Origin of the sequence: Labrenzia sp. C1B70, assembly GCF_000475395.1 — a bacterium.
Taxonomy (GTDB): Bacteria; Pseudomonadota; Alphaproteobacteria; order Rhizobiales; family Stappiaceae; genus Roseibium; species Roseibium algicola.
In genome coordinates, this window is record NZ_AXCE01000045.1 from 171,097 (window position 1) to 228,234 (window position 57,138).

The window sequence follows — 57,138 nt, forward strand, 5'->3', positions numbered from 1 at the left end:
GAGAAACTGTCGAAGTGCCTTGGTCAACGCAGGTCCGTCAATCGGGTGAAAGGCGCACGTCATGTGCGGCGGCAATCATAGCTTCCCCGGCAGGCCAGCTCAATGTCTGCACTGAAGGCTGCAAACATGTCGAAAACCTGTGTCAGGCAGGGGCTGACAACAGGTTCTGCGCAAGTGCCGGAAGGTCCTTGAAGCTCGAAAAGGACACAGCATGCGGAATCTCGGAAATGGGACGTTTACGGTAGCCTTCGGTGAACAGGGCAAAGGGCATGCCCGCATTGACAGCCGTTTCGGCATCGACCTCGCTGTCGCCGACATAAACGACCGGACCGCCGCCGAGGGACGATTGCAGGTAATGCAGCCCGGCCGGGTCCGGTTTGCGCTCCGTCAGGCTGTCTCCGCCAACCAGGCCCTGGAAATAACGCGACAAACCCAGGTCCTCGATAATCTTCTCGGCGGGCCGCTGCGGTTTGTTGGTGCAGATCGCCAAAGTGTGTCCGGACTGCAGCAAGTGGTTGAGCGTGGCTTCGACGTCAGGGTAGGGGGCCGTCAGATCGGTCGCATGTGCCTGGTAATCCTCCAGGAAGCTCGAAATGAGACGTGTGCGATCTCGCGTCTGCAGGCCGGTGGCATCGATGATACGGTCAACCAGCGTCGGAATACCGTTGCCGATGAAGGAGCGGATGGTTTCAAGCGGCAGCGCCGGCAGGCCTTCGCCTTCCAGAAGGCGGCATGCCGCTGCATGAAGATCCTGGGCGCTGTCGATCAGCGTGCCATCTAGGTCGAAAATCAGAATCGGATTCATGCAGCCTTCCATTTGATGGAGCATCCCATGGACGGGATCTGATCTTCCGGTCCCTTGCCCGTTTCTGCAACCTGTCGCATCGCTTCGAACAGATCACGCCGAAGGTCTGCTGGTCCCGTCTCCCTGCGGGAGGCATCAAGTCGCCCACGGTACTGAAGTTCCAGCGCTGAATTGAAGCCGAAGAAATCCGGTGTGCAGGCTGCATCATAGGCGCGGGCGACAGACTGGTCTTCGTCAAAGAGGTATGGGAAAGGGAAGTTTTCCCGCCGTGCAAGTTCTGTCATTTTCTCAAAACTGTCTTCGGGATAGCTCTCGACGTCATTGGCACTGATTGCAGCAACACCGATGCCAATCGCCTGCAGGTCACGGGCATCGCGCAGGATCCTGTCACGGACGGCAACCACATAGGGACAATGGTTGCAGATGAACATGATCAGCGTGCCCTTGGGGCCGGCAATGTCTGAAAGCTTGTAGGACTTGCCGTCGGTCGCGGGCAATTCGAAATCGGGTGCTTTCCAGCCAAAATCGCAAACAGGCGGAATGGCGGCCATCGTGTCGTCTCCCCTTGGAATGATGCGCTTTGTCAAAAGGATAGAGTAGGTCACCCCATGGAAGAAATGAAGTGACCGGACGGAGGAAATTCGCCAACGGCAAAGGCTGGAGGCCAGCATCCGGCAAGATGGCAAGCGGTGAAAGAGATAATCAACGACCGGTAAAGCGCACTGGCTCGACCCCAGGCGAACGAAGACGCATTCCACGGACCGACCGGACTTGTGGCATCGGCCCGGCAATCCGGACCGGTGCCGGGCTGTTGTTTCAGAGCCAGACCTGTTTCGGATCAGGCAGCGGAATTGCGTCGAGCAGCGTGCGTGTGTAGTCCGCTTTCGGATTGGCGAAGAGTTCCGCCGTTTCGGAGTTTTCGACAATCTCGCCCTTGTAGAGCACCAGGATGCGGGTACACAGCCGCCGGATCACCGAGAGATCATGACTGATGAAGGCCAGGGTGAGACCGAGGTCCTTGACGAGGCTCTCCAGCAGGTTGAGCACCTGGGCCTGGGAGGACACATCGAGCCCGGATACGATCTCGTCGGCCAGGATGAAGTCGGGTTTCAGGGCGATTGCCCTTGCGATCCCGACGCGCTGGCGTTGACCGCCGGACAACTCGTGTGGATAGCGGGTCGCGAAATGCCGGGGCAGGCCAACCATGTCGAGTGCTTCGTCGACCCGGCCCTTGATGTTGTCGAGCCCCTGAAGGCGCAGTGGCCCGGCAATGATACCGCCGACACGCCGGCGAGGATTGAGTGAAGACATCGGGTCCTGAAAGATCATCTGGAAGCGCCGGCGCAGGGGCCGCAGGCTGTCCTCATGAAGATGGGTGATGTCGGTGCCTTCAAACCGGATCGCGCCACTGTCCGGTTCGATCAGGCGGATCAGTGCCCTGCCGAGCGTGGATTTGCCTGACCCGGACCCTCCGACAATGCCGAGGACTTCGCCCTTGGGAATATCGAAGGATAGGCCTTTCAGAACGTCGATCCGCGGTGCCGCTCCCAGAAGCGGTTTGCGGGACATGTCCGGAAAGGAGACGTGCAGGTCTTTCAGCTCGTAGATGATATCGCTCATGGCCGGGCTCCTGCCTTCAATTGTGCGTCGAAGGCAGCCACTTCAGCTTCCACCGCTTTCGTCACGCCTTCCGGCACAGGTGTCAGTGAGCCTTGCGGGTCTGTATATTTCGGCGTTGCCGCGAGCAGGGCCTTCGAATAGGCGTGCGAAGGCGCGGCAAAGAAGTTCTCGACGGAGGTTTCTTCAATCACCTTGCCCGCATAGAGCACTGTCAGTGACTGGGCTATCTTCGAGACGACACCCAGATCGTGGGTGACGAACAGCAGAGCGGTGCCGTGGCGCTGCTGCATTTCGCGGATCAGCTTGAGGATCTGCTTTTGAACGGTCACGTCGAGCGCTGTCGTCGGCTCGTCGGCGATGATCAGCTTCGGTTCGGCGGCAAAGGCGGACGCAATCAGGATACGCTGGCGCATGCCGCCGGACAGTTCGTGCGGATAGGCCTTCATCACCCGTTCCGGTGACTGGATGTGGACCTCTTCCAACAGCTCCAACGCCCGTTTCTCGGCATCCGGTCGTTTCCAGCCGAGAATATCCACCAGCCTGTCCGTAATCTGCGGCCCGACACGGCGGGATGGATTGAGCGCGGTGAGCGGGTCCTGTGGTATCAGGGCCGCGCGGGCGCCAATCCGCTGGCGTCTTGCCTTTTGGGAGAGCGTCTGCAGGTCTTCCCCGTCGAGCAGGATCTTGCCCCCGGTCAACCTTGCGGCCTTCGGCAGTATGCCGAGAACAGCCTTGCCGATCATGCTTTTGCCCGCGCCACTTTCCCCGACAAGTGCACGCACCTCACCAGGCTCCACATCAAGCGAGACATGCCGGAGCAGCGGCATGCCGTTCTTCAACTGGACCGTCAGGTCCTGAATGGACAAAAAGCTCATCGCAGCACCGGATCGAAATGGTCCTTCAGGCCTTCGCCGAGCTGGGAAAAGCTCAGCACCGTCAGGAAAAGCGCGAACAAGGGAAACACGAGAACCCACCAGGCCTGATAGATGGAGGTACGGCCTTCGGCAATCATGCCGCCCCATGTCGGTTGGTCCGTGGAAATGGACAGGTTCACGAAGGAAAGGATCGCCTCGACGATCACCGCGATACCCATTTCCAGCGTCAAGAGGGCGACGATGGTCGGCAGGACGTTCGGCAGGATCTCGGTCAGGGCGGTGCCGAAACGGGTGCGTCCGGCAACCTGCGCCGAAGCCACATAGTCCATCGCCCCCTGGCTCATCGCTTCGGCCCGGACGACGCGCGCAAAGCGGGTCCAGTCAATGACGACAATGGCAATGATGACGGACATCAGTCCGGTTCCCAGAACCGCAATCAGCAGGATTGCAAAGAGAACCGGAGGGAAGGCCATCCAGATGTCGATGAAGCGCGAGATCACCAGATCCGCCCAGCCCCGGTAGTACCCTGCGATCAGGCCAAGTGTTGCCCCGATAAGACAGGTAAGCGTGCCGGCAACCAGCGCCACGATCAGCGCAAGTCTTGCGCCATAGAGCATGCGGCTCAGCACGTCGCGGCCGAGGCTGTCGGTTCCCAGCAAATAGGCCGGGTCGGCACCTTGTTCGAAGAAGGGCGGTAGGCGTCCGGCGAAAAGATCCTGTGCCAGCGGGTCGTGCGGGCTGATCAGGGGGGCGAAGACGGCTGCCAGCACCAGGAAGGTAAGCCAGCCGCCACTGAGCCAGAGCCGAAGGCCGGGCAGGCGACGGATATGTCCTCGGGCGTCACGCATGGCGCAGCCTCGGGTTCAGGGCGGCATAGGCCATGTCCACCACCAGATTGACCATCGTGAAGAGCAGGGCAAAAATCAGGACGATGCCCTGGATCAATGGCAGGTCTCGGTTGATCACCGCGTCGATCGCCATGTTGCCGAGACCTTCATAGGAAAACAGGCGTTCGATGATGACCGTGCCGCCTATGAGAAATGTGAACTGGACGCCGATAAGCGTCAGCGTGGGAAGGATCGCGTTCGGCAAGGCATCACGCAGGATGATCGAGCTTTCCGAATAGCCCTTTGTGCGGGCCAGGGTGATGTAGTCGTCGTGCATGCATTCCTTCAGGGATTGCTTGAGGAGCTGCAGGATAATGGCTGCCAACGGGATCGCCAGCGCAAGCGCCGGCATGAGCATGTGGCCCATGAGATCCAGCACCACATCGAACCGGAACCGGGCGAGCGCTTCGAAGAGATAGAAATTGGAACTGAACTCGAACCCGAGCGAAGGCGATATCCGGCCGGAAATGTGAAACAGCGGCCACAGCACGCCGAACAGCAGGATTAGCGCCAGCCCCCAAAGGAAATCCGGCAGGGACAGCGCGATGCCGCCGGCAACGTCGATCCCGCCTTCCACCTTGGAACCGCGGTAGAGCGTTGCCGTGAGAGCGGCAGCACCTCCGATGATGACGGCGATCAGCAAGGCCATGACCGAGAGTTCCAGCGTGGCCGGCAAACGGCCTATCACCAGGTCGTAGACCGGCTGGCGCAGGGTGATGGACGTGCCGAAATCACCCTGGATCACGTTGGAGATCCAGATCACGAATTGTTCGAAGATGCTCTTGTCGAGCCCGTAAAGCGCTTTCAGCCGGTCGATGTCGGCATCTGTCGCCCCGGGTGGCAGCATCATGGCGATGGGGTTGCCAGGGACGACCCGGATGACCACGAACACGATGATCGCGGCCCCAAGCAGGGTGATAAGCGTTGTGATGAGGCGCGTCAGCAGCGCGCGCACGATTTGCATGACGGTATTTGGCCCAAAAATCGGAAAAAGTCGCCGCAACACCCCGGGAGCAAGCTTTAGAGGGTGTTGCGGCGAAGGCGGGTTCGAAAATTCCGGATTTTTAGGAACGCGTCATCAACGCAGGCAGCAGCGCGCCGGAAGCGTGCGGCGTGACCTTGACCTTGTCGCTGTGCAGGATCGGCTGGACATACTGCAGGAGCGGAATGACCAGAGCATTTTCTGCAATGTGGCGATCGACTTCCTTCCAGCCTTCGATGCGCTTGTCCTCGTCAGCCTCGCCCCAAAGCGGCAGGATCTTCTGCATCAGCTCTTCGCCATCCCAGACGGAGTGAGGTGAGGGGCCGAACATGGCAAAGCCGGTCGATGTGGTCGGGTCGCCAATGGCATTGCCCCAGTTGTAGAAGGCTGCCGGGGCCAGCGTATCGGCCGCGCGCAATTCGTAATGCTTGGCGATTTCGTAGACTTCGATTTCCGCCTCGATGCCGATCTTGCGCCACAAGCCGACGATGGCCTGAATAATCTCGTAGTCCTTGGGCTTGAAGCCGCGGGTGGTCTGGATCTTGAACTTGACCGGATTGTCCGGACCGAAGCCGGATGCCGCCAGCAGTTCCTTTGCCTTGTCCGGGTCATAGGGAACGGTGATAGAGGCATCATAAGCGGAATAGTCAGGTGTCTGCAGCGTGTCGATGGGCACGCCGTATCCCGACAGGAGACGTTCGATGATGGTCTTCTTGTCGATGGAATAGGCCATCGCCTTGCGCACGTTTTCGTCCAGCATCGGATCGACATCGTTGATGAAGATCATGCCGATGTCGGAGATCGGGGCTGCGGTGCCGACGATGCCGTCGTTTTCCTTCAGCCGGTCGAATTCCTCGTAAGGCATTTCCAGCGTGACATGCGCATTGCCCGACATAACCTCGAAGGTTCGGCTGGACGCATCGGTCACGAACTTGATCGTGACTGTCTTGAATTCCGGTGCGCCGCCCCAGTAGTTCTCGTTGGCTTTCAGCCGGACGAAGGCATTGCGCTCGAACTTGTCGACCATGTAAGGCCCGGTGCCGATCGGCTTGGCCTCGAAACCGTCTGCGCCGACTTCCTCATAGTATTTCTTCGGCATCACATAGCCGGTCAGGAAGCTCATCCACTTGAAGATGGTGGGCTCGTATTCCTTGACGTCGGCGGTGATCTTGTTGCCGTCGATCTGGAAGTTGCCGACCTTGCCCCAGATGAATTGGATCGGATTGCCCGTGTCCGGATTGCCGGCGCGTTCCAGCGACCAGACGATGTCTTCCGGTGTCAGCGGATCACCGTTGTGCCAGGTGACGCCTTCGCGCACATCCATCCAGATCTTCGACTTGTCGTCGTTCCAGCCCCAGCCGGTGATGATGCCCGGTGCAAAGCTGAGGTCCGTGTTCTGATGAATGAACATGTCGAACACGGACTGGTAGATGCCCTGGATGGTTGGGTTGACCGCGGACGGGCCGACAGTCGGATCCCAGCTCGGCAGGTTGACGTTATAGGCGATCACCAGTTCTTCGATGTCGCTGGCGAATGCTACCGGTGTTCCGACGGCTGTCAGCAATCCGCTGGCGGCCGCACTTTTAAGCAGTGTGCGTCTTGAAACTCTCATGGTTACTGTTCCCCATTTTACCTCTGGTGCCGGTGCGTTTGTTTTTGTCGCTATCCGGCAAGTTTTTGTGCAAGCAGATATCCGGGCCCTGCGCCGGTTCCCGCACCGGGCCAGACGGCCGCGCCGGTGTGGTAAAGGTTTCCAACCGGCGTCGTTCCGTCGGCAAAGCCGCGTACGGGCCTGAACATGAAATGCTGGGTCAGATGATGGCTTCCGCAGACCTGGTCTCCTCCGACCAGGTTGGGATTGTCCGCCTCCAGCAGGGCGGGCGATACGATATGGCGGCCGAGGATCTTGGCCCTCGTGCCGGGGGCATAACGTTCCAGAATATCGAGTGCGCGTTCGGCAAACGGCTCCGCCGCTTCGGTCCAGTCGGTGGCCGTGATCTTGCCGGCGGCATCACCCTTGATGGTGCCGGGTGCCATGCGGACCTGAAGCCAGAGAACATGCTTGCCCTCCGGTGCCCGGCTCGGGTCGACGACGGTTGGCTGACCGCAGACAATCACCGGTTCTTCCGGCAGAAGGCCGGCCTGGGCCTGTGCATAGGTTCGGGCCATCTGATCGAGATCCGGAGCCATATGCACATAGGCGAATTTTTTCAGCTCTTCGCCTGCGGTCCAGTCTGGCAGGGCGTCCATGGCAAGATGAATCATCATCGTGCCCGGCGCATGTGCTGATTTCTTAAGGCCAAGGTCATACCGCGCGTTGCCGGTTTCACCCGCAAGTTTCAGCAAGGCGGATGGGGCGACGTTGGCGATCACCGCCCTGCGGGCCATGATCTGCCGACCGTCCTTGAGCTCGATGCCGCGTGCCTGTCCATTCTCGACAATCACGCGCGTGACTTCTGCATTGCAGGTCACCGATCCGCCCGAAGCCTCGATCTGCGAAACCATGGCCTTGACGATCGTATCCGCGCCGCCCTGACCCAGGACCATGCCGAAGGCCTGATTGACCATGCCTTCCAGGTAGGGGAACAGCGCGCCGCCTGAAATGTCGGGTGCAAAATCCAGATGCATCCCCCAGGCAGCAAGAAGGGCACGCACCTTCGGTGATGTGAAGGTTGTGTTCAGCCAGTCGCGCGGCGAGGATAGCAGAAAGCGGCCAAGGTCCAGCACGCCGTCCGAACCGCTTTTTCGCCACTCCTTGAACAATATATATGCAAATGCACGTTTTTTTGCCGGACTACCCAGAAGCGCGAACAAGGTCTCTGCGCGTCCCGGGAATTCCGATGTCAGCGCCCGCCAGACACGTGCGTCTTCCGGGCAGATCTTTTCGATTCTCGAAGCCGTCGTTTCCAGGTCATTGCTGACGCCAAGCCAGGTGCCGTCCGGAAAAACGGAAGAGAAACAATTGGATGCTGGCGCGAAAGCCAGCCCGTGGCTGCCTAGTTCCTCGGAGTATTGCTTGAAGAAGGCGGAACCTGCAAACAGGGAAAGGTTCATGGCCGCCCAATCGTGGCGGTAGCCGGGTAGCGTGTACTCGCCCGATTTGACCGCCCCGCCAGGTTCCCCCGCGCGCTCGAAGACACCGACTTTCCAGCCTTGAGCTGCAAGATGAACAGCGCAGGCAAGGCTGTTATGCCCGCTGCCGATAATGACGCCGTCCAACACCTCGGTCACGATCAATCCCCTCCGTCGTTCGCAGAAGATAATTGCAAATACAAATAAATCTGTCTAGCATTGAATTGTGATAACGAGCCGACAGGCCACAGAGGTACAGAGGGAACGATTATGTCTGCAGAGAGCGCGCTCAGCGGGCTTGGAGCTAAACTCCTGTCCGGAGAAGTGGAAGTGGTGGATTGCACGGGCGTTCTGGGTCCGAATACGCCGATCCTGCAACTTCCGCCTGATTTTGCAAAGAATACGCCGAAGGTCGAGATCCACAAGATCAGTGAATATGACGCTGACGGTCCCTTCTTCGCCTGGAACTGGATGGTTCTGGGTGAACACTCCGGCACGCATTTCGATGCGCCACATCACTGGATTACCGGGAAGGACTACAGCGACGGCTTTACGGACACGTTGGATGTGCAGCGTCTGATTGCGCCGGTCAATGTGATCGACTGTTCCAAGGAAAGCGCTGCTGATCCTGATTTTCTGCTGACTGCGGATTTGATCAAGGCCTGGGAAGCCGAGCACGGCGAGATCGGTGCCGGTGAGTGGGTTGTGATGCGCACCGACTGGGACAAGCGCGCCGGCGATGAAGCCGCGTTCCTCAATGCCGACGAAGCGGGCCCGCACAGCCCCGGACCGACACCGGATGCCATTGAATATCTGCTGTCGAAGAAGATCGTAGGCTGGGGCAGCCAGTGCATCGGCACTGATGCCGGTCAGGCCGGTGGCATGGAGCCGCCGTTCCCGGCGCATAACCTGTTGCACAGGGACAATTGCTTCGGTCTGGCATCGCTTGCCAATCTCGACAAGCTGCCGGCGAAGGGGGCGATCCTGATTGCCGCTCCGCTGAAAATCGAACGCGGCACTGGTAGCCCTATCCGGGCACTGGCTCTGGTTCCGAAAGCCTGAGGCGTCTCGAAATGGCCGCTCCGCACGTAATCGTCGGCTCCGGTATAAATGCCCTCGTCGCGGCAGCAATGCTGTCGCGCAGAGGGGAGCCGGTTCTGCTTCTGGAACGCTCAGACGTCCTTGGCGGCTGTATGCGGACAGAGGAAATCACGCTGCCCGGATTCCGGCACGATGTGATGGCGGCCACCTTCGTTCTTTTCATAACCTCACCTGCCTATGCGGAGTTGGCGGAAGATCTTGGCCGGCATGGTCTTGAATTCTGCCACACGCCGCATCCGACCGCCGTTTTACGGCCGGGAGGGGAGGCGCTGAAGCTGACGATGGACCGCGCGGCCAACATTGCCGCCTTCGAAGCCCTCGCGGCAGGCGACGGCAAGCAGCATGCGGCCGACGTCGGCGGTATCGAAGCCGACGCGGAGTTTCTGTTTGCCTTGCTGGGGAGCCCGCTCTGGTCCGGCAAGATGGCGCGCCTGATGCTCGCCCAAGCCTGGAAACGTGGCCTTGGCGGATTGAAGGCGTGGCTCGGTGCCTGCCTGCAGCCGGCTCGCGGCTGGCTGGAAGGGAGCTATCGGAGCGAAACCCTGCAGGCACTTTGGGCGCCCTGGGTCCTGCACACAGGCTTGACGCCGGAAAGTACCTATTCGGGTCAGATGGGCCGGGTGATTGCTTTTGCGCTGGAAGCTGCCGGCGCACCAGTGGCCAAGGGCGGCTCCGGCTCCGTGCCGGAGGCGTTCCGAAAATTGATTGAGGCCAAGGGTGGCAAGATCCGCACCGGTGTCGATGTCGAACGTGTCCTGGTGAAGGACGGCAAGGCAGTCGGCGTCGAAGCGGCAGGCGGTGAAACCATCAAGGCGCGGTCGGTGATTGCCTCCGTCACGCCAACGCAGCTCTATCAGCGGCTTTTGAAGCAGGAAGCACTCCCGGAAGCCACGCAGAAATACCGCTACGGCCGCGGCAATTTCCAGCTTCACTATGCTCTGGACGGTGATCCGGACTGGATCGTCGAAGGGCTTGAGGATGTTGCGCTGATCCACCTTGCGGACGGCATCGACAGTGTTTCCAAGTCCGCCAACGAGGCCGAGCGGGGTCTTCTGCCTGAAGTTCCCACGATATGTGTTGGCCAGCCGCATCGTCTGGACCCCTCAAGGGTGCCGGAAGGCAAGGGGGTCCTGTGGCTTCAGATCCCTGACGCTCCGCGCAGGATCAAGGGCGACGCCGCGGGCAAGATAGAGACCGGTCCGGAATGGACCGAAGCAACCCGGGAGGCCTTTGCCGACCGGCTTGAAGAAATCCTGAAGCGGCATATCCGCAACTTCGATCAGATCAAGCTTGCACGGCGGGCTTATTCGCCAGCGGATCTGAACGACATCAATATCAATCTGGTCGGTGGTGATCCCTATGGCGGGGCCTGCAGCATCGATCAGTTTTTCATCTGGCGCCCCTTTGCTCATTCCGTTAATAGCGCCACCCAAATCCGGAACCTGCACATGATCGGCGCTTCGACCCATCCGGGGCCGGGGCTCGGTGGCGGGTCCGGCTACAATCTGGCGAAATGGATGGGTGCATGAGCAACGAGGATCGGACGGACGTCATCACGGAAGAAGCACGTGTGCAGCGGCTTGGCGAAATTGGGCTGGAGAATTTCCCGCCCTATCTGATGAACCGTATCATGGGCCGCTACAACGCGGCGCTGCGTGACGAAATGGCCAATCTGGGCCTGACGACGCCAAAGATGCGTACGCTTGCCGTCTTGTCCGTGATCGACGGCCTGCTGATCCGGGAACTTGCCATTTATGCGGTCGTCGAAGTGTCGACGCTCAGCCGGGCGTTGGACGCTCTGGAACGGGACGGGCTTGTCCGGCGCGTTGCCGACAAGGACGACAGCCGTGCCGTCCGCATTCATCTGACGCCCAAGGGGCGCGACACGCATGAGCAGCTCTGGCCGCATCTGGCTGGTGCGTACCGGCAGATGTTCAAGGGCATCAGCGACGCGGACCAGCGGGCCTTCGTCGCCACGCTGCAGGCAATTTTGAAGAACGTGCGCAAGCACCCGATATGAGTTGATCGCGTAAGGAGGGGCCGATGGCCGAAAGGTCGTTCAAGGCTGAGGTAGAGCATCTTCGCAAGGGAACAGGAGACACCTTCACGGGTGAGGGTATTCTGGCCATCACCAAGGCACTCCTGGAAAACGGTGTCGGCTATGTCGGCGGCTATCAGGGGGCGCCGATCTCCCATCTGATGGATGTGCTGGCCGATGCGGAGGATCTTCTGGGTGAACTCGGCATCCGTTTCGAGGCCAATGCCTCGGAAGCCGCTGCCGCCGCCATGCTGGCTGCCTCCGTGCATTATCCCATTCGTGGTGCCGTCACCTTCAAGGGCTCTGTCGGCGTCAATGTCGCATCCGATGCACTCGCCAATCTGGCCTCGTCCGGCGTCAACGGCGGTGCGCTTGTCATCGTCGGCGAAGATTACGGCGAAGGCAGCTCCATCATGCAGGAGCGTTCCTACGCCTTTGCCATGAAATCCCAGTTCTGGCTGCTCGACCCGCGCCCGAACCTGGCATCCATCGTCAAATCCGTTGGCGACGGCTTTGCCCTGTCGGAAGCCAGCAATTCGCCGGTCATGCTGATGGTGCGCATCCGCTCCTGCCATGTCACTGGCCGGTTCGAAACCCGGGACAACGTTCCGCCGCCGCTGTCCGTGCGCGACGCGCTCTCCAGTCCGATGCGCGATTTCAAGCGCGTTGTCCTGCCGCCGATGTCCTATGCGCATGAGCATGACAAGATCGACAACCGCTGGCCTGCCGCTGAAAAGTTCATTCGGGAAAATCGTTTGAACGAGCATTTCGGCCCGGAAGAGGGCAAGGTCGGGATCGTCTGTCTCGGCGGTATCTACAACAGCGTTATCCGCGCGCTGCAACGCTTAGGACTTGCCGATATCAGCGGGAACACATCCATCCCGCTTCATGTGCTCAACGTCACCTATCCTCTGGTGAAATCCGAGCTGCTTGAATTCTGCGCCGGCAAGGAAGCCGTGCTGATGGTCGAGGAAGGCCAGCCGGAGTTTATCGAGCAGCAGCTCGGGGCGATGCTCTACAAGGAAGGCCGGACGACGAAGCTGGAAGGCAAGGGTATTTTCCCGCGTGCGGGTGAATACACCGGCCAGATCATGCTCGACGGTCTGGATACCTTCGTTCGCCAGTACGCGCCCGAGCTTCTGCCGGGCAAGGTGCTGGCACCAAACGCACCCAAGCCGGAACTGCCGGATCTTTCCAAGACCGTGCCGATCCGTCCGCCGGGCTTTTGCACCGGGTGTCCGGAACGTCCGATCTTTGCCTCGTTGAAGATGGTGGAGCAGGAAGTCGGCCAGCATCAGATCACCGGTGATATTGGCTGCCATTTGTTTGCCTGCCTGCCGCCCTTCGAAATTGGCGGCTCCACCATGGGCTACGGCCTCGGGCCGGCCTCGAACGCGGCCTTTGACGGCGGCGGCGAGAGGCGTGCAATTTCGATCATCGGCGATGGCGGCTTCTGGCATAATGGCCTCAGCACTTCCATCGGCAACATGGTGTTCAACAAGTCCGACAGCGTTGCGATCATCGTCGACAACTATTATTCGGCGGCAACCGGGGGACAGGACATTCCCTCCAGCCGGGCGAAGAACAAGACCAAGTCGACCAACAACCCGATCACCAAGGCGTTGCAAGGGGCGGGGGTCAAGTGGATCCGGCAGATCGACCGGACCTATGATGTCACCCGGATGCGCGAAACCATACGCGAGGCACTGACCACCGAGTATGATGGTCCGAAGGTGATCGTCGCGTCCTCCGAATGCATGCTCAACCGCCAGCGCCGGGAAAAGCCCCAGCGCAACAAGGCGATTGCAGGTGGCGAGCGGGTCGAGGTGCCGCGGTTCGGCGTCGATCAGGACGTCTGCACTGGCGATCACGCCTGCATCCGTCTGTCCGGATGTCCGTCACTTTCGCTGAAGAAACTGGATGACCCGCTGCGGGATGATCCGGTGGCACATATCGACCAGTCCTGCGTGGGCTGTGGCAACTGCGGTGAAGTCGCCGACGCGGCCATCCTGTGTCCGTCCTTCTATGAAGCGAAAGTGGTTCACAACCCGACAGGCTTTGAAGCCTGGTATGCGGGGCTTCGCACAAGGATCATTTCCTGGCTGCAGACACGGCGGGCCGGCTCCCGTCTGACCTTTACCGGGGAGGGCGTGTGATGTCGCTGTCATTGCCACTGGAAGCCAGACCGGCAGATCCGGCACTCGAAGGGATCATCAAACTCGCCATCCTGGCCGTTGGCGGTCAGGGCGGCGGCGTTCTGACCAACTGGATCGAGGGCCTGACCAGGTCACAAGGCTATCATTGCCAGGCAACGAGCGTGGCCGGTGTCGCCCAGAGAACCGGTGCGACCATCTACTACATGGAGATGGCGCCGGGCGATGTCGCGGCCCCCGTCTTTTCGCTCGCACCATCTGCTGGCGATGTCGACATTATCATTGCCGCGGAAATGATGGAGGCCGGGCGTGCGATCATTCGCGGTTTCGTGACCCCCGATCGCACCACGCTGATCGCTTCGACCCACCGCATGCTTGCGGTCTCCGAGAAAACCGTGCCGGGCGACGGCATGGCGTCCTCGGAGGAGGTAAAAGCGGCAGCTGAACTGGCAGCACAGAAGCTTGTTCTGGCTGATATGGATACGGCTGCCCTGAAAGTCGGATCCGTGATTTCCGCTTCGCTTTTTGGCGCACTGGCTGGCTCCGGTGCTTTGCCCTTCGAACGGGCGGCTTTTGAAGAGGCCATTCGCGCTGGCGGCAAGGGCGTTGAGGCAAGCCTCAGGGCTTTCGCCGCAGGTTACGATCTGGCGAAAAATGGCGAAGAGCCGAAGGTTGAAGCCGCAAAACCGGCCAGGCAGGAAATTGTCAGACCGGCCGGGCCGGATATGGCGCAGAAGGCCTGGGCATCTCTGGAAGCAAAGGTCGCGGCTCTGCCGGAGCCTGTTCGCGAGATGGCGCGGGCGGGGCTGCAGAAAGTCGTCGATTTCCAGGATACCGACTATGGGGCGGAGTATCTCGGCAGGCTGGAAAGTCTCGTCAGCCGCGATAGCGCGGAGAAGGATTACGAGCTCTCCCGCGAGGCTGCCAAGTACATCGCCAATGCGATGGCCTATGACGATGTCATTCGGGTTGCTGACCTGAAGACGCGGTCGCAGCGTTTCTACCGGATTGAAACGGAAATGCAGGTGAAGGACGGCAAGCTGATGCATCTGACCGACTATCTTCACCCGCGTGCGGAAGAAATCGTCGGTTTGCTGCCGGAAAAGATGGGCCGGAAGATGGAGAACGATCCGGTCTGGATGAACCGCATCGACCGCTGGTTCAATCGTGGCCGCCGCATCCGCACCGATAGCCTGCGCGGCTTTGCAATGCTCTATTTCCTTGGTGGTTTGCGCGGCTGGCGCCGCAAGACCTTGCGCCACCGGATGGAGCAGGATCATCTGGAAAGCTGGCTGAAGATGGTCTCCGGTTACCTGCCGGACCGCTATGCCATGGCCGTGGAAACCCTGCGCTGCCGCAGGCTTATCAAGGGCTATTCCGACACCCATGCACGAGGCCTGTCGAAATTCGACAAGGTGCTGGCCGGCGCAAGGATGGTGGAAAACCGGAACGATGGTCCTGAATGGGTTGCCCGCCTGCGCGAAGCTGCCCTCAAGGATGAAAAAGGCACGGATCTCGATGGGGCGCTGAAGACAGTCGAGAGCTTCGCTTGAGTGTAGGGTGTCCCGGAACTCAATAACGGGACATTCCCTTCGATTATCCCCCTGGCGAGCATAGCGGGACCCGGGGGGGCATTTCCAGAGTATCCGGGCTTCAAGGCAAGTCTTCACCTCGTTCCTGGCGAAGAGAGCAGGCGAGTGGGGCCCGGATTTGCGTCGGCGCTTGCCGAGTTTGCAGCCCATCTGTCGAGACAACGTTCCGCGCTTCCTCAGGATGAGGTTGGAGCAAGTTTGCGCTTCAGAGAGGCAACTTTCCGGGCTGCTACACCCACACCCTCATCCTGAGGAGGCCGTCAGGCCGTCTCGAAGGATGGGCCGCTTGTGCTGGCTCCGGCGAAACGGCCTCCCGGCTCATCCTGCCAGTGCCTTCCCCAGTTCCGCCACGACTTCGCGTGTGGCCTCTTCGCTCGTCTGGATGCCGGGGGAGAGCCGGAGGGTTGCTCCCCGGGTGTCGGCGGAAAATCCGGCACCACGCAGATGGGTCAGCACCTGCACGGCTTGTTCTGGCGAAGCAAGTCCGAACATGAGACTGCCGCCACGATCTTCTTCTGACCTTGGTGTGAGCAGTTTCAGGCCAAGGTCATCCGCGCCATCGATCAGGATGCCGCAAAGGTGCCGGTTGCTGCGCAGGATGGACTCCCTGTCGGCGCTGGCGTGCCACTTGAGGGCGGGCACGGAGGCGGCCGCAGGCATGATCGACGGCGTGCCGTTGTCGAAGCGGCGGATGTCAGGGGCATATTCGAAGGCGTCGATATCCCAGTTGAACGGGTTGTCCTGGCTGAACCAGCCGCACAGCTCCGGCCTGCAATCCCGGATCAGGTCCGGGTGTACATACAAGATGCCGGCTCCTGGCGTACCACACATCCATTTGAGACTGGTCGAAACCACAAAATCCACGTTCGGTGCCTCAACCGAATAGGGCAGGAGACCTGCGGCCTGGGTGATGTCCACGCCAATGATGCTGCCCATCGAGCGGCCATGGTCAACGAGGGTTTCCAGATCCGAGCGTCTTGAGGTTGTGGAACTGACCCAGGTGATCAGGCAGAGCGCGACATCGCGGTCCCACTCGGCGATCATGTCTTCGTCAGCAACGAAATTTGCGCCCTGACGGGCCCGCACGGTTACCAGCTCGAAGCCGAGCCGTTCCTGCAGGCGGGTGAGAAGAAAGTGGTTGGAAGGGAAACAGTCTGCGGCCACCAGCACCTTGCGGCCACGCAGCAGGCCGTCCGGCAGCGCCCGCATGACCATGTCGACGCCCTGGGTAACGTTCTCGCAGGTCGTGGCGGACCCGGCGGGTGCATCGATGATCGCGCGCCAGTAATCGATGAACTCTCCGCGCTTGCCGAGCAGATAGGGCCACTGCTGATCGTTCGGAGCACTCCAGACGGCAGCCAGCTCCGCCATCGCGGCGCTCAATCCGGCTTCCTTGCCGGGATACTGGCCGATGGAATGATAGAGGAAGTAGCCGTCTTCCCTGGTCGTCATGCGGTCCCCCGAAATGTCATTTCCTTCGGTCAATCGGGGTGCTGAAACAGAACCGTTTCCGTCTCAAACACGCTATTGACCGTCACCGGAATATTCGTATACAGTTTTTGAGATAGTTCAAGCTTAAAGGACTTTTCAAATGCCTGAAAATGGGTTGAATAGGCTGAGTGTCTGTTTAGGCTTGAATTGTTCTGTATACGGATTTGCCGTGGTAACGAGGTTCGTGACAAGGGAGGCTTGCCGGTGACAGCAGGAAAATCAACCGCCTCCACTTCGGGTGCACAAAGCACCAGCGGACAGATCCACGACCTGCTCATGGGGCGCATCCAGCGTGGGGAACTTGGTCAGGATATCCGCCTTGTCGACACCGCCGTGGCGGCCGAATTCGGCGTTTCCCGCATGCCGGCCCGTGATGCCCTGATGCGTCTTGCCCATGAAGGCTATCTGGAACCGACAACGCGGGGCTTTGTGCTGCCGCGTCTCGACCACCGGGAAATTCTGGAAATTTTCGATCTGCGACGTCTTCTTGAGCCGCGGGCAGCAGCCATGGCAGCGCTCAGCCTGTCGCAAGACGAGTTGAAGGGACTGGACGACATCCTCAAGGATGCGGGTTCGGCTATGGCGGCGGGGGATACCGAGCATTTGCATCGGGCCTGCGAGATTTTCCGCAACAGCTGGATTGCCGCCGTGCCGAATGTTTCGTTGCGCAAGGCGCTGCAGCGCTACATGACCCAGGTGCAGGCCGTTCGCCTGATGACCTTTGCCCATCAGGCGAACCATCCGTTGATCGTTGCCGGTAATACCCAGCTTTACCAGGCTTTCTGCCGCCGGGACGCGGTTGCCGCAAGCGACCGGATCCTGCGGTTCGTTTTTGAAGGGGAGGCGGCCTACCTCGCAGCACATGAGGATGCCGGCAATCAGAACACAACATCCTCTGCACAGGCAGGCTGAAGCGGGGGTAAAGGGAGCGATGGACAGGACATGACGGAAACCCGCGCGGAAGTCAGACTACCGACCCAGGACCTTGCCAAGGACCTGCCGTTCTTCACCAAGAAGCTGAACATGCGGCTGGACATGATCTATCCGGCCGACAGCCCGGAAATTGCGGTGTTCTCCGGTCACGGCTTGCGCGTGCGGGTGGAAAAGGGTGCAAGCGAAGCACCCGGCACGTTGCGAATTCTGACGGAAAATCCGGATGAATTTGCAGATGGCGAGCGCCTGCTGGTCTCCCCGAGCGGGACACGTGTCGAGATCGACGAACTCAATCCACCGCTGGTGATGCCTGAAACCGAGCACGCCTTCGTGGTGCGCCGTCTGGCAGACCAGGCCCCATGGGTGATCGGCCGGGCGGGCATGTCCTATCGGGATCTTGTGCCGACACGGCTCGGCGGCGCCATGATCGCCTCGCATATCCGGGTTCCGGACGGACCGGTTCCGGACATGGTTCACTTCCACAAGGTCGGGTTTCAGCTGATCTTTTGTGTCCACGGCTGGGTCGATGTTCTTTATGAAGATCAGGGCGGCATGCGCCGTCTGAGGGCTGGTGACTGTTTCATCCAGCCGCCGGAAATCCGTCACCGCGTGATGCACGCAGCCGAAGGGATCGAGGTGATCGAGATCGGCGTCCCAGCCGAGCACATTACCGAGATCGACCACGAGATGACCCTGCCGACGCCCCATGAGCGGCCGGATCGGGAGTGGCAAGGACAGAAATTCGTGCACAGCCTGGCACAGGACGGCGTTTTTGAACCGTTCCGCATTCCGGGTTTTGAGGCACGCGACACCACCATCTGTGACAACACCCGAGGCGTGGCATCTGTTATGGTGGCTCGTCCGGTCGGGGAGGCCTCTCCCTGGACGCGTCATGACTGCGATATTCTATTCAACTTTGTGCTGGCAGGCGAAATGACCCTGGAGGGCGAAGGCAAAGATCCTTACCGCCTGTCTGCCGGAGACGCCTTCGTGATCCCGCCGAACATGGCGACGCGATACGCGGAAGCAACTGCCGACCTGGAACTGCTGGAAGTCAGCCTGCCGGGCCGGTTCGAAACGGAGGTCCTGCGCGACTGAAAAGACAAAGCCTGTCGAGGAGGAAAGAACAGGCTGTGCAGGAGTTCAAGGTCAAGCCATGAGGGGATGACAGCATGAGAAAATTGACGACAATTGTGGCCGCAGCAGCGTTGCTGGGCACGGGCACCGCCGCACTGGCGGACGACACCAAGATCGGTATCCTGATGGACATCACGGGGCCGATCGCCAATTTCATTCCGCCGCTTCAAAATGCAGCCGATCTCGCGGTCAAGCAGGTGAACGAGCAGGGCGGTCTGCTGGGTGGCACGGCAGTTGCCGTCTACGGTGACACCACCGGCACCGCCCAAGGCGCGGTCGACGCTGCCCAGAAGCTGGTGAACGTGGAAAACGTGCCGATCATCATGGGTTCGCTCATGTCTGGCACCACCATTGCCGCTGCAGAAGCTGCAATCATTCCGGCGGGCGTGCCGCAAATCTCGCCGACCGCGACCTCTCCGGCGATGACCTTCCTGGAAGACAATGGACTGGTGTTCCGCATTGTGCCTTCAGACAACTATCAGGGTGAGATCCTCGCCAAGATGGTGATGGACGAAGGTATCAAGAAAGTCGCGCTCACCTTCGTCAACAATGACTATGGCGTCGGTATCGGCGAAACATTCATCGATGCCTACACTGAAGCCGGTGGTGAAATCGTCGCCGAGGCGAAGCACGAAGAAAAGAAGGATTCCTACCGTTCGGAACTTGCAAGCCTGGCAAAGGGGGATGCCGAGGCGCTGGTTGTGATCGCCTATGCCGGCGACAGCGGCGGCAAGATCGTCCGTCAGGCCATTGAAGGTGGCCTCTTCACCAAATTCATCGGCACGGATGGTCTTCGTGACGAACTGCTGATCCAGAACGTTGGCGCAGATGCCCTGAAGACCTCGTTCTTCTCCTCACCGACGTCTCCGGCTGAAAACCCGGCCCAGCAGTCTCTGCATGATGCCTTCAACGCCGAATTTGGCGAAGGTGCCGACAAGGCTTTTGTCGACCAGACCTATGACGCAACTTTCCTGGCTCTGCTGGCTGTTGAAAAGGCCGGTTCGACTGACCGCGCAAAGATTGCCGAAGCCCTGAAGGAAGTTGCGATGGCTCCGGGCGAGAAAGTCGGCCCGGGTGAATGGGCAAAGGCGATTGCGTTGATCAAGGAAGGCAAGGACATCGATTACGACGGTGCCAGCGGCTCCGCGGAGTTCGATGAAAACGGCGATGTCGGTGGCTACATCGGCAAGTTCGTCGTGGACGGCGACGGCTACAAGCAAGTCGAAATCGTCGAATAAGCCGATAAGGCGACAGCGTGATTGAGCTGGACAAAATCTGCGTCGATTTTGGTGGTTTGCGGGCTATTGACCATGCAAGCTTCAAGATCGGCGCAGGCCGCATCACCGGCCTGATCGGGCCGAACGGTGCGGGAAAAACAACCGCCTTCAACGTCATTGCAGGTGCAATCCGGCCCAGTGCCGGCCGGGTGCTTCTGGACGGGAAGGACATAACTGCGCTCAAACCCCATCAACGGGCCAAGGCAGGCCTCGCACGCACCTTCCAGATACCTCACGAATTCGGGCATCTCTCGGTTCTCGAAAACCTGATGGCGTCTGCCTCGGCGCCGGAAGGCGAGAATGTCTTCAACGTGATCTTCCGCCGCGGCCATTACCAGGCCGAGGAGCAGGAAATCTATGAGACCGCGCGGGACACCGTCCGCCTGCTTGAACTGGACCATGTCATCGACGAGAAGGCCGGCAATCTTTCCGGTGGTCAGAAGAAGCTGGTCGAACTCGGTCGCGCCCTGATGCGCAACCCGAAGATCATCCTGCTGGACGAGATCGGTGCCGGCATCAACCGCACGCTTCTGTCCAAGCTGGCGGACAAGATCCTGATGCTGAACCGGGAGCGGGGGCTGACCTTCTGCCTCATCGAGCACGATCTCGACTACGTTTCCAAGCTGTGCGACCACGTGCTGGTCATGGCGCAGGGCACGCTGCTGACAGAAGGTTCGGTCGAAGACGTGCGTAACGACGAACGTGTGATCGAAGCCTATTTCGGCGGCGGAAAATACGAGGCGCAGCTATGACCGAGCGACTTTCCGTCACAAACGTCAGCGCCGGCTATGGCGGTCCGCCCATCATCGAAGAGGTCTCACTGACCGTTGAGCCTGGCGAGATCGCGGTCATTCTCGGGCCGAACGGCGCCGGCAAGTCGACCTTGCTCAAAACCATCTTCGCACTGACCACCGTCTCCGCCGGGTCGATCAAACTTGGCGCGAAGGAACTGGCAGGCTGCAAGACGTCCGCTCTTGTTCCGCTCGGTGTATCGGCAGTGCCTCAGACGAAAAACGTCTTTGCGACCATGTCCGTAGACGAGAACCTTGATGTCGGAACCTATGCAGCTCCACCAAAGGATAAAGCGGCGACGCGTGAACGTGTGCTCTCGCTGTTTCCCGACCTGCGGGACAAGTTGAAACAGCCTGCTGGCGAGCTTTCGGGTGGACAGCGGCAGATGGTAGCCATGGGCCGCGCCTTGATGAGCGACCCGAAGCTGGTGCTGCTGGACGAGCCGACAGCCGGTCTGTCGCCTGCCTATCTGGAGCGGATCTTCGATCTGCTTCTCGACATCCGCAAAACCGGGATCACGATATTGATGGTGGAACAGAATGCCCGCCAGGCTCTGCAGATTGCCGATCACGGCCATATTCTGGTGAACGGACGAAACTATGCCAGCGGAACCGGCAAGGAGCTGCTGGCGGATGAAGACGTGCGGCGCCTCTTCCTCGGGGGAGCGGCGGCATGATCGAGTTCGTGAATTTCTATCTGTTCCCGGCGCTGGCCATCGGCAGCATCTACGCGCTTGGCGCTGTCGGGATTTCCATGATCTTCGGCATCCTGCGCTTTGCCCATTTTGCACACGGCGATCTGATGACCCTGGGCACTTACGGTGTGCTGGCCATGGCTGCCATCGTCCCGGTCAATCCGCTTCTGCTGATCCCCTTCGGCATGGCACTCACGATTGTCTCGGCGCTGCTGGTCGACCGCTATTTCTACAAGCCACTGCGCGAGCTGCCGACCATTTACACGGTGATCTCGTCCTTCGGCATTGCGCTGGTCTTCCGTTCGATCGTTCAGTTGGTCTGGGGTTCTCAAAACCAGGTGTTTTCGACAGGCGTTAAACCGCCGCTGGTCCTGTTCGATACCTTTCGGGTGTCGGTGCTACATCTGCAGGCGGTGATCTCGACAGCGATCATTGCCGTGCTTCTGCACTACTTCCTGACAGTCACAAGAACCGGCCGGTCCATGCGGGCAGTTGCGGACGATCCGGAACTGGCCGAAGTTTCCGGTCTGGATACCGCCAAGGTCATTCGCTGGACGTGGATCATCGGCGCGGCTCTGGCGGCGATCGCCGGAACCTTTGCCGCTTTGAACACCAGTGCTCACCCCAATCTGGGCTGGAACCTGCTGATGCCTATGTTTGCCGCCGCCATTCTGGGTGGGATCGGCAAGCCGATGGGGGCCATGGCAGGTGGTTTCATCATCGGCCTGGCCGAGGAACTGTCCTCCTACCACTGGATCGGTGACGATGCGCTCATCTCCCCGTCCTACAAAACGGCGGTCGCTTTCGTCCTGATGATCGGCCTGCTCATCTTCCGGCCCCAGGGCCTCTTCAAGGGGAGGTTGCTCTGATGGAACTCACCGGTCTCTTTTTCTATGCGGTCAGTCTTCTGATCCTGGGCGGTATCTACGCTATCCTGTGCCTTGCCCTGAATGTGCAATGGGGCATGGGCGGCCTCTTCAACGCCGGTATCGCCGGTTTCTACGGTGTTGGGGCCTATACCTCGGCGATCCTGACAACCGCGGCCTCGTCCAAGCATCTCGGGGGCTTTGGCCTGCCTGTGCCGATTGGCTTGATCGGGGCTGCGATACTCGCCGGGCTTGCCGGCTGGGCGGTGGCCAAGATCTGCGTACGTCTCAAGAGCGACTATCTGGCGATGGCCTCCATCGGGATCGCCGAGATCCTGCGGCTCGTCATCGTCAACGAAAGCTGGCTCACAAACGGCAGTCTGGGCCTGTCCCGCATTCCAAGGCCTTTGGCGGACCTCACCACCGGGCGCATGGGGGACATCGTGTTTCTCGGCTTTGTCTGGTTCGTGGTGCTGCTGGTCTATCTGGCAGCCTCGCGCCTGCACGACAGCCCGTGGGGGCGCAGCCTGCGTGCGATCCGCGACAACGAGGCTTCTGCGGCGGCCGTCGGCAAGAACGTCGAGAAATTCAGGATCCAGACCTTCGTCATCGGTTGCGCCATCATGGGGATCGCCGGTGGCCTGTCAGCGCATTACTTCCGCTTCCTGTCGCCCACGGCCACCGATCCGCTGCTGGTGACCTTCCTTGTCTGGGTGATGCTGATGGCCGGTGGTTCCGGCAACAACAGGGGGGCCATCCTTGGTGCCTTGACCATCTGGACGCTTTGGTCCGTGACGGAAATCTTCACCAACCGCCTGCCGCCGGAATGGGCGACCCGCAGTTCGTTCATCCGCATGCTGCTGGTGGGGCTGCTTCTGCAGGTGGTGCTACAGCGATTCCGGTCCGGACTGTTGCCGGAGAAATCGCCGCCAGTGAAATTCCGGCAGGAATAGCAACATTGCCGTCAGGTCAGGCGAGCGGTGGAAACACCGCCGTCTTCTTCACGGTGCCATAAACGAAACTGGTATCGATCGACGCAATGCCGCCGATCGGATGAATGCGGTTGCGGATGAAGGTCTCATAGGCTTCAAGATCCGACACCACCACGCGCAGCTGATAATCCATCGCACCGGTCAGCACGTGGCATTCCAGAACCTCCTCGATGGTCTGCATCCGACTTTCGAACCGGCGCACATCCTCCTCGTTGTGTCGCTCCAGCCGGATGCGGACGAAGACGGTGATCGGCAGGCCGTAGGCGGCACCATCCACATCCACCGAAAACCCCTTGATTGCCCCGGAGGCTTCCAGGTTCCGGAGCCGGCGCAAGCAGGGCGACGGCGACAGGTTGACCGCTTCCGCCAGGTCCTGGTTGGTCATGCGGCCATCCCGCTGCAGCGCACGGATGATCTGTCTGTCTTTCTTGTCCATTTGAAGCCCGTTTGGCAGATTATGCTAATCTGAAGGCTATCACTGACAGATTTTGAAATCTATCACCCTCATGATTGGATCATATTGCTCAGGCTGAAATCAGGGAGACAGCCATGAGTGCCTACAAGGGTTTTGCCAGCCGTGCGATCCACCTCGCTTACAATCCGCTTGAAAACGAGGGATCTCTGACGCCACCGCTGCATCTGACCTCCACTTTCGTGTTCGAGACGGCGGAAGCCGGCGGCGAGATGTTCGCGGGCGAGCGGGCAGGGCATATCTACAGCCGCATTTCCAATCCGACGCTGGACCTTCTGGAACGCCGCATTGCGGATCTGGAAGGGGCGGAAGCCGGTCTCGCGCTTTCTTCCGGCATGGGCGCGATCACCGCGACCCTTTGGACGCTCGTGGCACCGGGGGACGAGATCATCGTCGACGAAACCCTTTACGGCTGCACCTTTGCCTTTATGCGCCATGGCCTGACCAAGTTCGGCATCAAGATCACCCATGTGGACCTGACCGATCCCGAAAACCTGCGTACCGTCATTTCCGACAAGACCCGGGTTGTCTATTTCGAGACCCCGGCCAACCCGAACATGCGCCTTGTCGACATCAGCCACGTTTCGGAAATCGCCCATGAGGCCGGTGCGACGGTAATCGTCGACAACACCTATGCCACGCCTTATCTCACCCGCCCGATCGAACTTGGCGCCGACCTCGTTCTGCATTCGGCCACCAAGTATCTGGGTGGCCATGGTGACGTCGTGGCCGGTCTGGTTGCCGGACGGGCCGACCAGATCCAGGAGATCCGCCTCGTCGGCATGAAGGACATGACCGGTGCGGTGATGGCCCCGTTCAGCGCCATGCTGATCCTACGCGGTTTGAAGACGCTTGCTCTGCGCATGGACAGGCACTGTGTGTCCGCGCAGAAAGTCGCCGAATGGCTGCAAGACCATCCGGCGGTCTCAAAGGTCTACTTCCCGGGACTTGAAAGCTTCGAACAGCACGAACTGGCGAACAGGCAGATGAGCCAGCCGGGCGGCATGATTGCCTTTGAACTGAAGGGTGGACTGGAAGCTGGTATTTCCATGATGAATGGCCTGAAGATGATCCAGCGGGCCGTATCCCTCGGCGATGCCGAGACGCTGATCCAGCACCCTGCGTCCATGACCCATTCCACCTACACCCCGGAAGAGCGCGCTGCCCACGGCATCAGCGACGGCCTCGTGCGCCTGTCCGTGGGCCTGGAAGACCTAGATGACATCCTGGAAGACTTGGCGCAGGCCATGCCGCAAGTGCCTGTTGCGGCGGCAGCCTGAGCTCAGTCAACGCCCAGGTTTTTCCAAAGACCACCAGATCCTCTCCTCCTCTCAACCTCATCCTGAGGAAGCGGTGGAAGTGAGAGTCGGGGAACGTGGCGGACAGCCCAGATCACGGCGTCCGTGCGACACCGGATTTCACGCGCCGCAGCGGAATGGAGCTTTCGATGTTGGCGACACCGGGCACCTTGGTCAGCTTTCCGGTCAGGAAGGTTTCGAAGGCGGCGAGCCCGGTGGTTGCCACGCGCAGGAGATAGTCCCGGTTGCCGGTCATCAGCCAGCAATCAACGACTTCCGGAAACGCCTGAATGGCGGCTTCGAACTGGTCCAGGGTGACGTCGATCTGCTTGTCGAGCTGAACGGACACGAATACCGAAACCTCGTAGCCGAGCTTCACCTCGTCGATCAGCGCGCAATATCCTGTCACGATGCCGCGGTCTTCCAGGTGCCTCAGGCGGCGGGCTGCCGGTGTCGCACTCAGGCCGATACGTTCGGAAAGATCCTGAATTGAAATTCTGCCGTTCTGGCGCAGCTCCCGCAGGATCTGGATATCAAATGTGTCGAGCGTGTCGGAAATCGCCAAGGAAGGCCTCATTCTTGGTGAAACTCTCCAAGACTTAGCCGAAAAGATTAGGAAATAGCAAGAAACCGGTTCTAGCCCGAAGCTAGAGTAACGGCAAGTACGCACTTAACGGGAACGCCTCCATGAGCACCGAACACCTGAAGACCATCGAACAGCGCCTGTTGTGGCTGTCGCACTGGATGATCCATCACGCCAACCACGTGCGTCCGAAGGTGGATGGCATCAAGATCGGCGGGCATCAGGCAAGTTCAGCTTCCATGGTTTCGATCATGACAGCGCTCTACTTCTCTGTTCTCCGGCCGGAAGACCGGGTGGCGGTCAAGCCGCATGCCTCGCCGATCTTCCATGCGATCCAGTACCTGATGGGCAATCAGGCGCGCGAAAAGATGGAAAACTTCCGCGGCTACGGCGGCGTTCAGTCCTATCCTTCGCGTACCAAGGACATCGATGATGTCGATTTCTCCACCGGTTCGGTTGGGCTCGGTGTTGCGATTACCTCCTTCGCGTCGCTGGTACAGGACTATATTGCGGCCAAAAGCTGGTCGGGCGACAAGCCGCTCGGCCGCATGATCGCTCTGGTCGGCGATGCTGAACTCGACGAAGGCAATGTGTATGAAGCCCTTCAGGAGGGCTGGAAGAACGATCTCAGGAACTGCTGGTGGATTATCGATTATAACCGCCAGTCGCTCGACGGGATCGTTCGTGAGGGGCTCTTTGACCGGGTCGAGAAAATCTTCGATGCCTTCGGCTGGCAGGTGGTCCGGGTCAAATACGGGGTCTTGCAGCGCGCGGCCTTTGGCGAACCCGGCGGCGACAAGCTGCGCCAGTGGATCGACGATTGCTCCAACCAGGATTATTCCGCGCTGACCTTCATGGGGGGAGCTGTCTGGCGCAAACGCCTGATGGACGACCTGGGTGATCAGGGCGATGTCACCGCGCTGATCGACCGCCGCTCGGATGATGAATTGGCGGATCTCATGGAAAATCTCGGCGGCAATTGCACCGAGACCATGGCGGAAGCCTTCGCCGCCATCGATCACGACAAGCCGACCTGCTTCCTTGCCTATACCATCAAGGGGTGGGGCACGCCGATTGCCGGCCACAAGGACAATCACGGCGGCCTGATGAACAAGACCCAGATGGCCGAGTGGCAGAAACACATGGGCGTTGCGGAAGGCGAGGAATGGGAGCCCTTCGCGACAGTGCCGGACGTTGGAGCGCTGAAGGCGTTTCTGGATCAGGTGCCATTCTTTGCAAAAGGCACCCGCCGTTTCTCTGACGACAAGATCGCCGTACCTGCCATCGAGCTTGCCTCCGACCGGGATATTTCCACCCAGATGGCCTTCGGCAAGGTTCTGGATGATCTCTCCAAGGGCGACAGCAAACTGGCCGAGCGTATCGTTACGACCTCACCGGATGTCACCGGCACCACCAACCTTGGTCCCTGGGTCAACCGGCGCAAGCTCTTCGCCCGCAAGGCCATGGCGGATGCCTTCATCGAGCACAGGATTCCCTCGACTGCAAAGTGGGAGTTCACGCCGGAAGGCCAGCATATCGAACTCGGCATCGCCGAGATGAACCTGTTCCTGCTGTTGGGCGCTGCCGGTCTTTCTCATTCGCTTTTTGGCGAAAGGTTGATCCCTATCGGCACAGTCTATGATCCCTTTGTCTGCCGGGGGCTCGATGCGCTCAACTATGCCTGCTATCAGGATGCCCGCTTCATGATTGTCGGTACGCCATCCGGTGTGACCCTGTCCCCGGAAGGCGGTGCGCACCAGTCCATCGGCACACCGTTGATCGGCATGAGCCAGGACGGACTGGCCGCTTTCGAACCCGCCTTTGCCGACGAACTGGCCGTGATCATGGAATGGGCCTTCGATTACCTGCAGCGCGACGGCGAGGGTGATCCGGACGAACGCACCTGGCTGCGCGACGAGACCGGGGGCTCCGTCTATCTGCGCCTGTCGACCAACCCGATCGAACAGCCCGTCAAACGGGCCGACGACGCCTTCCGCCAGGGCGCCATTGACGGTGCCTATTGGCTTCGCAAACCCGGCCCCAACTGCGAAGTTGTGATCGCCTATCAGGGCGTCGTTGCGCCTGAAGCCATCAAGGCGGCGGGAGAACTCGCCGGTAATCGGCGGGATGTCGGTGTTCTTGCCGTGACGTCCGCCGACCGCCTCAACGCGGGCTGGACGGCGGCGCAAAGAGCAAGGTCTCGTGGCAACGCGGCCGCCAGGTCCCATATCGAGCAACTGCTGGGCGGTCTGCCCGGTCATTGCAAACTGATCACCGTGATTGACGGCCACCCGGCAACGCTCGCCTGGCTTGGCGGTGTTGCCGGCCACCAGACCATCCCGCTCGGTGTCGAACATTTCGGCCAGACCGGTACGATTGGCGATCTCTACCGCCATTTCGGTATCGACGCCGCGTCGATCATCGAGAAGGTGAATGGATTGACGCCGGGGAGGCGAGTCTAAGTGCGCCTGAAGCTAAAGGCAGAGGCTGGATGGCACGTGATGTCTGCAGGTCATGGCTCGATTATGCCTTTGGTCAGAATGATGTTGCCGTAGAGGCGGTTCTCGCCTGTCTGGACCACGGCAAAGGCATGGCTGGCCGCTTCATAAAAGGCGTGGCGTTCCAGCGTTGAAATCCTGGCCGGCTTGTCGGCGGTGTCATCGATGATGGTCTGGAACTCGGCGACAATCTCCGGCACCGCGTCCGGATCACCGACCACCTGCATCGTTCGGGCGGGGGCGGCGACGAACGTGTCGAGCGGCATAACCGACAGGATCGCCTTCAGCGTGTCTGTTGCCGATATGCCATCGAGACGAACACAATCGGGACCGGAGCTTTCCGCCGGGAAATTGGCGTCGACAATGGCGATCTCGTCGCCGTGCCCCATGGCTCTGAGGGCATAAAGCAGCGAGGGGCTCAGGATGGGGGGAAGGTTACGCAACATGGGAAGTCTCGCTCGGCAAGGGGGCATCGGGGTGGATCAGGCCAGTAGACCTGAGGTCTGACCAGAGTGCGGCAGGGATATCGGTCTTCAAGAGAGCAATATTGGCTTCAACCTCGGCCGCGTTCACTGCGCCGGGGATGACGGTCTTCACACTTGGGTGTCCAAGCACGAACTGCAGCGCGGCCGCGATCAGCGGCACTGAATGGCTGCGGCAGACATCTTCGATCTTGCGCACGCGCTCAAGGATCTCCGGCGGTGCATCGGCGTAGTTGTATTTCGCACCGGGAACGGCTCCGGTTGCCAGAATGCCGGAATTATAGGGCCCGCCCAGAATGATGCCGACGTCCCGTTGCTCGCAAAGCGGCAGGAAGCTCTCAAGGGCGTCCTGTTCCAGAAGCGTGTAGCGGCCGGCAAGCAGGAAACAGTCGAAATCGGCAAGGCCGAGCAGCTTTTGGCAAACCTGCCACTCGTTTACCCCTGCGCCGATGGCCGCAACGTCCCCGGCCTCTTTCAACTCGGTAAGCGCCTTGTAGCCGCCAAGATCGAAAAGCTCGCGGACGCGGGCATCGCTGGCTTCCTGAGAGCCTTGCGAAAAGGCGCAGACGTCATGCACGAAAAGTATGTCCGCGTTGGCGACCTCCAGTCGCTGACGGCTTGCCTCGTAGCTGCGCATGACGCCGTCATAGCTGTAGTCGAAGACGATCCGCTTTTGCGGCACATCGACAAAGGCTTCCGGGGTCACCTCGTGCGGCTCGCAATCCAGCAGCAGGCGGCCGATCTTGGTCGAAAGCTGAATGTTCTCGCGGCCAAAACGCTTGATGGCAGTGGCAAAGCGCATTTCCGATCGGCCCAGGCCGTATTGCGGCGCCGTGTCAAAGTAGCGGATGCCGTTGTCATAGGCCGCCTGAAGGGCAGCCTGGGCATCTTCTTCCGAAACCTTGCGGTAGAGATTGCCGAGCGGCGCGCCGCCGAAACCCATCTCCGTCAGGTCGATGGGTCTTGCGGTTCTGTCGTTCAGCCGCTGTGTTTTCAAGGCGGTCATGTGTTTCCTCTGGATGTTTCCTCAGGATCAGTTTGAACGCCGCATGATCTGCGGTCTGGTGTCGGGCCACGGGCCAGGTTTTCAGTCGAACAGGTCCGGCCTGGTCTCGGCGAGCGGTTCCAGGCGCGTGACAAGTTCGCTCAGGTGCTTTTGCATTGCCTGGCGTGCCCGTTCCGGATCGCGGTCGCGGATTGCTTCCACGATGACCCGGTGCTCGTCATAGGCCTCAAAGGCTCTGCCGCGCATGGGCAACAGCAATTGCCGTGCCCGGTTGACCTGCATCCACCCGGTGGCAGACAGGCTGTGGAGCTTCGGGTAGCCGGTGAAGGAGAAGATAAGCTCGTGCATGCGCTCGTCTTCCCGGTAGAAGCCGGTTTCGTCGTGATCTTCCAGACAAAGAGCCTGCAGACGCAAATTGCGGTTCAACTCCGTCAACTGCTCTTCGGTGCGCTCCGCCGCCACCTTGGAAACCGCCGCCAGTTCGATGGCTTCCCGCAGGAAGGCGCCCTCGCGGATTTCCGACATGGAGAATTTGGTCACGCGGGAGCCGGACTGGGGAATGACTTCGACGAGGCCTTCGCCTGCTAGCCGGGTGATCGCTTCCGTCACCGGCGAGCGGGAGACACCAAGCTGTTCGCAGATGACTTGTTTCCTGAGAAGGGTGCCCGGCGGCAGGTCCATCGCCAGGATCGACGAGCGCAACGCCTCATAGACACGCTGTGCCAGCGAGCCGGACAGTTTGCCAATGTCGGGCAGGGTGATCTCGGGAAAATCTTGTTCGTTGGTCAGGGACATTGTCAACTCGATTGAATGCTAACATGTTAGTTGACACAGTTACTCTGTCAAGCTAATCGTGAAGAAAGACCGGCCGTGCCGACGCTCCATGGAGAGAGCTCGGAGAAGAGTGAAAAGCTGATTGATGTCAGCGGGTTGAGAAGGGTCTTGTCATCTTGAAATGACAAGGCGGACCAACCGTAGCGGCCGTAGCGGGGAGAGAGACGTGTTGCAGCCTCATGCCAATTCGATCCTTCTGAATGCCGATGACAATGTGGTCATCGCCCTTCAGGATATTGCGGCCGGCGCAAGCGTTGCCCATGTTGACTGTCCGCTACCCGGGCAGGTCATGCGTGGCCACAAGATTGCCCGCAAGCCGATCTCCGCTGGCGAAAACGTCATTCGGTACGGTCAAATCATCGGGCAGGCGAAGGCAGACATCAAGCCGGGGGAGCATGTCCATGTTCATAACCTCGGCATGGGTGATCACAGCCAGGACTATCAGCACGCAGAAGCCTCCGTTCCCCTGGAACCGGTAACTGAAGAGCGCACCTTTCTCGGCTACCGCCGTCAGACGGGGCGCGCCGGTACACGCAACTATATCGGCATCCTGACCTCGGTCAACTGCTCCGGGTCCGTTGCGAAGTTCATTGCAGAGGCTGCAGAAAAGTCCGGTTTGCTGGAAGAGTTTCCGAATGTGGATGGGATCGTCCCCATCGTTCACGGCACCGGTTGCGGCATGTCCGGCAAGGACGAAGGCTACGCGACCCTGTTCCGGACCCTTTCCGGTTATGCCCAGCACCCGAATTTCGCAGCCATCCTGCTGATCGGTCTTGGCTGCGAGGTCATGCAGATTGCCGATCTCGTCGGTGACCGCAAGATCCGCCCTGACGGCGATTTGCGCTACATGACCATTCAGCAGACCGGCGGTACGCGCAAGACCATTGAAGCCGGGCTGAAAGAGTTGCGGGCGCTTGCCGAACTTGCCAACAAGGCCGAGCGCACGCCGGTGCCGATTTCCGAAATCACCGTCGGAATGCAGTGCGGCGGCTCGGACGGATATTCCGGCATCACGGCCAATCCGGCACTCGGGATTGCCTCCGATCTTCTGGTCCGTCATGGCGGTACCACGATCCTGTCCGAAACGTCGGAGATCTACGGCGCCGAGCACCTTCTGACCCGCCGGGCGGTTTCCGTCGATGTCGGCAAGAAGCTGATCGAGCGTGTGCGCTGGTGGGAAGACTACACAGCCCGCAATGGCGGCGAGATGGACAACAATCCGTCGCCCGGCAACAAGCGCGGCGGATTGACCACAATCCTGGAAAAGTCTCTTGGTGCAGCGGCCAAGGGAGGCTCTGCCCCCCTTGTGGACGTCTACAAGTTTGGCGAACCCGTCGACAAGAAGGGGTTCGTCTTCATGGACAGCCCAGGCTTTGACCCATGTTCGGTGACCGGTCAGATCGCCTCAGGTGCCAATATCATCGTCTTCACGACTGGACGCGGCTCCGTGTCCGGTTACATGCCGACCCCTTGCATCAAGCTCGCCACCAACAGCGAGATGTATGGCCGGATGTCGGAAGACATGGACATCAATTGCGGTGACGTGATCTCCGATAATGTCAGCCTGGAAGCCAAGGGCGAGGAGATCTTCGAAATGATCATCGCCGTTGCCTCCGGAAAACAATCGAAGAGCGAGGAACTCGGCTTCGGCGGAGTGGAGTTCGTGCCGTGGCAGATCGGTGCGGTGATGTAGCCGCATCCGGCAGAACGTTGTGACGATGCGCGGACTTTCGGGAGGATTTCAGTGCGCTTGAAAGATAAAACAATATTGGTGACGGCAGCCGGGCAGGGTATCGGCCGTGCAAGCGCGATTGCCTGTGCCAGGGAAGGCGCAAAGGTCTACGCCGCGGACATCAACGAGGAAACGCTGTCGACGCTCCCGGGCGAATGCCCCGGTATCGAGATCCACAAACTGGATGTCTGTGATCGCTCAGCCGTTGACGATCTGGCAAAAAAACTGCCGGCGCTCGATGGGCTCTTCAACTGTGCGGGCTTCGTTCACAACGGCTCTGTCCTCGATATCACCGAAGACGACTGGGCGTTCAGCTTCGAGTTGAACGTCACCTCCATGTACCGGATGACGCAAGCTTTCCTTCCGGGCATGCGCGAACGCGCCAAGGCGACCGGCACGGCATCGATCCTGAACATGTCGTCGATGGCATCGTCCATCAAAGGCTTTCCGATGCGCACCGCCTACGGCGCCACCAAGGCAGCCGTAATTGGCCTCACAAAGGGCGTCGCAGCGGATTTCGTCAAGGAAGGCATCCGCTGCAACGCGCTATGCCCGGGCACTGTCGATACTCCGTCCTTGCGCGGCCGCATTGCTTCTGCACCGGACCCGGTGGAAGCGGAAAAGAATTTCATCGCCCGGCAGCCCATGGGCCGTCTGGCAACCGTCGACGATATGACGCCGATGATCGTCTATCTGTTGTCCGACGAAAGCCGGTTCGTTTCCGGGCAGGCACTTCTGGTCGATGGAGGTGTCACCATCTGACGGTGGCTCCTTTGTCGCGGTTTGGGAGGATCGCGCATGACAAATCTGGTGAGGATGACGGGGATCGAAAAACGCTTCCCCGGTGTGCACGCCCTCAAGAATGTCAGCTTCGACCTGAACAGCGGCGAAGTGCATGCCCTGATGGGCGAAAACGGCGCCGGCAAGTCGACGCTGATGAAGATCCTGTCCGGAATTTACCCCAGGGATGGGGGCGAGCTGCTGGTCAACGGTCAGGCCGTGGAGATCGACGGTCCACGGGCCGCCCAGGCGCTGGGCATCGGTATCATTCATCAGGAACTCAGCCTGATGAATGATCTGACGGTCGCGCAGAACATCTTTATCGGCCGCGAACCGCGCAAGCGTTTCGGCCGTCTGGATGAGACGGCGCTCAACGCACGGGCGCTCGAGATCTTCAAGTCCATGAACCTGAAGATGAACCCGAAGACGATCGTCGGTGAACTCACCATCGCCCGTCAGCAGATGGTCGAGATCGCCAAGGCGTTGTCCTACCGGTCACGCGTCCTCATCATGGACGAGCCGACCGCCGCCCTGAATGATGCGGAAATCGCCGAACTCTTCACCATCATCCGCCGGCTGAAGGCCGATGGTGTGGGCATCATCTACATCAGCCACAAGATGGACGAACTCAAGCAGATCGCCGACCGGGTGACGGTCATGCGTGACGGCTCCTATGTCGGCACCGTTGATGCAGCGCAGACGCCTGTTTCCAAGATCATCTCCATGATGGTGGGCCGGGAACTGACCAGCGAGGCCATCGTGATCCCCGATCTGTCCGACGCCGAGACGGTGCTGGACATACGCGGGTTGAACAGGGGGCGCGAGATCCGCGACGTCAGCTTTTCCGTCAAGAAAGGCGAGATCCTTGGCTTTGCCGGCTTGATGGGAGCCGGGCGGACGGAAGTGGCACGGGCGATTTTCGGAGCTGATCCGCGCGACAGCGGCGAGATTCGGGTTCATGGCAAGCCCTGTTCGATATCGAAACCTTCCGATGCCGTGAAGGCGGGGATCGGATACCTTTCGGAAGATCGCAAGCATTTCGGTCTGGCCACCGGCATGGATGTTCGGACCAACGTGGCGCTGGCCAGCCTCGATCGCTTTTCCAGCCGGTTTGGCGTCCTGAATGACGATGCCATGCGTAAGACGGCGCAGGACTATATCGCCAAACTGGAAATCCGCACACCGTCCGACCGGCAGGAAGTCCGCCTGCTTTCCGGTGGCAACCAGCAGAAGGTCGTCATCGCCAAGTGGCTGTACCGGGATTGTGACATCCTGATCTTCGACGAGCCGACCCGCGGCATCGATGTCGGTGCCAAGTCGGAAATCTACAAACTGCTGAAGGCACTGGCCAACGAGGGCAGGGCGATCATCGTCATCTCCTCGGAATTGCCGGAGATCATGCGTCTCAGCCATCGCATCGCCGTCATGTGTGAAGGCCGTCTCACCGGCATCCTGCCGGGCGGTGAAGCCACCACGCAGGAAGACATCATGCATCTGGCGACGCTTCGGGCGCCATCTATGCAGCCAGAAGGATACCAGCAATGACCGCCGTCAACCCGTCCTCCTCGCCGTCGCTCGTTGCACGTCTGATCGAGACAGGGGCGCACCAGAAGCTGTTGGCCTTCGCCAGCCTGGTTCTTCTGCTGATCGGTTTCTCGATCGCTTCACCCAACTTCATGCAAACCTCCAACATGATCGCGATCCTGCAGGCGACCTCGGTCAATGGCGTCTTGGCTGTTGCCGCAACCCTGGTGATCATCACCGGCGGGATCGACCTTTCCGTCGGAACCTTGATGACGTTCTGCGCGGTCATCGCAGGCGTCGTTCTGACCAATCTCGGCATGCCGCTGCCGCTCGGTGTGATTGCCGCCATCGCGACCGGTGCGCTGTGCGGCCTGTGTTCGGGCACCTTCATCGCCAAGATGAAAATCCCGCCATTCATCGCGACCCTCGGCATGATGCTGATCCTGAAAGGCCTGTCGCTGGTGATTTCCGGAACCCGGCCGATCTATTTCAACGACACGCCCGGCTTCGACCTGATTTCCCGTGGCTCGCTGATAGGCGATATTTTCCCGGCTCTGCCGATCCCGAACGGGGTTCTGATCCTGTTCCTTGTGGCCGGGGCTGCGTCCTACATTCTCGGACGCACGGTGCTTGGCCGCTATACGTTCGCGCTGGGCTCCAACGAAGAGGCGGTTCGCCTTTCCGGCGTCAACACCGATTTCTGGAAGATGTCGGTCTACGCCCTGGCTGGCTCCATCTGCGGCATTGCCGGGATCCTGATCGCATCGCGCCTCAACTCTGCCCAGCCGGCGCTCGGCCTGGGGTATGAGCTGGAAGCCATCGCGGCCGTCGTCATTGGTGGCACGTCGCTTTCCGGTGGGCGCGGAACGGTTCTCGGGACCCTGATCGGCGCCCTGATCATGGCCGTCCTGACCAACGGTTTGCGGGTCCTGTCCGTCGCCCAGGAGTGGCAGACGGTGGTGACCGGCGCAATCATCATCCTGGCCGTTTACGCGGACATGGTGCGCAGGCGTAAAGCCTGAGTTTCATCAACACACAAGAGGGTGGTCACACCCCGGTACCGGACCTTCCGTCCAACCCAACCACAGGAGAGGAATATGCTGAACAGACGTACTCTTATCGGAGCTGCAAGTGCCGCTGCCCTGATGCTTTCCGGGAACTTTGCCTTCGCCCAGGAAACCTACATTCCGCTCATCTCCAAGGGTTTCCAGCACCAGTTCTGGCAGGCCGTGAAGGCTGGAGCCGATCAGGCCGCCTCGGAGCTGGGTGTCACCATCACCTTTGAAGGCCCGGACAACGAGACCATGGTCGACCGCCAGATCGACATGCTGGCCGCTGCCCTTGCCAAGAACCCGACGGCAATCGGCTTTGCCGCTCTCGACAGTCAGGCCGCCATTCCGCTTCTGAAGCAGGCTCAGGAAAAGGGAATCCCGGTCATCGCGTTCGACAGTGGTGTCGACAGCGATATTCCGGTGTCGACAGCGTCGACCGACAACATTGCTGCTGCAGCACTGGCTGCCGACAAGATGGCAGAGCTGATCGGCGGAGCTGGCCAGGTTGCCGTAGTGGCACATGACCAGACCAGCCGGACCGGCATCGACCGTGTCGACGGTTTCGTCAACCAGATGAAGGCAAATCATCCGGATATCGAGGTCGTCACCGTTCAATATGGCGGCGGTGACCATCTGAAGTCGACAGAACTCACCAAGGCCATCCTGACAGCCAATCCGGATCTGAAAGGCATCTTCGGTGCCAACGAAGGGTCTGCCCTTGGTGTGGTCAACGGTGTCTCTGAAATGGGCAAGTCAGATGTGGTCATCATCGGCTACGACAGTGGCAAGGCCCAGAAGGATGCGATCCGCAACGGCGTCATGGCCGGTGCGATCACCCAGAACCCGGTCGGCATCGGCTACGAGACCGTGAAAGCAGCTCTCGAAGCATCGCAGGGCAAGGAAGTTCCGGCGCATATCGACACCGGCTTCTACTACTACGACAAATCCAACATTGACGATCCGAAGATCGCTGCTGTCTTGTACGACTGATCGATTTTGTCGTAACCAACCCCACCGAGCCCGGTTGCACGCGCAGCCGGGCTCCAACCACTCAAGGACGATCCTTTATGAAATTGCTGAGATTTGGCGCTCCGGGACAGGAAAAACCCGGTGTTCTCGATGCCGACAACCGCGTTCGTGATCTTTCTTCCGTTGTCGCGGATATCGCCGGCGATGCTCTCCTGCCTGAAAGCATTCAACGCCTGCAGGGGCTCGACGTCGCTTCGCTGCCACTGGTGGACGGTGCTCCGCAGCAGGATCTGCGCGTCGGACCTTGCGTCGGCAATATCGGCAAGTTCATCTGTATCGGCCTCAACTACGCCGACCACGCTGCCGAATCCGGCATGGATGTGCCGCCGGAACCGGTGGTCTTCAACAAGTGGACCTCGGCCATTGTCGGTCCGGATGACGACGTCAAGATCCCGCGCGGCTCGCAGAAAACCGACTGGGAAGTCGAACTCGGCGTCGTGATCGGCAAGGGCGGTGCCTATATCGAGGAAGCCGATGCGATGAGCCATGTCGCTGGATTCTGCGTGATCAACGATGTCTCCGAACGCGAATTCCAGATCGAACGGTCCGGCACCTGGGACAAGGGCAAGGGATGCGATACCTTCGGCCCGATTGGCCCCTGGCTGGTAACGCCGGATGAAGTCGGCGACTTCGACGATCTCGGCATGTGGCTGGAAGTGGACGGCAAGCGCTACCAGAACGGCTCCACCAAGACGATGGTCTACCGGGTACCGTTCCTGATCTCCTATCTCAGCCGCTTCATGAGCCTGCAGCCTGGCGACGTCATCTCCACCGGCACGCCCCCGGGTGTTGGCATGGGGCAGAAGCCGCCGGTCTACCTGAAGGGTGGCGAGGTCATGACGCTTGGCATCGACAAGCTGGGCAGCCAGACCCAGAAGGTGACCAAGGCCTGATCATTCGGGATCTTGTATGAACAGTCACGGCCGGACGCGGGAACGCGTTCGGCCGTTGACGTTTTTGAGGAAGGGACGCGCGGCATCTCCTGCTTGTCGTCCCGGTTTGTCGCGTCAGCGTCAATAGCGGGATCCAGTATCCTATGTGGCTGGTGAGGGGCAGATGCGACTTCATGCGATTACTGGATCCATGCCTTCGCAGGGACGACAAGGCGCATGTGGACAGATTGATAGAAATCCGCTTTGTCCGTGGACGAGCAGCGCCGCCACAGGTTCTCTTCAGCCCTCTCTGGCGATCTGCCAGCCGGCCCAGGACTGGCTGACGGGCATCAGTTCCAGCGAGTTGATGTTGAGATGCGGGGGCTGTGTCGCGACCCAATAGACAGTGCTGGCGATGTCTTCCGGCTGGATCGCGTTGGCGCCGCCATATAGAGCATCGTAGCTTTCCTGGTTGCCACCGGTACGCACCAGCGTGAATTCACTTTCGCATAGGCCCGGTTCGATGGAGGTAACCCGAACCCCCTTGCCGTGAAGATCCGACCGCAGGCCAAGCGAGAATTGGCGCAGGAACGCCTTGGTACCCGCATAGACGTTTCCGCCCGGATAGGGCCAGTTGGCAGCAATGGAGGAGATGTTCACGACCATGCCCTTGCGCTCGATCAGTTTCGGCAGAAGCTTGTCGGTGATGGTGACGAGACCGGTGATGTTGGTATCGATCATGGTCTTCCAGTCGGAGAGTTTCGTAGCCGGTGCCGAAGCCGTGCCAAGGGCAAGGCCGGCATTGTTGACGAGGATGTCGATCTCCTGAAAGTCCTCCGGCAGGCTGGCGAGGGCCGCAGTTGTTGCTGCTTCGTCCATGATGTCGAAGACAAGCGCGTGAAATGCCTCGCCGAGATCCGTCTTCAGCTTTTCCAGCCGATCCGCGCGCCGGCCGGTACCGATAACCTTCCATCCGTTTTGCACGAACAGCCGGGCCATTGCCTGACCGAAGCCGGAGGTCGTTCCGGTAATGAGGATTGTGCCGCTCATGAGCCTGCCTTTCCGAAGTATCTGAAACAGTCGCTTGACCGGACCATAGGCAGCTGCCTCGCCAGCACAACGCCAAAAGCGGGCTTTGGGCCTCTGGCTCCTATGAATTCAAGCGCTGGCTCTACGGCGGGTTTGCGACTGGTCCTAGGAGTGATGGGAATGCTCCGATCTGAAGGACCCTGCGCCATGACCCAGATGCCGATCAACATGGATCACCACTGGCTTCCGTTCACCAATAACCGTCTCTTCCACAAGGAACCGCAGATGTTCGCGCGGGCGGAGGGCGTGCGGTATTGGACGCCCGAGGGGCGGGAAATCCTGGACGGATCTTCAGGCCTGTTCACCTGTGCAGCGGGGCATGGCCGCAAGGAGATTGCCGAAGCCGTCTACAAGCAGCTTCAGGTTCTGGATTATTCCCCGCACTTCCAGCGCGCGGCGCCGATCTCCTTCGAACTTGCCGAAGCGCTCAGTGGAATTCTGCCGGAAGGTCTCGACCGCATCTTTTTCGGGTCTTCCGGGTCTGAAGCCGTCGATTCCGCCATCAAGATCTGCCTTGCCTATCACAAGGCCAAAGGCGAGCCTCAGCGCACCCGTTTTGTTTCGCGGGCGTGGGCCTATCACGGGGTCAACCTTGGCGGCACGTCACTGGCGGGCATGGTCAACAACCGGCGGGACTTTTCCGGCGTTACCTGTGACGTCGTCCATATGCGCCACACCTGGAACGAGGATCAGCGCTTCACGAGAGGGCAACCGCAAGACGGAGCGTGGATTGCCGAAGATTTGGAAGAGATCTGCAAGACCTACGGTGGCGAGACCATTGCCGCGGTCTTCGTCGAGCCGATAGCGGGTTCTATCGGCACTATCGTGCCGCCCGTCGGGTACTTGCAGAAACTGCGCGAGATTGCCGATAAATACGGCATTCTGCTCGTGTTCGATGAAGTCATCACAGGTTTTGGCCGGACGGGCTCGGCCTTCGCGGCACAGGAATTCGGTGTCACACCGGATGTCATGACGATGGCGAAGGCGATTACCAACGGTGCGATCCCCATGAGCGCTGTCGCGGTGAAGACGGAAATCCAGAAGGCCGTCATTGATTCCATCACCGCGGATCGGCCGGAACTGATGCACGGTTATACCTACTCCGCCCATCCGGTTGCCTGCGCCGCAGCTTTGGCAACACTTGGCATCTACAAGACCGAAGGTCTTTTCGAGAGGGCGGCAAGCCTCTCGTCAACATTCCTCGATGGCGTTTTCAGCCTTCGCAATCTGCCTCATGTCCACGATTTGCGTGGTCATGGCATGATGTCCGGTATTCAGCTGACACCGGGCGAAACGCCGGGAGCAAAGGGATCTCTGGTGCAGCGGAAGCTGTTCGACGAAGGCCTGCATGTCAAAGCAACCGGCGATGCGCTGATCTTCGCCCCGGCACTCACTATATCGGAAGAAGATCTCTCGATGATGATCGATGTCCTCCAGAAGGTCTTGGGCAAGGCAGAGCTGTAAGCTGCCAGTCACGGGGTATCCCGGCTTTGAGCCGGGGTCGCTACCTGCTGTCCGCCAGAAGTTGTCCGAGCAGCTTGATGCCCGGCTCCATCTTTTCTTCAGCAATTGCACCGAAGCCCAGGCGGATCCGGTTTCGAGGACTATTCGGGGAGAAATACCGGTCATCTCCTGCCTCGATCAGCAGACCTTGCCGCGCGGCTCTCGATTGCAGTTCCGCAGCGCGGATACTCTCCGGTAGCCTGATCCACACGCCTGACCCACCCGTCGTGACTGTTGCCTGGCAGGTCGGCAGATGCGTTTCGATGAGCCTGAAGATCTTCTTCCATTTCTGCGACAGCACCTTTCGCTGACGTCGGATATGGGAATCGTAATGGCCTTCGGACAGAAAGATCGCCATCGCCCGCTGGTCGAGTGCTGAGGGGTGCCGATACATCAAGCGTCTGAGTGCCCGAAGCTCTCTGATAATGCGCCTGTCCGCAGCGATGAAACCGAGCCGCAATCCCGGAAACAGGGCCTTGGAAAGACTGGCAACGTGGATGACGCGTCCGGTACGGTCGAAACTGCGCAAGGACGGTTTCTGTGCGCCGATGAAATTCAGCTCATGCTCATAGTCGTCTTCCAGGACGATGAAATCATGTGTTTCAGCATGGGCCAGCAGCCGCAGACGCCGCTCCATCGACATGGTGACGTTGGTTGGGGACTGATGGCCGGGTGTCACGTAAACAAGTCGTGCCCCCTTCAGCTCGTCTCCAACCCGCATGCCGTTTGAATCGACCGGGTGATACTTCAGCTCTGCCCCAAAGGATTGGAAGATGTTGCGGGTGTCCACATAGCCGGGTTCTTCCATGTCCGTCCTGACCCCGGGCCGGCAAAAGAGCTGTGCCACCAGGAAGAGGGCATTCTGGGCGCCAACGGTTACCAGAATCTCGTCCGGCTCTGCCCGGAAGCCCCGTTGCGGCAGCATCCGGCGGATGATCTGGTTGACCAGCATCGGGTCGTCCTGATCGACCAGATCGCCGATCCAGGTCGGGGCGTGCTGGGCAGTGCCTGCCAACCGGACACAATCGCGCCAGCGCGCGACGGATGTCTTGTCCGGAGCAAGTTGGCCATAGATGAAAGGGTAGGGATAGGACTGCCAGTCGGCTGGTTTTGAAATGTTTTCCTGGGCCGCGTAGCTGTAGGTCAGAAAGGCTTGCGGATTGAACGGGTGCTCCGCAGTGGGCAGGATGTCCTTGGCGTGATCATCCACCCTGATGTTGAGCTGTTCGCGGATGTGCCGTTCGTTGATGAAATACCCGCGCCGGCTGACCGACTTCAGATAACCGTCCTCAACCAGTCTCTCATAGACGATGGCGACCGTGTTTCTGGAAACCTTTATCTCGCTGGAAAAGACACGGGTTGCCGGCAGCGGTTCGTGCAGGGGCCACACGCCGTCCAGAATGGCCTCGATAAGCCGTTCCTGAATCTGGTGCTGCAATCGTCTGCCCGGATCGAAGGGCGTGTCGAAATAGGTCGCAAGCATTTGAACTTTTTGGTCGTCCCTGAATTCGGTTGGCCCGAAGGCGGCAGTTTGAAGTTGTTTCCCGAACCTGCAAAGCCGGGCAATTCCTCTGGCTCCATAGTTTTCACTCTCTGGCTCTAAGGGTGAATATTGCACCGCAATATCCTTTCTTGCAACGCGGCGCAGGATCGTCCGGGCAATGCGACCCTTTCCAAAAAAATGCGGCCTGTAACGCGCCAGAACGAGGAACAGTTTGGTGAGACCAACAGTGAAGGGGAAGTCATGATCAGTTTTAAAAAGGGAGCATCCGCAACGCGGCGCGATTTCCTGAAAACCGCAGCCGCGGCAGGCGCAGGGCTGTCCATGCCGGCAATCGTCAGCTCCAGCGTGCTGGCCTCGTCCGGTGAAATCAACATCATGATGTGGTCGGACTATCTGCCGGAAAGCTTCGTCAACGGCTTTACGGACAAGACCGGCATCAAGATCAACTTCACCGGCATCGGCTCCAATGAAGAGATCATCAACAAACTGAAGGCCACCAACGGCGAAGGCTTCGACATCGTTTCACCGACCGTGAACCGCAACCTTCTGTGGGCAGAACTTGGCCTGTTGCAGCCGTTCGACATGTCGAAGGTCGCGCTCGACAAGGTCAACCCTTCAATGGCGCTTGGCGAATCCCACTGGAACTTCGACGGCAAGGGCGTCTTCTGGCTGCCGCATATCTGGGGCACGGAAGGCATTGCCTGGCGGACGGACGCCTTTGTTCCGGGCGGCGAATTCCCGAGCTATTACGATGTCTGGGATGAAGCCAATGCCGGCAAGACAATGGGCCGTGGACATTCCATGCTGCTTGGCCTCGGCCTCGGCCTTGAAGGCCGCGGCGAACTGGAGCCGGGTTCCATGTGGGCTGCTTACGAGAGCCCGGAAAAGATGGACGAGGTCTGGACCAAGGTCGTTGAGGCCGCCATCGCCAAGAAACCGAACATCAAATTGATCTGGAACGATGCGGATACCCAGAAGAACGGTCTCCTGAACGAAGGCGTGATCGTCGGCCAGACCTGGGACGGACCTCCGCTTGCCCTGAAAACGGCTGGTGAGCCGGTCATGTACCGGGCGCCGAAGGAAGGTGCGATGGCCTGGGTCGATGGGCTTGCCATGCCGACGGGGGCGAAGAACATCGACCAGATCTACGCCTTCATCGAGACGGCTTATGACGCCAAGCTCGCCGGCGAAGCCATCAAGACCCACGGCTACAATTCACCGGTAATCGGCGCGGCCGAATTCGGCGGCGAAATCTATGCCAAGAACTTTGCCGATGCTTACCCGGGTGAAGCGCTGGACAGCCTGAACGCCTGGCCGGCGGAAGCCCCCTGGTACTCGGAAAAACGGACCGAATACACCAACAAGTTCCTGTCCGCTTAAGGCCTCTCCGGCTTTCTCTATGGCGGGTGCCGGGCGCAATGCGTCCGGCGCCAGGCCGCCCTTTTTCCGTCTCCCTTTCCCGCCGTCCTTCTGAGAGCGCCATGGCCACAAAAGATATTGTTCTGGATCACGTTTCCATTCGTTTTGGGGCCTATACCGCGGTCGACAATGCACATCTCGTCATCAAGGGCGGCGAGTTCTTCTCTTTCCTGGGGCCGTCCGGCTGTGGCAAGACCACCTTGCTGCGGTGTATTTCCGGCTTCTCCGATCCGTCCGAAGGTCGGGTGCTGATCGGCGGGCAGGACATGAAGGGCATCGGCCCGAACAAGCGCCCGACGGCGCTGATCTTCCAGAACCTTGCTCTCTTTCCACTGATGAGCGTCGCCGACAACATCGCTTTTCCGCTGGAGGTCCGGGGCATCGGCCGCAAGGACCGGCGCAAGCGGGCAGACGAACTTCTGGACATGATCGCGCTTCCCGGTGTCGGCGACAAAAAGGTGCACGAACTTTCCGGCGGTCAGCGACAGCGCGTGGCGATTGCCCGTGCGCTGGCGGTCGAGCCTGATATTCTGCTTCTTGATGAGCCACTGTCCGCGCTCGACCTGAAACTGCGCCACCACATGCGCACCGAATTGCGCGCGATCCAGCAGCGCGTCGGGCTGACCTTCATCTATATCACCCACGATCAGGGTGAGGCCCTGACGATGTCGGACCGTGTCGCGGTCATGAACTCCGGCGTTATCGAGCAGGTCGACCCGCCTGAAACCATCTACAATCGGCCGAAGACTTCGTTTGTGGCCTCATTTGTGGGCGAGACCAATGCCATCGAAGGCAAGGTTGCCCAGCAGTCGGAAGCGCTGGTTTCCGTTGAAACGCCACTCGGCCGCCTGCAGGGAAGGGCAGCAGGCGGGCGCCAGTACAAGGCGGGCGAAGACTGCATCCTGTTCATTCGGCCTGAGCAACTGAGCCTTGGCGAAGGCGCCACCAACAGCCTGACAGCAAACTGGGTGAAGGAAGAGTTCGAAGGCAATTCGCGGCAGATGTTCCTGGAAGCGAACGGTGTCCAGCTTCGGCTCACCCGGGTCAACCTCGGCGGTGCGCCGGACAATCTCTCCGGTGGTGCTGTATCGCTCGGCTTCACGCCTGAGCAGGCAATCGTCCTGCCGCATGGCGCACTTGCGGGAGCGTGAGGATGAAAGCGCTTCAAAATGTATTCAGGGAAATTTCCGGCAAGCATGGTCTTGGCGCTGCATCGTTCGTCGCCGTGGCGGTCCTGTTCTGGGTCATCTGCCTGATCACGCTGCCGCAGGTGGCAATGCTCGACTATTCCTTCCGGTTCAACCTGCCGGCAGCTGAAGTCGGTGGACCGCAAGATGTCTATACTCTTGAAAACTACTCTTATTTTTTCCAAGGCAACGACGGCACGGTCAACACGCTCGATATCGGTATCCTGTTCAAGACCCTGATCGCGGCGGTGTTCGTCACCTGTATCGACATTCTTCTGTGCTACCCGATTGCCTTCATTCTCGCTCATTCGGCCACTGGCGTGGCGGCGCGGATGATGGTCATCGGCCTGATCGTGCCCTTCTGGGTCAACGAGATCCTGCGTGCCTTCGCCTTCCGTGTCCTGTTCGGCTCCACGGGCCTCATCAACGGCATCGGCATGTCGGTGGGGCTCTGGGATCAGCCTGTCGATTTCATCCGGGCTGACGTCGCGCTCTATTCCGGGCTGACCTATGCCTACATCCTTCTGATGGTGTTCCCGATCTTCAATGCTGTCGAGGCGCTCGACCGCAACCAGATCGAAGCGGCAAGGGACATGGGCGCAAGCTGGTGGCGGGTGCATTGGCGGGTGGTGCTGCCGGTTGCCAAGCCGGGCATCGCCTCCGGGGCAACCATGGTGTTCATGCTGACGGCAGGTGCGCTTGCAGCACCCCAGATTCTCGGCGGTCCTTCCAATCTCTGGTTCACCCAGCTCATCTACCAGTGGTTCAACGAGAGCGCCAACTGGCAACGCGGTTCGGCCTATGCGGTGATCCTGCTGATTGTCTGCATTTCCTTCGTCATGATGCTGATGCGGATCTTCAAGGTCTCCATCGGGGAGATCGGCCGATGAACCGGGGCACAGGCGGCGGCGTGGTCGCGGCAGGCTTCTCCCTGCTTTTCTTCACCTTCCTGTTCGGGCCGTTGATCATCATGGTGATCACGGCGTTCAATTCGTCCTCTTTCCCGCGGATCACGCCATGGGAATGCTTCACGACGGATTGGTTTGGTGTCCTCTTCGCCAATGACCGTCTTATGAGCGGGCTGGCCAACAGCTTGGTGATCGCCATCAGTGTGGTGGTCATTGCCGTGCCGATCGGGCTGGCGGGAGCGCTTGCGCTATCGGAGCTCGGACCGCGCCTGCGTGCGGCGCTCTACACGGTGCTGATCACGCCTATCCTCATTCCGGGCGTCGTTCTCGGCATCTCGACCATTGTCTTCTGGGGCGCTTTCGGCAGGTCTGTCGGGGCGGACTACGGTTCGATCTTCTACAACGGCATGTTCCTGACGCTTGCCGGTCAGGTCACCTTCATTTCCGCCTATGCGATGTTGGTGTTTCTCGCAAGACTGCAACGCTTCGATCCGATCCTTACGGAAGCCGCGCTCGATCTCGGCGCGACGCCGGGACAGGCCTTCCGCAAGATCCTGTTGCCGTTCCTGTGGCCGGCCATCGGCTCTGCCGCGTTTCTGACCTTCCTGGCATCCTTCGAGAACTACAACACCACCGTCTTCACGATCCTCTCCGGCAATACGTTCACCACGGCACTGGCTTCCAAGGTCCGTCATGGGACAGACCCTTCCTTGTCGGCGCTGGCGGTCATCATCATCGGTATTACGCTGATCGGGGCAGTGGTCCACGAAGCACACATGCGGCGGAAGGAAGTGATGCGGACCGGCACTGCTGCGCGTTCCCGCATTTACGGCAATCCGGTTCTGCGGACGCTCGTCCACCCGCTGACGATCTTCGTGATCCTACTGGGTGTTGCAGGCTTTGCCACCTATCAGGGTTCGCAGCACGATGCTGGCGTATGCAAACAGCAGATCCTCGATGACAAGCGCGCGCGTCAGCAGGAACTTCTGGAGGAGCAGCGCCGGAAAATGGAAGCGCAACAGCAGAACCAGGCACCTGCGTCCACGGCGCCGGTTGAAGCGCCGGTGAAAGCCAATCCGTCGCCCTTCGGCGGGGCCTTCAAGCCCAATGGTTTGAAACCAGGCGAGTAACAAGCGAACAGAAGCGTGCCGTCTATTGTCCGGAAAGCCGGGACAGCAGCACGGCAACGCTTTTGACCTGAAACTTCTTCAACAGCCGCGCGCGCACATCCTCAACGGTTCTTGGAGACAGGCTCAGGACACGGCCCATTTCCTTGCTGGTCTGTCCCTGGGAAAGAAGCAGCAGGACGTCTCGTTCGCGCGGTGTCAGCTTAGGCCCGGCGGCTGCATTGTCGATCAGGGCGAAACTCAGGACGATTCGTGCCAGCGGTGTTTCCGGCGTCAGCGTTCGCGCCCGAAACCGGCACCAGATTGGCGTTCCATCGGACCGGCGCATCAACCGCTCGTCCGTGTAGGGCAGGGACCGTCGCAAGGGCTCCAGGCCAATGTCGCGGATCTGGTGAAATTCCTGATCCGTGCCGTAGAGCAGCCGGAAACTCTGCCCGATCAGCTCAGACTTCTTGAACCCGAACATCTCAACGAATGTCTGATTGCAGGCACGAATGATCCGGTTTTCGGTCAGCGCCAAACCCATGGGCGCGTTTTCGAAGGCCAGTTGGTCGAGGTCTGTCATGTTCCACCGTGTTCCTACGGTATTGGCACCGTAGTTTGACGGTAGCATAGTTCTCGTTGCTTTTACCAAGGGGAGGCTGAGACGGGATGGCGCTAGCAGACGACCTGATCCGGGAGATCGACGGAAGGCGCGAGGATCTGATCGCGTTGACCCAGGACCTTCTGCGCATTCCCACGCTCAACCCGCCCGGCGAGAACTACCGCGATATCTGCGATTATCTGCAGAAGCGTCTGTCCAGGTCCGGCTTCGACATCGAACTGATCCGGGCGCATGGAACACCCGGCGACAGCGACAAGTATCCGCGCTGGAACATCGTCGCGCGTCGGGATGGCGACCGGCCAGGCGAATGCGTGCACTTCAACAGTCATATCGACGTTGTCGACGTCGGCCACGGCTGGACAAAGGATCCTTTCGGCGGGGAACTTGTCGACGGCAAGATTTACGGCCGCGGCGCCTGTGACATGAAGGGCGGCCTTGCCGCCAGCATCGTTGCAGCCGAGGCTTTCCTTGCAGTCTGTCCGGACTTTGCCGGAGCTATCGAGATCAGCGGAACGGCCGACGAGGAATCGGGTGGCTACGGCGGCGTCGCCTATCTTGCAGGCAAGGGCTATTTTAGTCCGGACCGGGTTCAGCATGTCATCATTCCCGAGCCGCTGAACAAGGACCGGATCTGCCTCGGTCACCGAGGTGTGTGGTGGGCCGAGCTGGAGACATTCGGAGAGATCGCTCATGGCTCTATGCCGTTCCTCGGCGATTGTGCCGTCCGGCACATGGGAGCGGTGATCGACGAGATGGAGCAGAGCCTGTTTCCGGCGCTCGCGCAAAAGCGCACCGAAATGCCGGTGGTGCCGGAAGGCGCGAAACAGTCGACGCTCAACATCAATTCCATCCACGGTGGTCAATCGGAAGGCGATGCGGACTTTACCGGTCTTCCGAGCCCCTGCGTGCCGGACAGTTGCCGGATGGTGATCGACCGCCGGTTCCTGCTGGAAGAAAATATCGACGACGTGCAGGCGGAAGTTCTGGAAGTTCTGAAGACGGTTGAAGGACGGCGCGACAAGTTCCGGTATGACTTGCGGGAATTGCACAGGGTGTTGCCCACCATGACCGAAAAGGATGCGCCCGTCGTGCGGACCGTCGCCAAGGCCATTGCCGAAACCATGGGCCGTGAAGCTGAATATGTCGTCAGCCCGGGTACCTACGACCAGAAGCATATCGATCGTATCGGCAAACTGAAAAATTGTATCGCCTATGGCCCGGGCATTCTGGATCTGGCACATAAACCGGACGAATATGTGGGAGTGGATGACATGCTCGATTCTGCGAAGGTCATGGGCCGTTCGCTGATCGAGCTGTTGGCAAGGCCTTGCGAAAGCAGCCTCAATAAAGGGGGAAGTCATGCGTTTGCGTAAGTTTGGATTGGGTCTGGTCAGTGCTTTGGCGCTGGCAGCGAGCATGGGAATGGCCCATGCAAAGAGCGATATCGTGGTTGCCATGCAACTGGAACCGCCACATCTGGACCCGACTGGTGCCGCTGCAGGCGCGATTGATTCTGTCCTTTACTCCAACGTCTTCGAAGGCCTGACCCGCTTCGGTCCGGATGGTTCGGTCAATCCCGGGCTGGCCGAAAGCTGGGAGATTTCCGAGGACGGCAAGACCTATACCTTCAAGCTGCACGACGGCGTGAAATTTCACGATGGATCGGATCTGACGGCGGACGACGTCAAGTTCAGTCTCGATCGTGCCAGCGCAGACGACAGTCAGAACGCCCAGAAAGCGCTGTTTGCCGGTATCGAGAGCGTGGAAGTCGTGGATCCGCTGACCGTGAAGGTAACGCTCAAGGAGCCTAACGGCAGTTTCCTGTTCAACATGGCTTGGGGCGATGCGGTTATTGTCGCTCCGGAATCCATTGGCGATATCAAGAGCAAGCCGGTTGGAACAGGCGCGTTCAAGTTCACCGACTGGGTGCAGGGCGACCGGATCGATCTGGAAAAGAACGCAGACTACTGGGGTGAGCCGGCCAAGCTCGACAAGGTCACCTTCAAGTTCATTTCCGATCCGACGGCTGCCTTTGCGGCCGTGATGGCGGAAGACGTCAACGCCTTCGTCGGTTTTCCAGCGCCGGAAAACCTGCCGCAGTTCGAGGCCGACGCCCGCTTCCAGGTGCTGGTCGGCTCTACCGAAGGCGAGACCATTCTTGCAGCCAACAACAAGTTGCCGCCGCTGGACAACATCAAGGTGCGCGAAGCGATTGCACACGCGGTTGACCGGCAGGCGATCATCGATGGCGCGATGTTCGGCTACGGCACGCCGATCGGAACGCATTTTGCGCCGCATAACCCTGATTACGTCGATCTGACGGGGAGCAGCCAGTACGATCCGGACCTCGCCAAGAAGCTGCTGGCCGAGGCCGGCTATGCGGATGGTTTCACCACCACACTCAAGCTGCCGCCGCCATCCTATGCCCGCCGGGGCGGGGAGATCATCGCCGCTCAGCTCCGTGCCGTCGGTATCGAAACGGAAATCACCAACCTGGAATGGGCGCAGTGGCTTGAGCAGGTCTTCAAGGGCAAGGATTTCGGCCTGACAATCGTCAGCCATACCGAGCCGATGGATATCGGCATCTATGCCCGGCCGGATTACTATTTCCAGTATGACAATGCGGACTTCCAGAAGCTCATTGCCGATCTGACTGCGGAGAACGATCCGGCAAAACGCTCCGACCTTCTGAAACAGGCTCAGGAGACGATCTCCAGGGACTACGTCAACACCTACCTGTTCCAGCTTGCATTCCCGACCATCGCCGACGCCAAGATCAAGGGGCTCTGGGAAAACCAACCGACCCAGGCAACGGATCTGACGGCGGTCTACTGGGAAGACTGACCCATACCGCGAAGCGGATGCTCGCGCCCGGTGTGCGGGCATCCACCTTCACTCCTTTCCTTTTGCCGGTATCTGACTGCCGATAGGCACGCGACGCGTTCATGCTGCAATATTTCCTGAAACGCCTTCTGTCCCTGGGGCTCAGCCTCGTGGCCGCGTCGGTGATAATCTTCCTGGCGCTGGAAGTGGTGCCGGGGGACCCGGCGTCCTACATGCTTGGCCTCAATGCCCAGGAAGACACGCTTGCAGCCCTGCGCGAAGAACTGGGCCTTGGCGGCAGCATCCTAGAGCGCTATGCAGCCTGGGCGGGTGGCCTTCTGGTCGGCGATTTCGGCACGTCCTACACATATCGCACGCCCGTTGCAGGCATGATCGCCGACAGGCTTTGGGTGTCTCTGCCGCTGGCGGTCTATGCTCTGGTGCTGAGCACCTTGATCGCCTTTCCGGCCGGCATCTGGGCTGCCTCGCGCCGGGGCTCCCACGCCGATGGCGCTGTCATGGGCGTGACACAGCTCGGCATCGCCATCCCCAATTTCTGGTTCGCGATGCTGATGGTGCTGGTTTTTGCCATCAATCTGCGCTGGTTTTCCGCCGGCGGGTTTCCCGGGTGGGACGCAGGCTTCTTTGCCGCCATGAAGGCGCTGACGCTGCCGGCCATCGCCCTGGCCCTGCCGCAGGCGAGCATCCTGACACGGGTCATGCGCTCCAGCCTGCTGGACACGCTGGGAGAGGACTTCATCCGCACTGCCCGTGCCAAGGGTCTCAGCAAGGGGCAGGCACTCTGGCGTCATGCGGTGCGCAACGCCCTTATTCCGGTGCTGACGATCCTCGGGCTGCAATTCTCCTTCCTGCTGGCGGGCGCAATCATCATTGAAAATGTCTTCTTCCTGCCGGGCCTCGGCAGGCTGGTCTTTCAGTCGATCAGCGCGCGCGACCTGATCGTGGTCGAAAGCGTCGTGATGCTGCTGGTCTTTGCGGTCATCGTCGTCAACTTCACTGTCGATATGGCCTATGCCTGGGTCGATCCGAGACTGCGGAGGCGACGTTGATGAGCGTCCTGTTCCACAGCCGCACACTGCTGCCAGGCGCCATTCTGACGCTTCTGTTCACGGCCGCCGCGCTTATCAGCCTCGTCTGGGTACCGTATGACACGACAGTGCTGGATATCGCCAACCGAATGAAGCCGCCAAGCTGGCTGCACCCCTTCGGTACCGATCAGTTTGGACGGGACATTCTCAGCATGATCATGGTCGGTGCACGAACGTCCATTGCCGTTGCCCTGGTGGCTGTCGGCATCGGCATGGCTGTTGGTGTGCCGCTCGGTCTTGCGGCAGCTGCCAGGAAAGGCGGCCTGATGGACGAGATCATCATGCGCGCCAATGACCTTGTGTTTGCGTTTCCAAGCCTTCTGATCGCGGTCATGATCACTGCCGTCTTCGGGGCGTCGGCGCTCAACGCCATCATCGCCATCGGCATCTTCAATATCCCGGTCTTCGCCCGCCTGACGCGGGGCGCCGCGCTGTCGCTCTGGAACCGGGAATACATTCTGGCGGCGCGGGTCGCGGGCAAAGGCTCGGCGCGTATTTCGCTGGAACACATCCTGCCCAACGTTGCCAATCTCCTGATCGTTCAGGGCACGATCCAGTTCTCTCTGGGCATTCTCGCCGAAGCGGGGCTCAGCTATGTCGGCCTCGGAGCACAGCCGCCGACTGCCAGTTGGGGGCGGATGCTGGCAGACAGCCAGACGATGATATCGCTCGCGCCTCATCTGGCGTTGTTTCCGGGCCTTGCCATCCTTCTGACGGTGCTTGGACTGAACCTGCTTGGCGATGGCCTGCGGGACAGTCTCGATCCGAAACTCAGGAGGGCCCGGACATGAGCCTTCTGACCATAAGGAACCTGTCGCTTTCCATTCACGGTCTTCAGATCCTCCGGAATGTCTCAATGGAAGTGGCGCCGGGCCGTATTCTCGGGGTGATCGGCGAGAGTGGATCAGGCAAGTCGATCACGGCCTTTTCCGTGCTGCAGCTGTTGCCGGGCGGCGCTTCCTGCACCGGTTCGATCAATCTGTCGGGCAAGGATATCCTGTCGCTTGGCGAAGCCGAAATGTGTGGCCTGCGCGGGCGGGACGTCGGCATGGTCTTCCAGGAGCCGATGACCGCGCTCAATCCGCTGAAGACCATCGGCGACCAGGTTGCCGAGACAATCCTGATCCACGAGCGCGTTTCGAAAGCCGAAGCAATGGTTCGCGCAGCGGATGCCCTGCAACGCGCGGAACTACCGCAGGAACGGTTTCCGTTAAGCCGGTATCCGCACGAACTCTCCGGCGGTCAGCGCCAGAGAGTGGTCATCGCCATGGCCATTGCGCTCAAGCCCAAGCTTCTGATTGCCGACGAACCGACCACTGCACTGGATGTCACGACCCAGGCACAGATCCTGGAACTTCTGAAGCGTCTCGTCGCCGAGGACAGCATGGGGCTGATGCTGATCAGCCACGACCTCGCGGTTGTGGCCGACCTTGCCGACGATCTGGTGATCATGCGTCAGGGCGAGGTGGTCGAAAGCGGTCCGGCCAAGACGCTCTTCGGCAATCTGCAGCATCCCTATTCGCGCGCGTTGCTGGAAGCCTCCGCCCATGTGCCCGAACGCGGCAACGAAACGCTGGAGCAGCCCCTGCTGCAGGTGCGTGATGTCGTGCGCGATTATACCGGACATACACACGGATGGTGGGGCAAGACCACGCAGTTTCGTGCTGTTGATGGCGTCAGCTTCGAGATCCGCAAGGGCGAGAGCCTCGGTCTTGTCGGTGAATCGGGTTGCGGCAAGTCCACACTGACGCGGGCTATCCTGGGTCTGGAAGAAGTGCAGGGCGGCGAAATTCTGTTCGACGGTCTGCCTGTCTTCACCCATCACCACGCCAACCAGATCGTGCGCCGACGCATGCAGGTGGTCTTTCAGGACCCCTATGGAAGCTTTAATCCGCGCTGGCGGGTGGACAGGCTGATCACGGAGCCTTTCCATCTGCTCTCTGACCCGCCCAAAGGGGCCGAGCGAGACGCGGCAATTGCCGAAGCTCTTGAAAGCGTCGGTCTGAGCGCGTCGGATGCCCACAAATACATTCACGAGTTTTCCGGTGGCCAGCGTCAGCGCATCGCAATCGCACGTGCGCTCATCATCAAGCCGGACCTGATCATTCTCGACGAAGCAGTTTCAGCACTCGATGTGTCCGTTCGCGCCCAGGTGCTCGATCTACTGGCAGACCTGGCCGACAGGTTTGGCCTGACCTACCTCTTCATCAGCCACGATCTCAGCGTGGTCCGTTCGATAACGGATCGGGTGCTGGTGATGAAAGCCGGCAAGATTGTCGAGCAAGGCCCGACGGACACGGTCTTCGACCGGCCGAACCATCCATATACCCAACAACTTGTTGCTGCCGCACCGGTCCTTCCGGCCGGCATCCTTTAGGGGAGGAACCCATGACCCTGGAACTGGACCTTTGGTTCGATCCGGCCAAATGCCTGATCGGCGGAAAATGGGTGGATCCGGCAGGAGGCGGAGAACTGCCGCTCAACGATCCTTCGACCGGGGCACGCATAGGTGCGATTGCCCGCGGTGGAGCGACTGATATCGATGCAGCGGTCGATGCGGCCGAAGCCGCCATGGCAGGCGAATGGGGGCGGACCAACGCCGCCGAGCGCGGCCGGTTCCTGTTTCGCCTGCGCGAGCTGGTGCTGGAAAAGGTCGACCATCTGGCGCGGATCGAATCCATCGACGTCGGCAAGCCGTTGAAACAGGCACGCGCAGACGCTGTCGCTCTTGCCCGCTATCTGGAGTTTTATGGTGGGGCTGCAGACAAGCTCCATGGCGAGACAATTCCCTATCTCGATGGGTACACGGTCTACACATTGCGCGAACCGCACGGCGTTACCGGGCATATCGTGCCTTGGAACTACCCGATGCAGATCATCGGCCGGTCAGTTGGCGCGGCGTTGGCAACAGGCAATGCCTGTGTGCTGAAACCGGCGGAAGACGCCTGCCTGACGGCGCTCGCCTTTGCCGATCTCGCCCGCCAGGCCGGTTTGCCTGACGGTGCGCTGAACGTGGTTCCGGGTCTCGGGTCGGAAGCCGGTGCGGCCTTGACCGCACATCCGCGTGTCCACCACATCTCTTTCACCGGTTCGGTTGCAACCGGTGTTCAGGTGCAGACGGCGGCAGCCCGGAATGTCGTGCCGGTAACGCTGGAGCTCGGCGGCAAGTCGCCTCAGCTTGTGTTCGAGGATGCCGATCTGGATGCTGCCCTGCCATTCCTGGTGAACGCAGGCATCCAGAACGCCGGGCAGACCTGCTCCGCTTCCTCACGCATTCTGGTGCACAGGTCCGTTCTCGATCAGGTGACCGAGCGCATGGCGGCTCGCTATGGGTCGCTGACGGTCGGGCCTGCACTGAACGATCTCGACGTCGGACCGCTGATCTCGGCCAAGCAGAAAGACATCGTCTCCGGTTTTCTGGATCGGGGAGCGGACCTGCAAAAGGTGGCGGAAGGTGTGTTGCAGGACGCACCGGAAGGCGGGAACTACGTCTGCCCGACCCTTTTTGCCGGCGTTTCGCCCGGCCACGTGCTGGCACGGGACGAGATTTTCGGCCCGGTGCAGGTGATCATTCCCTTTGACGACGAGGAAGAAGCAATCTCGATTGCCAATGGCACGGACTACGGCCTTGTCGCGAGCCTGTGGACCCGCGACGGTGCCCGCCAGATGCGGCTCGCCAAAAAGATCCGGACCGGTCAGGTTTTCATCAACAACTACGGTGCCGGTGGCGGTGTCGAGTTGCCGTTCGGCGGTATGGGCAAGTCCGGTCACGGCCGGGAAAAGGGGTTCGAGGCGCTTTACGGTTTCACCACGCTGAAGACCGTTGCGGCGTTTCACGGGTGAACGCCCGGACGCTCAATTCGATGCGCGTACCAAGAACAATTGAATGTAGCTCCCCGATCCCGGCTCGCGCTTCGCTCGGCCGGGATGACGCTGGAGAGCAAGGAACCAAGATCGGGAGGTTTGCATGAGACTTGAAGGAAAGAAGGCGATTGTCACGGGTGGGGCCTCGGGCTTTGGTGCCGGCATCGTGCGCAAGTTCGCAGCAGAAGGCGCAAAGGTCATGGTCGCCGACCTGAACCTGGACCTTGCAGAGGAAATTGCCGCGGAAGTTGGCGGACTGGCCATCAAGACGGATGTCTCCAGCAATGACAGCGTCAGCCACTTGGCCGATGTTGCCTCCTCGCTGCTCGGCGGAGTCGATATCCTGGTCAACAATGCCGGTATCACGCATCTGCCCAAACTGATGCAGGACGTCACGGAAGAAGAGTTCGACCGGGTCCTCGCGGTCAATTGCAAGTCGGTCTATCTGACCGCGAAGCACTTCGTCCCGGCCATGACGGAAGCCGGCAAGGGGGCGATCCTGAATGTGGCGTCCACCGCAGGCCTCAGCCCGCGTCCCAGGCTCAACTGGTATAACGCCTCAAAAGGGTGGATGATCACCGCGACAAAGACGATGGCGGTCGAACTTGCCCCCTCGGGCGTGCGTGTCAACGCAATTTGCCCGGTGGCCGGCGAAACGCCGCTTCTGAAAAGCTTCATGGGTGAAGACACGCCGGAAATGCGTGCCAAGTTCCTCTCCACCATTCCCATCGGCCGTTTTTCGACACCGGAAGACATGGGCAACGCAGCCTGTTTCCTGTGCTCGGATGAGGCGGGCATGATTACCGGAGTTGCGATGGAAGTTGACGGCGGACGCTGCATCTGAGGATTGATCAGCCTCGGCCGGATCATGTATCGACAGGTCCGAACAGATTTGTGCGACATCCAGACGGCCGAAGGAAGACGAGATCATGAAGCGATACACCGGTGGCTGCCTGTGCGGGAATGTCCGGTTCGTGGCAGAAGGCGAACCGTATCGGGTCGGCCTTTGCCATTGTCTTGACTGCCGCAAGCACCACGGGGCGCTGTTCCACGCCTCTGCTGTCTTTCCGCAGGATGCCGTAAGCCACGAAGGAGAAACGGGCGCGTATCGGGGGCGGTCTTTCTGTCCTCGGTGTGGGTCGTCCGTTTTTTCGCAAACGGGTGATGAAACCGAGGTGCATCTGGGAGCACTGGACGCACCCGACCAAATGACCCCGACCTACGAACTCTGGACCATTCGCCGCGAAGCCTGGCTGCCGGAATTTCCGATTTCCAGACACTACGAGCGCGATCGGGAAAACGAGGGCCGCGAGGAGTAGAGGCTGTCAAACCAGGGCCGCGGGTGCCAAGTGGATGGCGAGTAGGCCCTGCATTGCGCATCACGCCTTCGCGTTCCGGTCGCTGACGCCTCGAAACCTGTAAGACTGCGCGCTCTGTTATCCGGTTTGTGCATCTGCAACAGGTTGTGCCATTGCAGTCAGGCAGGAAGTCAGGGGGCTGGATTCGGCCCCCTTTTTGCTGCGCCATAACGTTCCCGAGTAAATTTTTTCACGTTTAAATTCAGGTGAAAGATCCTGAAATCACTCGCTATTTCTACGCATGAAATGAATGCATTCAAAAAAATGAAACGTTTCATATTGACGTTGTAATTCGGCCGTGCTTTCAATTGTGCAGCCTGATAGCGCCCTTGGAATGGCGTGAGAGGTGCAGCCTTTTTGGGAGGAAAATCATGAAGTTATTGAAAATCGCTGCCGCGGCAGCGACCGGCCTCGCTTTGCTTGGTGGAACCGCTCTTGCCGACGACAAGCCGGTGGTGGGCCTGATCATGAAATCACTGGCCAACGAGTTCTTTCAGAACATGATGGTTGGTGCCGAGGAGCACCAGAAGCGCCGTGGCGACTATGAGCTCAAGGCCGTCGGCATGCAGAACGAGACCGACTTTGAATCCCAGATCAATGCGGTCGAAAACTTCATCACGCAGGGTGTTGACGCCATCGTTGTCGCTCCGGCTGACAGCCGCGCCATGGTCCGTCCGCTGAAAAAGGCGATGGAAGCCGGTATCGTCGTGGTCAACTTCGATGTGGCGCTTGACGAGGAAGCCAAGAAGCAACAGGGCGTAGAACTCGCGTTCGTCGGCCCGGACAACCGGGGCGGTGCCAAGCTTGCCGGTGATGCACTGGGCAAGAAGCTGGGTGAGGGCGCAAAGGTTGTCATCATCGAGGGCAACCCGGGTGCGGACAATGCCACGCAGCGCCGCCTGGGCTTTGAAGACTCTGTTGCCGAGTACAAGCTGGACCTGCTCGACAGCCGGACAGCGCATTGGGAAACCGAAGAAGCCAACCAGGTCTTCGCCACAATGCTGACAGCGCATCCCGACGTTCAGGGCGTGATGGCGGCCAACGACTCCATGGCGATTGGCGTTGTAAAGGCACTGGAAAGCGCCGGCCGCACCGACATTGAAGTCATCGGTTTTGACAACATTCCTGCAGTCGGCCCGATGATCGAAGACGGCCGGATGCTGGCTACCGTCGA

52 protein-coding genes (2 of these 52 cut by a window edge) are annotated in these 57,138 nt (G+C 60.0%); 34 read left to right on the top strand and 18 right to left on the bottom strand.

Annotated elements, in window-relative coordinates; all coding sequences use genetic code 11:
- The 9 genes from Q666_RS65215 to Q666_RS58830 form a co-directional block, all read right to left on the bottom strand.
- On the bottom strand, positions 1-63 hold the beginning of the coding sequence (locus Q666_RS65215; protein WP_152533444.1) for a tetratricopeptide repeat protein. It extends 1,305 nt beyond the left edge of the window; the window shows 63 of its 1,368 coding nt (coding positions 1-63); it begins with the start codon at positions 61-63; its stop codon lies off the left edge, out of view.
- 79 nt (positions 64-142) lie between these two features.
- Entirely contained in the window at positions 143-805 is a 663-nt protein-coding gene (gph, locus tag Q666_RS58795; RefSeq protein WP_031268069.1) for a phosphoglycolate phosphatase, read from the bottom strand.
- Complete coding sequence (locus tag Q666_RS58800) at positions 802-1,356, bottom strand: thioredoxin family protein (protein ID WP_022997716.1); 555 nt, start codon at positions 1,354-1,356, stop codon at positions 802-804. The genes gph and Q666_RS58800 overlap by 4 nt, the downstream gene beginning before the upstream one ends.
- 265 nt (positions 1,357-1,621) lie before the next feature.
- On the bottom strand, positions 1,622-2,425 hold the full coding sequence (locus tag Q666_RS58805; RefSeq protein WP_022997715.1) for an ATP-binding cassette domain-containing protein: 804 nt from the start codon (positions 2,423-2,425) through the stop codon (positions 1,622-1,624).
- Entirely contained in the window at positions 2,422-3,300 is an 879-nt protein-coding gene (locus tag Q666_RS58810; protein WP_022997714.1) for an ABC transporter ATP-binding protein, read from the bottom strand. The genes Q666_RS58805 and Q666_RS58810 overlap by 4 nt, the downstream gene beginning before the upstream one ends.
- Positions 3,297-4,148: an ABC transporter permease gene (locus tag Q666_RS58815; protein ID WP_022997713.1), complete on the bottom strand. Its 852-nt coding sequence runs from the start codon at positions 4,146-4,148 to the stop codon at positions 3,297-3,299. The genes Q666_RS58810 and Q666_RS58815 overlap by 4 nt, the downstream gene beginning before the upstream one ends.
- A complete protein-coding gene (locus Q666_RS58820) occupies positions 4,141-5,151 on the bottom strand; it encodes an ABC transporter permease (protein WP_022997712.1) in 1,011 nt (336 codons plus the stop codon). The genes Q666_RS58815 and Q666_RS58820 overlap by 8 nt, the downstream gene beginning before the upstream one ends.
- A gap of 100 nt (positions 5,152-5,251) precedes the next feature.
- Positions 5,252-6,781: an ABC transporter substrate-binding protein gene (locus Q666_RS58825; protein ID WP_031268068.1), complete on the bottom strand. Its 1,530-nt coding sequence runs from the start codon at positions 6,779-6,781 to the stop codon at positions 5,252-5,254.
- A gap of 50 nt (positions 6,782-6,831) precedes the next feature.
- Entirely contained in the window at positions 6,832-8,391 is a 1,560-nt protein-coding gene (locus tag Q666_RS58830) for an NAD(P)/FAD-dependent oxidoreductase (RefSeq protein ID WP_031268067.1), read from the bottom strand.
- 120 nt (positions 8,392-8,511) lie between these two features.
- On the opposite strand from Q666_RS58830, the gene Q666_RS58835 reads away from it, so the two are divergent.
- From Q666_RS58835 to Q666_RS58855, 5 genes are read left to right on the top strand one after another with little or no spacing between them, the layout of a single operon-like run.
- Entirely contained in the window at positions 8,512-9,303 is a 792-nt protein-coding gene (locus tag Q666_RS58835) for a cyclase family protein (protein ID WP_031268066.1), read from the top strand.
- An 11-nt stretch (positions 9,304-9,314) separates the two neighbouring features.
- Positions 9,315-10,871, top strand: a complete 1,557-nt coding sequence (locus Q666_RS58840; RefSeq protein WP_022997708.1) for an NAD(P)/FAD-dependent oxidoreductase — start codon at positions 9,315-9,317, stop codon at positions 10,869-10,871.
- Positions 10,868-11,362, top strand: coding sequence for a MarR family transcriptional regulator (locus Q666_RS58845; protein ID WP_022997707.1), 495 nt, complete (start codon positions 10,868-10,870; stop codon positions 11,360-11,362). Before Q666_RS58840 ends, Q666_RS58845 begins: the two co-directional genes overlap by 4 nt.
- 23 nt (positions 11,363-11,385) lie before the next feature.
- On the top strand, positions 11,386-13,536 hold the full coding sequence (locus tag Q666_RS58850; RefSeq protein ID WP_022997706.1) for an indolepyruvate ferredoxin oxidoreductase subunit alpha: 2,151 nt from the start codon (positions 11,386-11,388) through the stop codon (positions 13,534-13,536).
- Positions 13,536-15,086: an indolepyruvate oxidoreductase subunit beta family protein gene (locus Q666_RS58855; RefSeq protein ID WP_022997705.1), complete on the top strand. Its 1,551-nt coding sequence runs from the start codon at positions 13,536-13,538 to the stop codon at positions 15,084-15,086. Before Q666_RS58850 ends, Q666_RS58855 begins: the two co-directional genes overlap by 1 nt.
- A 357-nt stretch (positions 15,087-15,443) precedes the next feature.
- On the opposite strand, the gene Q666_RS58860 is transcribed toward Q666_RS58855, so the two are convergent.
- Positions 15,444-16,577, bottom strand: coding sequence for an aminotransferase class V-fold PLP-dependent enzyme (locus Q666_RS58860; RefSeq protein ID WP_031268064.1), 1,134 nt, complete (start codon positions 16,575-16,577; stop codon positions 15,444-15,446).
- A gap of 243 nt (positions 16,578-16,820) precedes the next feature.
- On the opposite strand from Q666_RS58860, the gene Q666_RS58865 reads away from it, so the two are divergent.
- The 7 genes from Q666_RS58865 to Q666_RS58895 all read left to right on the top strand — a co-directional run bounded on the left by Q666_RS58865 (position 16,821) and on the right by Q666_RS58895 (position 23,268).
- Positions 16,821-17,528: a GntR family transcriptional regulator gene (locus tag Q666_RS58865; protein ID WP_035909717.1), complete on the top strand. Its 708-nt coding sequence runs from the start codon at positions 16,821-16,823 to the stop codon at positions 17,526-17,528.
- Between the two features lie 30 nt (positions 17,529-17,558).
- A complete protein-coding gene (locus Q666_RS58870; protein ID WP_022997702.1) occupies positions 17,559-18,647 on the top strand; it encodes a cupin domain-containing protein in 1,089 nt (362 codons plus the stop codon).
- A gap of 74 nt (positions 18,648-18,721) precedes the next feature.
- Entirely contained in the window at positions 18,722-19,924 is a 1,203-nt protein-coding gene (locus Q666_RS58875) for an ABC transporter substrate-binding protein (protein WP_022997701.1), read from the top strand.
- A gap of 17 nt (positions 19,925-19,941) precedes the next feature.
- Complete coding sequence (locus Q666_RS58880; protein WP_022997700.1) at positions 19,942-20,715, top strand: ABC transporter ATP-binding protein; 774 nt, start codon at positions 19,942-19,944, stop codon at positions 20,713-20,715.
- Positions 20,712-21,431 carry an ABC transporter ATP-binding protein gene (locus tag Q666_RS58885; protein WP_022997699.1) on the top strand — a complete coding sequence of 240 codons (720 nt, stop codon included), beginning with the start codon at positions 20,712-20,714 and terminating at the stop codon, positions 21,429-21,431. Before Q666_RS58880 ends, Q666_RS58885 begins: the two co-directional genes overlap by 4 nt.
- On the top strand, positions 21,428-22,318 hold the full coding sequence (locus tag Q666_RS58890; protein ID WP_022997698.1) for a branched-chain amino acid ABC transporter permease: 891 nt from the start codon (positions 21,428-21,430) through the stop codon (positions 22,316-22,318). The genes Q666_RS58885 and Q666_RS58890 overlap by 4 nt, the downstream gene beginning before the upstream one ends.
- Entirely contained in the window at positions 22,318-23,268 is a 951-nt protein-coding gene (locus Q666_RS58895) for a branched-chain amino acid ABC transporter permease (protein ID WP_022997697.1), read from the top strand. The genes Q666_RS58890 and Q666_RS58895 overlap by 1 nt, the downstream gene beginning before the upstream one ends.
- Positions 23,269-23,284: 16 nt before the next feature.
- On the opposite strand, the gene Q666_RS58900 is transcribed toward Q666_RS58895, so the two are convergent.
- Positions 23,285-23,743 (bottom strand): Lrp/AsnC family transcriptional regulator, encoded by a 459-nt coding sequence (locus Q666_RS58900; RefSeq protein ID WP_022997696.1) that lies wholly within the window; start codon positions 23,741-23,743, stop codon positions 23,285-23,287.
- Between the two features lie 113 nt (positions 23,744-23,856).
- Here Q666_RS58900 and Q666_RS58905 point away from each other — a divergent pair, with 113 nt between their 5' ends.
- Entirely contained in the window at positions 23,857-25,059 is a 1,203-nt protein-coding gene (locus Q666_RS58905) for a methionine gamma-lyase (protein ID WP_031268063.1), read from the top strand.
- Positions 25,060-25,171: 112 nt separating this feature from the next.
- Here Q666_RS58905 and Q666_RS58910 read toward each other — a convergent pair whose 3' ends face one another.
- A complete protein-coding gene (locus tag Q666_RS58910; protein ID WP_022997694.1) occupies positions 25,172-25,654 on the bottom strand; it encodes an Lrp/AsnC family transcriptional regulator in 483 nt (160 codons plus the stop codon).
- A 110-nt stretch (positions 25,655-25,764) separates the two neighbouring features.
- Here Q666_RS58910 and Q666_RS58915 point away from each other — a divergent pair, with 110 nt between their 5' ends.
- Positions 25,765-28,122 (top strand): 1-deoxy-D-xylulose-5-phosphate synthase N-terminal domain-containing protein, encoded by a 2,358-nt coding sequence (locus Q666_RS58915; protein ID WP_022997693.1) that lies wholly within the window; start codon positions 25,765-25,767, stop codon positions 28,120-28,122.
- 50 nt (positions 28,123-28,172) lie between these two features.
- Here Q666_RS58915 and Q666_RS58920 read toward each other — a convergent pair whose 3' ends face one another.
- The 3 genes from Q666_RS58920 to Q666_RS58930 all read right to left on the bottom strand — a co-directional run bounded on the left by Q666_RS58920 (position 28,173) and on the right by Q666_RS58930 (position 30,441).
- Entirely contained in the window at positions 28,173-28,604 is a 432-nt protein-coding gene (locus tag Q666_RS58920) for an RbsD/FucU domain-containing protein (protein ID WP_023014608.1), read from the bottom strand.
- The gene (locus Q666_RS58925) at positions 28,594-29,646 is read right to left on the bottom strand and encodes an aldo/keto reductase (protein ID WP_022997691.1); all 1,053 of its coding nucleotides are present in this window, start codon (positions 29,644-29,646) and stop codon (positions 28,594-28,596) included. Before Q666_RS58925 ends, Q666_RS58920 begins: the two co-directional genes overlap by 11 nt.
- Before the next feature lie 81 nt (positions 29,647-29,727).
- Positions 29,728-30,441: a GntR family transcriptional regulator gene (locus Q666_RS58930; protein ID WP_022997690.1), complete on the bottom strand. Its 714-nt coding sequence runs from the start codon at positions 30,439-30,441 to the stop codon at positions 29,728-29,730.
- Positions 30,442-30,646: 205 nt separating this feature from the next.
- On the opposite strand from Q666_RS58930, the gene Q666_RS58935 reads away from it, so the two are divergent.
- From Q666_RS58935 to Q666_RS58960, 6 genes are all read left to right on the top strand, one after another.
- Positions 30,647-32,173 carry an altronate dehydratase family protein gene (locus tag Q666_RS58935; RefSeq protein ID WP_031268059.1) on the top strand — a complete coding sequence of 509 codons (1,527 nt, stop codon included), beginning with the start codon at positions 30,647-30,649 and terminating at the stop codon, positions 32,171-32,173.
- Positions 32,174-32,218: 45 nt separating this feature from the next.
- Complete coding sequence (locus tag Q666_RS58940; protein ID WP_208984592.1) at positions 32,219-32,974, top strand: SDR family oxidoreductase; 756 nt, start codon at positions 32,219-32,221, stop codon at positions 32,972-32,974.
- Between the two features lie 36 nt (positions 32,975-33,010).
- Complete coding sequence (locus tag Q666_RS58945; RefSeq protein ID WP_022997687.1) at positions 33,011-34,537, top strand: sugar ABC transporter ATP-binding protein; 1,527 nt, start codon at positions 33,011-33,013, stop codon at positions 34,535-34,537.
- Entirely contained in the window at positions 34,534-35,538 is a 1,005-nt protein-coding gene (locus tag Q666_RS58950) for an ABC transporter permease (protein ID WP_006931376.1), read from the top strand. The genes Q666_RS58945 and Q666_RS58950 overlap by 4 nt, the downstream gene beginning before the upstream one ends.
- A 75-nt stretch (positions 35,539-35,613) precedes the next feature.
- Positions 35,614-36,558, top strand: a complete 945-nt coding sequence (locus Q666_RS58955) for an ABC transporter substrate-binding protein (protein WP_022997686.1) — start codon at positions 35,614-35,616, stop codon at positions 36,556-36,558.
- A gap of 77 nt (positions 36,559-36,635) precedes the next feature.
- Positions 36,636-37,490, top strand: a complete 855-nt coding sequence (locus tag Q666_RS58960) for a fumarylacetoacetate hydrolase family protein (protein WP_022997685.1) — start codon at positions 36,636-36,638, stop codon at positions 37,488-37,490.
- A gap of 279 nt (positions 37,491-37,769) precedes the next feature.
- On the opposite strand, the gene Q666_RS58965 is transcribed toward Q666_RS58960, so the two are convergent.
- On the bottom strand, positions 37,770-38,519 hold the full coding sequence (locus Q666_RS58965) for an SDR family NAD(P)-dependent oxidoreductase (protein WP_022997684.1): 750 nt from the start codon (positions 38,517-38,519) through the stop codon (positions 37,770-37,772).
- Positions 38,520-38,678: 159 nt separating this feature from the next.
- Here Q666_RS58965 and Q666_RS58970 point away from each other — a divergent pair, with 159 nt between their 5' ends.
- Positions 38,679-40,022 (top strand): aminotransferase class III-fold pyridoxal phosphate-dependent enzyme, encoded by a 1,344-nt coding sequence (locus tag Q666_RS58970; RefSeq protein ID WP_200863720.1) that lies wholly within the window; start codon positions 38,679-38,681, stop codon positions 40,020-40,022.
- Positions 40,023-40,062: 40 nt separating this feature from the next.
- Here the strand turns inward: Q666_RS58970 and Q666_RS58975 are convergent, their stop codons facing one another.
- Positions 40,063-41,544, bottom strand: a complete 1,482-nt coding sequence (locus tag Q666_RS58975; protein WP_022997682.1) for a PLP-dependent aminotransferase family protein — start codon at positions 41,542-41,544, stop codon at positions 40,063-40,065.
- Between the two features lie 261 nt (positions 41,545-41,805).
- Between Q666_RS58975 and Q666_RS58980 the strand changes: the two genes are divergently transcribed.
- The 4 genes from Q666_RS58980 (at position 41,806) to Q666_RS58995 (ending at position 46,209) form a co-directional block, all read left to right on the top strand.
- Complete coding sequence (locus Q666_RS58980; RefSeq protein ID WP_031268053.1) at positions 41,806-42,945, top strand: substrate-binding domain-containing protein; 1,140 nt, start codon at positions 41,806-41,808, stop codon at positions 42,943-42,945.
- Between the two features lie 101 nt (positions 42,946-43,046).
- Positions 43,047-44,135, top strand: coding sequence for an ABC transporter ATP-binding protein (locus tag Q666_RS58985; RefSeq protein ID WP_022997680.1), 1,089 nt, complete (start codon positions 43,047-43,049; stop codon positions 44,133-44,135).
- 2 nt (positions 44,136-44,137) lie between these two features.
- On the top strand, positions 44,138-45,061 hold the full coding sequence (locus tag Q666_RS58990; protein WP_022997679.1) for an ABC transporter permease: 924 nt from the start codon (positions 44,138-44,140) through the stop codon (positions 45,059-45,061).
- Positions 45,058-46,209 carry an ABC transporter permease gene (locus Q666_RS58995; RefSeq protein WP_022997678.1) on the top strand — a complete coding sequence of 384 codons (1,152 nt, stop codon included), beginning with the start codon at positions 45,058-45,060 and terminating at the stop codon, positions 46,207-46,209. Before Q666_RS58990 ends, Q666_RS58995 begins: the two co-directional genes overlap by 4 nt.
- Before the next feature lie 22 nt (positions 46,210-46,231).
- On the opposite strand, the gene Q666_RS66865 is transcribed toward Q666_RS58995, so the two are convergent.
- Complete coding sequence (locus Q666_RS66865; RefSeq protein ID WP_031268051.1) at positions 46,232-46,771, bottom strand: PAS and helix-turn-helix domain-containing protein; 540 nt, start codon at positions 46,769-46,771, stop codon at positions 46,232-46,234.
- 86 nt (positions 46,772-46,857) lie between these two features.
- On the opposite strand from Q666_RS66865, the gene Q666_RS59005 reads away from it, so the two are divergent.
- From Q666_RS59005 to Q666_RS59040, 9 genes are all read left to right on the top strand, one after another.
- Positions 46,858-48,183, top strand: coding sequence for an acetylornithine deacetylase/succinyl-diaminopimelate desuccinylase family protein (locus Q666_RS59005; protein ID WP_022997676.1), 1,326 nt, complete (start codon positions 46,858-46,860; stop codon positions 48,181-48,183).
- Positions 48,170-49,654, top strand: coding sequence for an ABC transporter substrate-binding protein (locus tag Q666_RS59010; RefSeq protein WP_031268049.1), 1,485 nt, complete (start codon positions 48,170-48,172; stop codon positions 49,652-49,654). The genes Q666_RS59005 and Q666_RS59010 overlap by 14 nt, the downstream gene beginning before the upstream one ends.
- Positions 49,655-49,755: 101 nt before the next feature.
- Entirely contained in the window at positions 49,756-50,703 is a 948-nt protein-coding gene (locus tag Q666_RS59015; RefSeq protein WP_022997674.1) for an ABC transporter permease, read from the top strand.
- A complete protein-coding gene (locus tag Q666_RS59020; RefSeq protein ID WP_022997673.1) occupies positions 50,703-51,533 on the top strand; it encodes an ABC transporter permease in 831 nt (276 codons plus the stop codon). The genes Q666_RS59015 and Q666_RS59020 overlap by 1 nt, the downstream gene beginning before the upstream one ends.
- Positions 51,530-53,119, top strand: a complete 1,590-nt coding sequence (locus Q666_RS59025; RefSeq protein WP_022997672.1) for a dipeptide ABC transporter ATP-binding protein — start codon at positions 51,530-51,532, stop codon at positions 53,117-53,119. Before Q666_RS59020 ends, Q666_RS59025 begins: the two co-directional genes overlap by 4 nt.
- 11 nt (positions 53,120-53,130) lie before the next feature.
- On the top strand, positions 53,131-54,585 hold the full coding sequence (locus Q666_RS59030; RefSeq protein ID WP_022997671.1) for an aldehyde dehydrogenase family protein: 1,455 nt from the start codon (positions 53,131-53,133) through the stop codon (positions 54,583-54,585).
- Positions 54,586-54,709: 124 nt separating this feature from the next.
- A complete protein-coding gene (locus Q666_RS59035; RefSeq protein WP_022997670.1) occupies positions 54,710-55,450 on the top strand; it encodes an SDR family oxidoreductase in 741 nt (246 codons plus the stop codon).
- A gap of 85 nt (positions 55,451-55,535) precedes the next feature.
- Complete coding sequence (locus Q666_RS0134090) at positions 55,536-55,925, top strand: GFA family protein (protein WP_031268047.1); 390 nt, start codon at positions 55,536-55,538, stop codon at positions 55,923-55,925.
- A gap of 410 nt (positions 55,926-56,335) precedes the next feature.
- Positions 56,336-57,138, top strand: partial view of a sugar ABC transporter substrate-binding protein gene (locus Q666_RS59040; protein WP_022997667.1) — the 5' portion only. The gene runs 118 nt beyond the window's last position; the window shows 803 of its 921 coding nt (coding positions 1-803); its start codon is at positions 56,336-56,338; the stop codon falls past the right edge of the window.

Bases quoted from the DNA above. Each gene is read 5' to 3' on its own strand.
- Q666_RS58885 (WP_022997699.1), top strand. From the start codon at position 20,712: ATGACCGAGCGACTTTCCGTCACAAACGTCAGCGCCGGCTATGGCGGT.
- Q666_RS58900 (WP_022997696.1), bottom strand. From the start codon at position 23,743: ATGGACAAGAAAGACAGACAGATCATCCGTGCGCTGCAGCGGGATGGC.
- Q666_RS58930 (WP_022997690.1), bottom strand. From the start codon at position 30,441: ATGTCCCTGACCAACGAACAAGATTTTCCCGAGATCACCCTGCCCGAC.
- Q666_RS58960 (WP_022997685.1), top strand. From the start codon at position 36,636: ATGAAATTGCTGAGATTTGGCGCTCCGGGACAGGAAAAACCCGGTGTT.
- Q666_RS58955 (WP_022997686.1), top strand. From the start codon at position 35,614: ATGCTGAACAGACGTACTCTTATCGGAGCTGCAAGTGCCGCTGCCCTG.
- Q666_RS58805 (WP_022997715.1), bottom strand. From the start codon at position 2,425: ATGAGCGATATCATCTACGAGCTGAAAGACCTGCACGTCTCCTTTCCG.
- Q666_RS58990 (WP_022997679.1), top strand. From the start codon at position 44,138: ATGAAAGCGCTTCAAAATGTATTCAGGGAAATTTCCGGCAAGCATGGT.
- Q666_RS59020 (WP_022997673.1), top strand. From the start codon at position 50,703: ATGAGCGTCCTGTTCCACAGCCGCACACTGCTGCCAGGCGCCATTCTG.
- gph (WP_031268069.1), bottom strand. From the start codon at position 805: ATGAATCCGATTCTGATTTTCGACCTAGATGGCACGCTGATCGACAGC.
- Q666_RS66865 (WP_031268051.1), bottom strand. From the start codon at position 46,771: ATGACAGACCTCGACCAACTGGCCTTCGAAAACGCGCCCATGGGTTTG.
- Q666_RS59035 (WP_022997670.1), top strand. From the start codon at position 54,710: ATGAGACTTGAAGGAAAGAAGGCGATTGTCACGGGTGGGGCCTCGGGC.
- Q666_RS59025 (WP_022997672.1), top strand. From the start codon at position 51,530: ATGAGCCTTCTGACCATAAGGAACCTGTCGCTTTCCATTCACGGTCTT.
- Q666_RS58850 (WP_022997706.1), top strand. From the start codon at position 11,386: ATGGCCGAAAGGTCGTTCAAGGCTGAGGTAGAGCATCTTCGCAAGGGA.
- Q666_RS58845 (WP_022997707.1), top strand. From the start codon at position 10,868: ATGAGCAACGAGGATCGGACGGACGTCATCACGGAAGAAGCACGTGTG.
- Q666_RS58895 (WP_022997697.1), top strand. From the start codon at position 22,318: ATGGAACTCACCGGTCTCTTTTTCTATGCGGTCAGTCTTCTGATCCTG.
- Q666_RS58975 (WP_022997682.1), bottom strand. From the start codon at position 41,544: ATGCTTGCGACCTATTTCGACACGCCCTTCGATCCGGGCAGACGATTG.
- Q666_RS58855 (WP_022997705.1), top strand. From the start codon at position 13,536: ATGTCGCTGTCATTGCCACTGGAAGCCAGACCGGCAGATCCGGCACTC.
- Q666_RS59010 (WP_031268049.1), top strand. From the start codon at position 48,170: ATGCGTTTGCGTAAGTTTGGATTGGGTCTGGTCAGTGCTTTGGCGCTG.
- Q666_RS58835 (WP_031268066.1), top strand. From the start codon at position 8,512: ATGTCTGCAGAGAGCGCGCTCAGCGGGCTTGGAGCTAAACTCCTGTCC.
- Q666_RS58995 (WP_022997678.1), top strand. From the start codon at position 45,058: ATGAACCGGGGCACAGGCGGCGGCGTGGTCGCGGCAGGCTTCTCCCTG.
- Q666_RS58970 (WP_200863720.1), top strand. From the start codon at position 38,679: ATGCTCCGATCTGAAGGACCCTGCGCCATGACCCAGATGCCGATCAAC.
- Q666_RS58840 (WP_022997708.1), top strand. From the start codon at position 9,315: ATGGCCGCTCCGCACGTAATCGTCGGCTCCGGTATAAATGCCCTCGTC.
- Q666_RS58890 (WP_022997698.1), top strand. From the start codon at position 21,428: ATGATCGAGTTCGTGAATTTCTATCTGTTCCCGGCGCTGGCCATCGGC.
- Q666_RS58820 (WP_022997712.1), bottom strand. From the start codon at position 5,151: ATGCAAATCGTGCGCGCGCTGCTGACGCGCCTCATCACAACGCTTATC.
- Q666_RS59015 (WP_022997674.1), top strand. From the start codon at position 49,756: ATGCTGCAATATTTCCTGAAACGCCTTCTGTCCCTGGGGCTCAGCCTC.
- Q666_RS58965 (WP_022997684.1), bottom strand. From the start codon at position 38,519: ATGAGCGGCACAATCCTCATTACCGGAACGACCTCCGGCTTCGGTCAG.
- Q666_RS58810 (WP_022997714.1), bottom strand. From the start codon at position 3,300: ATGAGCTTTTTGTCCATTCAGGACCTGACGGTCCAGTTGAAGAACGGC.
- Q666_RS58915 (WP_022997693.1), top strand. From the start codon at position 25,765: ATGAGCACCGAACACCTGAAGACCATCGAACAGCGCCTGTTGTGGCTG.
- Q666_RS58980 (WP_031268053.1), top strand. From the start codon at position 41,806: ATGATCAGTTTTAAAAAGGGAGCATCCGCAACGCGGCGCGATTTCCTG.
- Q666_RS58825 (WP_031268068.1), bottom strand. From the start codon at position 6,781: ATGAGAGTTTCAAGACGCACACTGCTTAAAAGTGCGGCCGCCAGCGGA.
- Q666_RS58870 (WP_022997702.1), top strand. From the start codon at position 17,559: ATGACGGAAACCCGCGCGGAAGTCAGACTACCGACCCAGGACCTTGCC.
- Q666_RS58985 (WP_022997680.1), top strand. From the start codon at position 43,047: ATGGCCACAAAAGATATTGTTCTGGATCACGTTTCCATTCGTTTTGGG.
- Q666_RS59030 (WP_022997671.1), top strand. From the start codon at position 53,131: ATGACCCTGGAACTGGACCTTTGGTTCGATCCGGCCAAATGCCTGATC.
- Q666_RS58815 (WP_022997713.1), bottom strand. From the start codon at position 4,148: ATGCGTGACGCCCGAGGACATATCCGTCGCCTGCCCGGCCTTCGGCTC.
- Q666_RS58910 (WP_022997694.1), bottom strand. From the start codon at position 25,654: ATGAGGCCTTCCTTGGCGATTTCCGACACGCTCGACACATTTGATATC.
- Q666_RS58875 (WP_022997701.1), top strand. From the start codon at position 18,722: ATGAGAAAATTGACGACAATTGTGGCCGCAGCAGCGTTGCTGGGCACG.
- Q666_RS58905 (WP_031268063.1), top strand. From the start codon at position 23,857: ATGAGTGCCTACAAGGGTTTTGCCAGCCGTGCGATCCACCTCGCTTAC.
- Q666_RS59005 (WP_022997676.1), top strand. From the start codon at position 46,858: ATGGCGCTAGCAGACGACCTGATCCGGGAGATCGACGGAAGGCGCGAG.
- Q666_RS58860 (WP_031268064.1), bottom strand. From the start codon at position 16,577: ATGACGACCAGGGAAGACGGCTACTTCCTCTATCATTCCATCGGCCAG.
- Q666_RS58920 (WP_023014608.1), bottom strand. From the start codon at position 28,604: ATGTTGCGTAACCTTCCCCCCATCCTGAGCCCCTCGCTGCTTTATGCC.
- Q666_RS0134090 (WP_031268047.1), top strand. From the start codon at position 55,536: ATGAAGCGATACACCGGTGGCTGCCTGTGCGGGAATGTCCGGTTCGTG.
- Q666_RS58800 (WP_022997716.1), bottom strand. From the start codon at position 1,356: ATGGCCGCCATTCCGCCTGTTTGCGATTTTGGCTGGAAAGCACCCGAT.
- Q666_RS58945 (WP_022997687.1), top strand. From the start codon at position 33,011: ATGACAAATCTGGTGAGGATGACGGGGATCGAAAAACGCTTCCCCGGT.
- Q666_RS58950 (WP_006931376.1), top strand. From the start codon at position 34,534: ATGACCGCCGTCAACCCGTCCTCCTCGCCGTCGCTCGTTGCACGTCTG.
- Q666_RS58925 (WP_022997691.1), bottom strand. From the start codon at position 29,646: ATGACCGCCTTGAAAACACAGCGGCTGAACGACAGAACCGCAAGACCC.